Here is a 57,671-nt window from a genome sequence, read left to right on the forward strand (position 1 = left end):
CCGCTTCACGCCCTGAGACATTCGACAAGCTTTTTTATGGCTTCAGTAAGGGCGACTTTCGCGCTTCCAGTGCCAGCAAATACTTCGCTTCATCGTACTGGGTCTTGGTCTTCCAGCAGCGGTAAATGATCCTTATCCATTTGAAGGCCAGAGCCCGGATTGCAGACTGGTGAGATTTTCCTTTTTCTCGCAGTCCCCGATAATAAAGTCTGGCCCAGTATGATGAGTTAACCGTCTTGGCAGCCCATTCAACAAAGGTTTGCCGGACGAACTTGGCACACTGCCATCGCCAGTGAACCCAGGATTTCTGGCCACTTCGTTCTGTCACCGGTGCAATACCTGCGTAGTTTTGAATTTCTTCAGCGCTGTTAAACCGGTCACGGTTATCACCAAGTGCAGCAAGCATTCGTGGTCCCAAACACGGCCCCATGCCCGGAAGTGATTTGAACAGCCCCGAATCTGGCAATGTGTCAAACAGCGTTTCGATTCGTTCGTCATAGGTTTTGATGATTTCACTCACGACTTTAATTTGTGTCGCCAGTGCTGTTGCCATCAAAGCATTAGCCTCTATAACACTCGGGTCTGTCGTCAACGGAATGGCGTTATCAATACTCACAACACGCTGCTCGGTAAGGGCCATTGCGCGGCCACCTTTGGCATTGAGAAAGTTGCGGATCGTGTCTCGCCTGGCTCGTTTTAGTTGTTGCAGACTGGGCCATCGCATAATCAGTTCACACAATAGCAAGCTACCCCGATGTGAGAACCACTCCAGGGGCTGAGGATAATACTGTTTGAGTGTGTTGATTAGCCGGTTCACAAAACGGCGCTTATCTTCAACCAACTGACGACGCTGCTCAACCAGTTGCTGGAGTAACCGGATATCGGCATTGTCGGGTTCAATGGCTTTTATCTTTTGGGGATAACGCAGCATTAACTCTAATGCCAGCTCGGCATCCTGCGGGTCATCTTTAGCACCGCTGGGCGAGAAGGCTTGCCGGTAACGAGCCAGAGACAAAGCGTGGACGGGGAAAACGGTGATAAATGGATATTTCTGAAGAGCATACACCACGGGACCTTTCTTCAGCTCAACGGCGATAGCGATCCTGCCTTTTACCTTCTGGTGTAACTCGGTAAGCCAGACATCAAGCGCTTCCGGCGTATGTTCAATCACATGGAATGTGCGTTCACCGTTTTTAAACTGAACACAGACATCGTGCTTTTTATCTGCCCAGTCCAGACCAACGTGCGCAGCAAATTGATTAGTCTCAGTCATCACCAACTCCTTTTTATCGGGGATTGGTATGCATTCCACGCTCTTCGAAAGAAATATAGCCAGCAGTTATCTGCATGCCCTGAGTATTCGTTAGCGAACGTGGAGCACCTACTGGCTCGAAAGAAAAGCGGCGATCATCGCATGATTCTCGCTCAATATTCGTAACCAGTAAGCGCATACCCTGAATCACTTCAAAGTGTAATTCTCAGGGTGCGAATGACTATAGATCGCTCATAGCAGACATGAATACTCTGCTGATTGGCCACTCCGTGCCTGAACGGGCGAGGTACACCATCTACTCAAACGGACAAGTTTATGGATCACTACAGTATTTGAGATAGAGCAGTTTTTATTGACCCCCTCAGTAATCAGACGCTAAATATCCCGCCACACTTACATTTAGTATGCCGTAGAGGGTGTTATTTTGAAGTCGCTAGGCATGTTGGAACCATGCGAGGTACTGTGGTTCTACTTTATGGTTCCTTTTTGGAACCCATAACGAAATTAATTTAAACAGAAACATTAAATATCAATACACTATGATTAAAAGTACAGGGACGCCAGCCCACCAAAATTCTCCATCGGTGATTACCAGAGTCATCCGATGAAGTCCTAAGAGCCCGCACGGCGCAAGCCCTGCGGGCTTTTTTGTGCCCTCAATTTGTCCCGCGAAGTCCGAAGAGAACTAATTAAATCCGAACCTTTTAGGCCCATTGATAGGCCCAACGAAAAGCTCTATTGTTTTCGTTGGGCCTAAACGCATGGATACTTACACATACTTAATATGTCCATGCTTAATAACGACAACCACTTATTATTTAACCTAACATTAAATGCGGCTTTTTGACCCACCACAAAATTACCGTATTGATCGCTCACAGCTGCACAAAATGGATAAATACCGTCATCAGCACTTACAGTTTTTTCCTAAAGCCAGCGCTTCGTTCGTGTGCCATGCTTAATCATGCTAATAACTTATAACGCTAAGCGAGGATATTATGAAAAAGACAATTATCGCATTATCTGCAATTCTGCTGGCTTCTCCCGTTATTGCCGCGACGACACACGCAACTGATAATGATGTAGCCGCCGCGCACGAAAATGCCAATACCGCAAAAGAAAAACTGCATCAGGCACAGAATCAGGGCGAAGAGCAAAAATTAAAAGCAAAACATGCTGCTGAAGGTAAACAAGATGACCTGAGCAGTAAAGTGAGTGAAGGCTCACAAAAAGCCTGGAATACAACCAAAGAAGGTACTGAAAAAGGTTGGAATGCAACAAAAGAAGGTACCGAGAAAGGCTGGAATAAGACCAAAGAAGGTGCTGCCTCCGTTGAGAAAAAAGTCAGCGAGTAATCTTCCAGCCATTCAATAATAAAAAGCCGCTTTCGCGGTTTTTTATTATTAGCAATCCTTATAATAAACGTAGAAACGCATTAAAGGGTATTGGTTTACTGAACAGATACCCCTGCCCAAAGCTAACGTTAATCCGTCGCAGCCTCTCCATCTGTTCTTCACTTTCTATTCCTTCCGCCACCAGTGGGATCCTGGCCAGTTCAGACAGGTGAACAATATTGCTGATGATAGTATCACTCACGCCGCCTTTACCCAGTGAGTCGATAAACATCTTATCAACTTTCAAGAACCGCGGCGAAATGCGTTGCAGCGCAGCATAGTTAGAATATCCGGTCCCAAAGTCATCCAGGGCTAGCGCAGCGCCTGCCTCTTTCAAGCGCCTCAGAACACTTTCACGGATCAGATTCTGCTGCCGTTCGGTGATTTCCAGCATTACGCCAATATGAAACAAGTTCATCCGCTGAATAAAGGCGATAGTGGCATCGGTAAATTCATGATCCTCCAGTGAAAGTGGAGGTACGTTAATACCGATATGAAATGGTATATCACACTGAGCCCTAAGGCACCGCATATCAACCTCTACCTGCGTCAACAATTTCAGCGTCAGCGCATTGATCAAGCCGCTATGTTCAGCCGTGTGGATAAATTCGTTAGGGGGAATAATTCCCTGCTCAGGGTGATTCCAGCGAACAAGGACTTCAGCCCCGACGATTTTTCCGCAAGCGAGTTCAACGACGGGCTGATAAAACGGAATAAATTCATCATTATTAATCGCACGCTGCAGTATTTTTATCGGTGATATCCGCTGCGCCCGGCGTAAGTGGAAATATAACAGCAAAGACAGAACCACAAATAAAATAAGAAGATAATGATTATCCCGCACATAATCCGCAATGCCATCCTGTGAATCCGTCACAATCCAGAAAGGATAGTTTTGCGAGGCCATCTGCACGAAAGGATGTTTTTCTGGATACAATAAAAAATGCACATCAATTTTTTCTTTACGGGCAAAATCCATAAGAATTTTTTCGATCGCCGCTTTATATACTGCAACAGCCACCACCTGCCCCTGAAACGGAAAATAGATTATATACATCTCCGTGTTCAGCCGATAAATCTGTTCAATCATCAGTGAGTGTGTAGTCGTTCCATTGGAAATAATCCCCGGCAATTCTCGGCCTTCAAGAGAAGAGCAGTTCCACTCACCGTTCCTGATGATACTGACTGAACGAATCTTCTCGCCAGACGCCGTAAGAAGACGCAATTTTCGTAGCAGATCGTCAGTGCAATTCTCTTGTATATGTGCGCTGGCTAACACAGCCAGTGTATTTACGTCGTCAAATATCGTATCGATTTCTTCGACCAGGCTATTTATCGCGTGTTCTCTGACAAGTTGTCCCTCTCTATCCCATTGCTGCCATGACGTCAGCACACCGGCCAGAAGAAAAAGCAACACCAGCATGATGGGTGTGATTTTCTTGGTTACAGACATGATTAACTCGTGTTGTTGAACAGAGCGCCCCGAAGGACGCTTTTTTGAGATTATTTCAGGAGGAAATGGCCAGACTGACATGCGCCAGTCTGGCTGAACTTGCCCGGTAGAATCAGCTTAGAAGTTCCATTTCACACCTACCATCGCAGCGCTGTCGTTATACCCTTTGTCGCCAGCCTGAACCCCGATATTGCCCCACAGATTAAGACGAGGACTCACCTGTCCCTCCACACCCACTTTTACCTCGGCTATATTTTTCGCTCCATCCTGGCGCACATTCACGCCATCCATGGTCGTACTGAAATCGCGTGAATTGTGCAGCCAGTTCAGCTCGGCAAACGGCTGGAATTCACGCTCTTTAGCGTTATCCATCTGGTGATGGCTCTTAATCCAGGTTTTCAGGCCCAGTCTGGTCTGCACATTACCATTACCGTTGCTGGTGATACGGGTACCGTTACTTTCACGATGGTCGTTCGCCTTCACCCCCATCCAGACTGCCTGCGCCTGAGGTTGTATGTACCATTCGTTCAGCGTTCCGTGACTGCCGGCAAACTCGCCCATTTTTTGGGCATATCCCATTTCCAGCGAAGCGGTAACCCCTTTCGATTTGTACGATTCGCCTTGCAGGTCATCGCCTTTAACATTGTTATCAAACCAGCTGTACTGAGCCCAGCTGTCCAGCCAGGCGCCGTTATGCGACGCATCATTGGCATACCACGTGGCATAAACGCCGGTGCTGTAGCCATTCACTGAGCCTTTTGAACGATAGCCCGTGCGTGAAGACTGGGTATTGCTGTGATCGTTACCGTAGCCCGCCATCACGCCAAGGTGCCAGCGATCAAGCCCACTCTGGCTCCATTGCGCAATGTCGCCCCCCAGTTGCAATACGTAACGGTTGCTCTGGGTTTTCAACTGGCCGCTACCGTCACGCCAGTTGTTGTGCCCACCGACGTGGCGCATCCACATGCTGGTGACTTTCTGCTCGCCGGTCAGGGCATCGATATACTGCGTTTCGCCCAGACGATCGTGCAAACGGGTGACGAACATGTTGTTGGCTGCCGCCAGGTTAGCCGTGTAGCTGCCGCCTTCCGGACGCAGATCTTTATCGGGATCCGGATCCGGGTTTGGCTGCGGATCGGGGTTGGTTTTACCGCTGGTCAGATACCAGTTGCCGCTGTTTTCATCCTGACCACGTCCAAGGCTGTAGTCATATGCCCCCGCCACAATACGGCCAGCCTGAATAAACTCACCGTCCGATACGCCATCAACATGGATAACTTCGATACCATCAATCGTTGCAGCACCTTTCCCACCGGCGTTAGTGACGCTGACAGAAGTAGTGCCACTGGTATCGCCTTTCACCACCAGCTTATCCGTAACGGAATTGTCATCCCCCAGCGCAGTGTTTAAGGAAAGATGACCATCATTACCCGTGTAATTGCCATTGACCACCAGTTGATTACCGGCCTGCTGACCATTCACACCGGTTGCGAGGATACCGCTGTTAACCAGGTTTCCCTCTACAGTGAACAGGAGGTTGTCACCGGTCCCGGTACCCATCTGCAGCACACCGGCGTTATTCACATTACCTGCGACGCCCCCTACGCCCGAGAGCATCCCCGCCGTAGCTATGTTGACCTCGGTACTGGCAAGCGTGACGGGAGATGTGCCGTCCCCCAGAACCAGGCCGCCCTGCTCAATATCCGTTTTCCCCGTCCAGGCGGCGTTATCACCGACGGTAATGGATCCGGCTCCCAGCTTGGTCACGTCGCCGCTACCATAAACGTCGTTATTAAGCTGCCAGTCGGTATGACTGTCCAGCACCAGCGAACCGCTATTGCGCACCTCTGCGCTGCCCAGATTTTCTGCGGTGAACGCGGTGAGCCGGGAATCCGCATCAATAGCAAATTGTCCCGAAAAGGCACTATTGTTGCCCACCAGCGCGACATCGCTTTCGGTAAGTTCAATCCGTCCGGCATCGCTGATGCTGTTGTAAAGTACACCTGCCGCCTTATTCATCGTCAGCGTTCCCGCCGCCACAATATCGCCCGTGCCGAGACCCAGCGTCGTGTTCATCAGCACGCGTGCGCCTTCTGCAATGGTCGTTTTTGCCGTCAGCGTGCTGTTTTCACCGGTGATGGTCAGCGTATCGCTATTGATGTTTAGCGTGCCGCTTCCGGTCAATATTCCATCGGCTGTTCCGCCCTGCTCCAGGGTCAGGCTACCGCCATTGATGTTCAGCAGTGAGTCAGCCCCCGCCGTCAGCTTACCGACAGTCTGGCTATGACCATTCATGTCAAAACCGGTATCGGCGGCCAGACGTAGTTCACCGGTCTGTCCCAGAACATTATCGTTTTTCATCAGCAGGTTGCCGCTGCGCACATCGGTGATACCGGTGTAATCGTTATCCATATTCGACAGCGATACCGTCTGGCCTTTGGCGCTGTCAAACGCCAGATCGCCACTGCCAGTCACGCGAGCGCTCAGATCTGCGGCATTACCGGTTTTTCCGTTCGCATCCAGGACCAGTGCATTGTCTCCGGATGCGAGCAGTTCGACTTGTGTCAGACCATAGCTAATGTACAGTCCATCATCGTTATCCCCTCCGGTGAGGCGATAATCATAGGTTCCATTCGCAACAATCTCGCCATTTTGGCTGATACCGGCTTCAACCCCATCGCTGATGATATTGCCATTGCTATCGGTCAGCGTCAGATTGCCCGCACCGCCGGTGACGGAAGAATCAGATGTTGCCAGTTGAATCAGGGACTGCGCATCGTCCTGCTCAAGAAGAGATAGCGTGGTATCAGCCAGCGGACGATCGTTCGTAATCGTGCCGGTATCAACCTGCACGGTTCCGCGTCCGGAGAGATCCATCGCGCCAGCATGAATTGTTCCTTCGGAACTGCTCTGCCCCGGCGTCACCCCGTCAAAGCTGACGGTGCCGCCGTTAAACGCCAGGCCTCCGATATTTTGCTCACCGGACCCCACGTGGGTGACGTTCCCCTCGCCTACATTTAATGTTGCCTGGCTCAGCGCCTGAGTATTTAATCCAGCCAGCTCAAAGGTGCTGTTCGTTAGCGCCAGCGTACCGTTGAATCCATCTGCCGCATTGTTGCTGGTAAAATCAAACGCATTACCGCTGGCATCAACGGCGACAGTTCCGGTTCCCGCCAGATGGCTATTAAAAGCCAGCGCAGCGTCAGAATTCAGCGACAAGGTGCTGGTCGTATCAATGTTGTAACCCGTACCGGTCGCATCGTTTTGGTTATCACCCAACGCAAAATCAACATTATTAACGGTAAATACTGAACCAGCAGTCAGATCGATATGCTCCATGCCGGTAATAGCATCAGCGTGATTGAGGATGTACTGTGCGTTATTCAACTGAAGTGTATCCTCCCCATCACCACCATTGAGGCTGGTAAACAGTGAGGTTTCTGTCTCTTTGACATCTTTCAGTAGGTACAGATCGTTACCACTGCCCGTCTTGATGTCGGTTGCGGTACTGCCAGACTCCAGCGTAACGGTGTTATCACCGCTCATCAGGTTAACCTGACCAACAATGCTGGCTCCCGCCGCGTTAGTAAACGCGATGCCTGCCCCCGAGAGCATTTCTACCGCTTTTTGCGACGCATCCAGCGCTTTAATAACGCCTTTATTGATAAACGTTTCCAGGGAACCGTTATCAACATTCACCACCGCGTGGCTGGTCGATTTCGATGTCAACTCACCAGCCTGTTCAACATTTTTGGTCGTGCCACCGACAATCAACGCTTCACCACCGTTAACGTCGAGTACGTTAACGCTGACGCCCGTTTTCAGGTCGGTTGACGCATTGGTGACGATCCCTTTACCCGCAGCCTGCTCAACATTGATAACCAGATCGCGCGAGTCAGACATATCCAGCGTTTGATTCGTTTCGCTGCCGTCGATATTTTCAAACAGGATCCCCGTACCGCTCCCCGTTACATTAATCGTTCCGGAGTTGGTCTGCGCCAGGGATGCTCCGGTATGAATACCGATTCCATTCCCCACACTGATAGTTGTATCTTTTAGCTGGATACCCGCAATGTTGGCGACGTTTTCAATCGCGCTTCCTTTACCCGTACTGTCCATCGTGATGATGGCTCCATCGACCAGCAGACCTTTCGCACCGGCGGCCAACAAGATACCGTGCGCGTCTCCCGATGCTTTGGTTTCTCCCGAACCCGTCAAACTTAATGACGCATCATTGCCCACGAGATAGGCTGCGGTGCCATCCGTCGCGGTAACCGTCGCATTGTTGTTCACAACGGAATCAGCGCCTTCGATGCTGACCGCCACGCCATTAACCTTGATGTCGCCGTCGTTATTCAACGTACCACCGGAAACCAGCACGCCTGTGCTGCCCGCCTGGTCAAAGTCGATGCTGCCTTTATGGTTGAGCGTACCGCCGTTGCGGGCGATGTAGCCGAAAGCACCATCCGCCGTATTACTGGTATTCAGCGTGGCGTAACTGGTCAGGATTGAGTCACCTTTCTGATTCTCATCGACATTCCCGGACAAGTCATAATAATTACCGTCCACAATCCCGGCGGTGGTGTCTTTACCGGAAAGTTTCACGATCACCGCGTCTTTGGTGATAACCCCATCCGCTCCGCCTTCAACCCGAATCCCGGTCGCGCCGTCCCCCGTGATACTCAGCGATTGCGAGCCGGAATCAAAATGGCTCCCCGTCCCGGTCACCTGCAGAATAGTGCTGTCGGTGCCTGATGCCGTCATTGTCGTACCAGACGACCCGCTGCCATCAAAAGTCGCACCACCTTCTATGCGATATAATGTTGACCCTTCAGTCGAGACATCTTGCGTATTGGTAGAGGAGGCGTTTACTTTTGAACCTTCACCATAAATAAAATAGCCAATCTGGTTTTTGCCACTGGTAAATGAGACTTTGCCCGTATCGGTAATATCGATAACGCCGCCGTCACGAACGTGCAGACCAATGGCGTTATCAGCAGCAAGATTCACACTCCCACTCATCGTGAGTTGAGACCCCGTCCCCTCGACCCAGGCACCAATATTTTTTAATGTATTATCCGTGGTACTACCATTGGTGATATTTATCGTACCCGAGTGAAGCGCCTGACTCCCTCCCTGCAGTTCAATACCGCTGGCGCTGTACCCATTGAGGTTAATCGTGCCGCTGTTTACCAGCCCTTTTGCACCGTTAATCCCCATCAGGCCAATATTTTGCGCTGAGCCGATGCCATTGATGTCAATGACGCCGTCCTGGGTAACGTTGATTGCACCAGGAGACGCACTGCCGTTTGCCTGAATGGCAACAGCATTCTCGACTTTTTCTCCGATCGTGATGTTCCCGGTGTTATTGATGGTTCCACTCTTCACAAACATACCAATGGCTGGAAGAGTGACCTGGACTTCACTGGTCGCCTCATCTTTTACCGCTTGTGCAGTTCGTCCGATGTAGAGCGTCCCGTTATTAGTAGCCACTGCATTACGTTGAACAAACACACCGTAGGTATAGACACCATCGGAAGATTTCGCAGGCTCACCTCCGGTGGCAATATTCATTACTCCGTTATTAATAAAGGTCGCCGTGTCATTCATCAGCACGCCATAGGCGTTATAGATATCCTGATGCGAGGCAAGGTTGATGACGCCGTCGTTCTGTACCTTTGTCGTCCCGGTCGCGAGAATCCCGGTATGGGCGCCAACCCACGCATTTTTCACATCAAGACTGGTACCCGCATCAATAACTCCATTGTTATTTACGATGCTATCACGCGCTGAAACGACATAATCACCACCGGCTGCACCGGCGGCAACCCCCAGTGTGCCGTTGTTATTGAGGGTGGCTCCGTCGGTCAGCGTCACCACGGAGGTATCGCTAAAAACCGCCTGAATATTGGCATCAGCAGAAATATTGACGACAGAGCGCGCACCGGAAGCTTTAATAAAACTGTTCACATCACGATTCGCAGCCTGCAACACCGCATCGCCATCCGGGATATTGGTGTCGAAGTGAATGTTTTTCTGTTCCGTGGTATAGGCTTTATGAAGCTCAGCTTCGTAGTCCGTGGGCGAAAGTTGCCCAGCCTCTACGGCTTTCACCAGAGCATCATTGTAGTTTTTTAAATCATCAAGATTATTAACCGTATACTCGCCAAGCGCGCTGGAGAAGGTGCCGTTATAGGTTGCGGTATCAAAGTTATAATCTTTACCGGTATTTTTCGCGACATTACCAACGCTACCGCTTTGCACGATGGTTTTGGCGTTGTAATTCAGTACCGCGTCTTTGGTGTCACTGGCGCTGCTCTCAACGTTATAAACTCCAGAGACCTTGGTGACAGCATTGAAGATATTTGCCGAGTTTGATGCCCAGTCGCTTCCCGTTGAACCAACATTCACATCAAGCGTGCCGCCTGATGTCACTGTCGCCAGCTTCATATTCACATACTGCCCATCACCGACGCTGACCCCCAGATAAGTCGTCAGATCGCCAACGCTGGTAGAGGCAAAATTATCGCTGTCATACACCTGGACTGTACGCGAAGCCCCGGTGATGGGGTCAACGTATTGAATGCTGTGGGTACGACCACCTAAAGTCGTCTGCGTCAGATTTATATTTTCACTACCTGACGAAATATAACCATTATCCATTGCCTGCTGAATAGTCATCGTTTTAAAGCCCGATGCACCAGAGGCGATGCTGCCATATCCTTTAGTACCGGTGATAATATTCATGGTTTCACCGTCACCGACAACAAGTTGCCCTGCGCCATTAGCGTTAGTCGACGGTAAGTAATCAGGCAAGACGTAGTCAGCGGCAAAAGCATATATTGAATGCGTAGCCAGTACGGCACCTATTATACTTAGCGCAATTCTTGAAATATTAAATTTATGCGTTCCAGATTCAATGCGGGCAGAACTATTTGTTTCGACAGAAGCACCACAACGTTTTGCCAGTTCAGAAACAACAACCGCGCATGAGTGCGAAACACTCCATACCACTTTAAAAATCTTGTTCATCATTACCATTCCGAATAATTCCACGAATACCCTTCCTGGGAAAAATTCGTGGTCACATAGCATTATGGGATGCTCATAGTTACCCCGCGGTCAGATACCTCTTCTCTGGAGTTTTTTTCCGCTGAAACATTGAGCGATCTGTACATGACGAATGGTATTACCGCATCAACAACCAATCTATTTATACTGATAAATTTGCAATTTATAGATGTTTTATCTAAAAAGATAATTAATTATAGATTTAAATATCGACATCATTACAGGAACACATAAGCAACTGTTAATGAATTGCATAAACAATGTAATATGATGACCTAATTTTCTACACAATAAACAAACATTTCAAATTAAATAAAACGCATATTAATTTATTTCAGATCTCGTAAAAAAAACTTTATAATAACAGCTCTTAAACAACTAACAACTTATAAGAGAAATCTTATTGCATGGGTTATATTGAAAAAACATAACCCATTTGAGTTACTTAAATTATAACTGCGAGAAACAGGGGTTACATTCTGTCGAATACACACCTCGCGATAAGCAAGTTCCGCGGCCATCTGTACCGCCAGGGGTTGATTGTAATAAGTGAAAAATATCAAAGCCTTTCTAATTGTTGTTTAAGACGCTTGATACCATACTATTTTTAGATTATTTTACTTAAGTAACTTTTCGTTTACTCATTATAAAAATGCCACTTACTAAAGTTACTGACAATTTGTAAATCAACCAGAGACTCAGAACTACGCAGTTCTCAAACCGGCGAATGATTATAATGGTCTATCTGAAAATAGTAGCACTCTTATAATTTAATCCGAGTGAAGTAGGCATTTATACTTAAAATGAACAATTTCATAGCTTTTTATGCCAGAGGGGATATTTTACAATGCTCAAATGCCCCCTCCTCCTGCATCGGCCCTGACACCTCTCACGATACTGTAGTGAAGAAGAAATACCACTATGGTTTATAATTACGTAATACCCTGTTAATGATGAAAAAATGAAATATCTAATTAACAATGAAGTTACATTTAGGACTGATGATGGCGTTTTGGCGAGTCTGAGTCCGTCGGACAACTCACTCACCCTGTCTATTACCGCAAACAGGATCTTCACCTATCTCCTCGAGCAGGAAGGGAAAGTAGTCTCGAGAGAAGAGATGTTTACGAATGTCTGGGACAAAAATGGTCTGCAAGCCTCAAACAACTCATTAAGCCAGTATATTTCTTTGATTCGTAAAGGATTACAGGAGCTCGGTTGTGAACACGAGATTATTCAAACAGTACCACGGGTCGGCTTTTTCATCGCTGAAGGATTGGTAACCACCATAGAGGAATCGCCTTTGGTTTCCGCGGCGTCCCTCACTCCCGCAAAAGCCACGCCTTCCTTGTCAAAACGCGTAAAAATGATGCTGCTTGCAGCGGGGGGGGTCTCGTTATTCATGCTTCTTTACCCAGTCAACACATTGTTTAACAGCACTCAAAACAACCTTCCCGTCGTGCAGTTGTATAAACTTGGCAATATCGACCTCTGTCCGGTCTATACCGTTTTTGAAAGCTCACGAGAAGTGGCAACTGCGAAACTTGAAAAAGCCAAAAAAATGGCTGATTTACACCTGAAGTGTCTGGCTGGCGCATTGTTTATTTTCCAGCCTGACGATCTGTACGTCTACGGCGAAAAAGGTCGCATATTTTTATCCCGCTGTACTTTCAATAATGCAGAAAAAACAAAGTTTGCTGGATGCAAGGACCTTTATATCCATGAATACTAAATATAAAACCAAGATATTACTTGCAGGAGCGGCCGTTCTGGTCGCTGTCAGCGCCTTGTTAAGCGCGAATGGAATCAGCCTCATTTCAGTCAATCAGGGAATAAGCGTGCATTGCGTCTCCACACTTTCACTACCCGAACTGCCCGGGGGTGGGAAATACGATGGTAGCCTGATGATCCAGTTGCAAACAGATAACACTGGCGTCATTGATTTCTCAGGGATTATTACCACAACCCCACTGGCAGACAACCGCCCAGGACGTCGCCTTATCCTGCAACGCTCCGTCAGTTTTAATTATCGGATAAAAGATAAAGGCGTCGTTTTTCTGCAAGACGTGAAAATGAGTAAACACAGTCTGGATAACGTGTCGGATGAGATGTTTATCCATAATATCTATGACCCGTTCACACCCAGTAAGCGTGCGCAAATATATAAAATTGATAATGCCTACCTGTTAGGCAATACCTTTTCGCCAACGAACGTCTGCGTTAGTAAATCGTAGTAATGAGCCGTAATCCAGGATTGCCTACCCGCCAGGCTAAACCAGAGCTGGGCCACGGTAACGCATTGGACCTGACTCCACGTGTGGCGACAGTAAATCGCTTTCCCTGTCGCCACACACTTTCGCCCTCATCCAGCGACCAGATAAAATACAGTCCATTATTACCATAAGCTACAATAATATTAATTTTAGATAATCAACGGCACGTTTGCTGACAATAATGAGCAAAGGGTTATTATTGGTCTGTCTTTTTTTTAGCAGGAAAGTAAAATGAAAAAAACAAAAGGGTTGATAATTGTTGCCCTTGCTTTCACCCTGGCGTCATGTGCTTCAATTCCTGAGAATATCAAAGGTAATAATCAACCAGATATACAAAAAAACTTTATCTCCGTGCATAACCAACCGGGATTATATACCGGTCAGCAGGCCCGCTTTGGGGGTAAAGTCATCAATGTGATTAACAGCAAAACGGATACATTACTGGAAATCGCCGTTCTGCCACTGAACAACTATGCTAAACCGCAAATAGACGCAAGCTATCAGGGGCGTATTCTTGCCCAGCAGAAAGGTTTTCTCGATCCGGTAAACTACAGAAACCATTTCGTTACTATTTTGGGGACAATTCAAGGAGATGAACCAGGATTCATCAACAAAATCCCGTACAACTTTGTTAAAGTTGATTTACAAGGTATTCAAGTTTGGCATTTAACGGAGTCAGTCAACACCACCTATAATATGTGGGATTACGGCTATGGCGCGTTCTGGCCTGAACCCATGTGGGGCGCCCCCTACTACGCTAATACAGTAACTCAGGTAACTCCGGAGCTAGTGAAATAATCTCTGTAGTAAGATGGCGCGAATATAATCCGGAGTCGGGTACTGACAAACGCCCACCACATCACCCCGCGTTAGCCTTATTGCGCCATCCTGCTTTATGAGATCCTTCGCTTAGCACGCATTCTTCCTGTTACATATAATTTTACCCGCTAACACTTGAGCGAAAAAATGGGCTTTAGCCATCTCATGCCTGAGCATCTTTTGTTATTTACCGATAACTCTCCCACCCTGCCTGTAATAAAAGAACATTGGTGTTTACGATTTATTCAGGGATTACTATGAACAGAAAATGCTTACTGTTGATACCATTATTTTTTAGTAGCGTCATCATCACCGCCTGCGATAATAAACCTGCAGTAAAAACCACCGCGATGGAGCCCGAGGTCGGCGTTGTTACCTTAGCGCCCTCTTCCGTGAATATTAAAAGTGAACTTCCAGGTCGCGCGGTTTCATTCGAGATCGCCGAAATCCGCCCTCAGGTTGGTGGGATCATCATAAAACGCAACTTTATTGAAGGTGATAAAGTCAGCAAAGGAGAGTCACTGTATCAAATTGATCCTGCCCCGCTGCAGGCACGACTGGATTCAGCCAAAGGCGCGCTGGCAAAGGCACTGGCGACGGCCAATAATGTGCGTCTGACATTAAATCGGCAGTCAGCGTTAATAAAATCCAATTACGTCAGCCGCCAGGACTACGACACGACACGCTCACAGCTTAATGAAGCAGAAGCCAATGTCGCCGTCGCCAAAGCGGATCTTGAGCAGGCCACCATCAACCTTCGTTACGCTAATGTCACCTCACCGATTGATGGCATCAGCGGTAAATCCTCCGTAACCGTGGGTGCCCTGGTCACCGCAAATCAGGAAAACGCGCTGGTCACCGTTCAGCGGCTGGATCCGATTTATGTTGATTTAACACAGTCAGTACAAGATTTCTTACGCCTGAAAGAAGAGAAAGCCAACGGCAAAATTGCCCAGCAACAAGGCAAAATTCCTGTTGAGCTGATGCTGGAAAACGGCAAACCCTATCGCCATACCGGTACGCTTGAGTTTTCCGATCCCGCCGTCGATGAGACCACCGGATCGGTGACTTTGCGCGCCGTGTTCCCCAATCCTGAAGGTGAAATTTTACCCGGCATGTATGTCACGGCGTTGCTGGACGAAGGCAGCCAGCAGAACGTTTTGATGGTCCCCCAACAAGGGATTACGCATAACGAACAAGGAAAAGCCACCGCACTAATCCTTGACCAGCAAAACGTGGTGCAACTGCGCGAAATAAACGCCGTGAAGGCTGTTGGCAATCAATGGCTGGTGACCGCAGGATTACGCCCCGGCGATCGGGTCATTGTGTCCGGATTACAAAGAATTCGTCCGGGAATCAAAGCCCGGGTCCTCCCTTCAAAACTGACCACTCCTGACGCGGGAACTGAACAGTAATATTTCAGGTATTAAGGACACTTTCTTCATGGCCAACTTTTTTATTGAGCGCCCGGTTTTCGCCTGGGTGCTCGCCATTATCATGATGTTTACGGGCGGAATCGCGATAATGAACCTGCCGATCGCCCAGTATCCACAAATTGCTCCCCCAACCATTACCATCAGCGCTGCCTACCCAGGGGCAGACGCAAAGACCGTTGAAGACTCCGTAACTCAGGTGATTGAACAGAACATGAATGGTCTTGATGGCCTGATGTATATGTCATCCACCAGCGATGCGGCAGGTAATGCGTCGATTATCCTGACTTTCAAAACGGGTACGTCACCCGATATTGCGCAGGTTCAGGTACAGAATAAACTGCAGCTGGCGATGCCCTCTTTACCGCAGGAAGTACAGCAGCAAGGGATCAGTGTTGATAAATCCAGCAGCAATATTTTGATGGTCGCCGGCTTTATCTCTGATAATAACAGCCTGAGCCAATATGATATTGCCGACTATGTGGCCTCGAACATCAAAGACCCAATAAGCCGCACTGCCGGGGTGGGGAGCGTACAGTTATTCGGTTCGCAATACGCCATGCGTATCTGGCTGGATCCGCAAAAGCTCGACAAGTATAACCTCACACCTCAGGACGTCATTACCCAGCTCAAAGTTCAGAACAATCAGATATCGGGTGGGCAGTTGGGAGGCATGCCTCAGTCAGCCGATCAGCAGCTAAATGCGTCGATAATCGTCCAGACGCGCCTGCAAACTACTGATGAATTTGGCAAGATCTTCCTTAAAGTTCAGCAAGATGGCTCCCAGGTTCTGCTGCGCGATGTCGCGCGAATTGAGCTGGGTGCGGAAAATTATGCAACGGTTGCACGCTACAACGGAAAACCCGCCGCCGGGATTGCAATTAAACTTGCCGCTGGCGCGAATGCCCTGGAAACATCCCAGGCAGTCAAACAAGAGCTGAACAGATTATCGGCCTGGTTTCCGGCCAGCATGAAAACCGTTTATCCCTATGACACCACTCCGTTTATCGAAATTTCGATTCAGGGGGTTTTTCATACTTTGATTGAGGCAATCATTCTGGTATTCCTCGTCATGTATCTGTTTTTGCAAAGTTTCCGCGCAACGCTTATTCCCACAATCGCCGTTCCGGTAGTTATCCTTGGCACCTTTGCGATACTCGACATCGCGGGTTTTTCGATTAATACGCTCACGATGTTTGGCATGGTGCTGGCGATAGGGTTGTTAGTCGATGATGCCATCGTGGTGGTTGAGAACGTAGAACGCATTATTGCCGAAGAACACTTGTCACCAAAAGCGGCGACCCACAAAGCGATGGGCCAGTTGCAGAGAGCGCTGGTCGGTATTGCCGTTGTGTTATCCGCCGTATTTATGCCGATGGCATTTATGAGCGGAGCAACCGGTGAAATTTTCCGTCAGTTTTCTATCACTTTAATCTCCTCCATGCTGCTGTCGGTGTTTGTGGCGATGAGCCTGACGCCAGCACTCTGCGCCATGCTGTTGAAATCCCACGAGGGAGAAAAAGCAAACACACATATTCTGTTTACCCGTTTCAATCACTTTATGGAGAAATGTACTCAGCACTACACGGACAGCACCCGTAAACTGCTACGTTGCACAGGCCGTTATATGGTCGTGTACTTAGTGATTGGCGCGGGCATGATTGTGCTGTTTCTACGTACCCCGACCTCTTTTTTGCCTGAAGAAGACCAGGGGGTATTCATGACCACCGCGCAATTGCCTTCGGGCTCAACGATGGTGAACACCAGCAAAGTGCTCGGGAAAATAACGGATTACTACCTGACGAAAGAACAGAAAAATGTCGCTTCGGTTTTCACCGTAGGCGGATTTGGTTTCAGCGGCCAGGGGCAAAACAACGGTCTGGCGTTTATCAGCCTGAAACCGTGGTCAGAACGCGTTGGTGAAGAAAACTCAGTTACCGCCATTATTCGACGGGCGATGATGGCCTTAAGCACCATCAATAATGCCGTCGTTTATCCGTTTAATTTACCCGCTGTTGCAGAACTGGGAACGGCTTCAGGTTTTGACATGGAGCTGCTGGATAACGGTAACCTTGGGCATGAAAAAATGATGCAGGCCCGAAACGAGCTTCTGGCGCTGGCCAACCAGTCGTCCGGTGAGGTCGACGGGGTGCGCCCGAATGGTCTGGAAGATACACCGATGTTCCGCATTCATGTTAACGCCACGAAGGCAGAAGCCATGGGCGTTGCATTATCGGATATCAATCAGACCATCTCCACGGCGTTCGGTAGTCGCTATGTCAATGATTTCCTGAATCAGGGACGCGTTAAAAAAGTGTATGTCCAGGCCGATACGCCGTTCCGTATGTTGCCGGATAATATTAATCACTGGTACGTACGTAATGCCTCCGGCGCTATGACGCCGCTTTCGGCCTACTCATCCACCGAGTGGACCTACGGTTCTCCCCGCCTTGAACGCTACAACGGTCAGCCTGCAATGGAAATTCTGGGCCAGCCGGTCGAAGGGAAAAGCAGCGGCGATGCGATGAAATTTATGGCATCGCTGATAAATAAACTGCCTGCGGGCGTCGGCTATGCCTGGACCGGTCTGTCTTATCAGGAGGCGCTGTCCACAAACCAGGCACCAATGCTGTACGGCATTTCGCTGATCGTCGTGTTTCTGGCACTGGCGGCACTGTATGAAAGCTGGTCGATACCGTTCTCGGTAATGCTGGTTGTGCCAATCGGGGTGGTCGGCGCTTTGCTGGCGACCGACTTGCGCGGCCTGAGCAATGATGTTTACTTCCAGGTCGGCCTGCTCACCACCATGGGGCTCTCGGCTAAAAACGCCATTCTGATCGTCGAGTTCGCCGTCGAGATCATGCAAAAGGAAGGAAAAACGCCGCTTGAAGCCGCAGTAGAGGCCGCGCAAATGCGCTTACGCCCTATTTTGATGACGTCACTGGCCTTTATCTTAGGGGTTATCCCTCTGGCAATAAGCAACGGCGCGGGCTCTGGCGCGCAAAATGCCGTCGGTACGGGTGTTATTGGTGGGATGCTGGCCGCGACAGTGCTGGCGATCTACTTTGTTCCGCTATTCTTTGTTCTCGTAGAAAACATGCTGGCGCGATTCAAAACACGGCGCTGATTCCCTGCCCTCGTACGTGATTATCCCTGGGATAAGTTTATTAAATCCCAGGGATTCTCAATGCTCTCTCAGAGAAAGGGTTCCGTTCACCTTAAGTTCTTCATTTCATTACAGCGACGATACTGTGACTACGTTAAGAGTGGCATTCTCCACCACACTTGAGTCCCTCTGCTCTGCGGGTAATCAATGCCCGGTGGCGCTTCGCTTATCAGGTCTACGGTTGTTAGCGGGCCCTGTTATCCAGCGAATTTCTCGTGGATAGCAGGGTAAACATTACGGGGATTTTTTTTGTAGGGTAACAACTAAGGTAGGTACAGAGGTTGTCAATTCTGACTCATGCCAGGCTATCAAAACGGGTAATCAATAGTGCAGACCGGAACCCTTCAGATTTACGGCCAGCTCGCCCAATTTAGTATCAGGGTGTCGATGACACATTTTAATCATCTTGGGTACAGCGACAGTTTCCACCTCATGCAGGGGAACATAATCATCGCCTTTAAAGTCCGAATTTTTATTAACAATCACAAAGGCAATTGCTGTCATGTATTGCCGACTCATATCAACGAATTCTTTACAGGTCATATCTTGTGGCGCCGCTTCCGTTGCCTGTGTAGCAAAAGCACGGCTCATCGGCGCCATAACAGAGGTCATAAGAATAGCTGCAGAGACAATCAATTTAATATTCACAATGCGCTCCAGAAGTAGCATTAATTTTTATCGGCGAGTTTTTCAGTTTGTACCAACGACGCATTTCTGCGCAGACTGATAAAAGCCAAAGAACTAAAAATCATCTCAACGCCTATAAAGATGGAGGTAAACACATAAGAACGGTCGGGATCCATATTCAGCCATACGGCTGCAATAAGCAGGTCAAAAATACCGATAAAAATATTCCATCCATAGCCCGGACTGCGGAACATTTTGACGCCGGAAGCAACACGAAAAATCCCGCCAAGAATAAACAGGCAGCAAAAAACCATTGCCAATGAATTCATACCTATCACAGGATTTTCGAGGAAACAGTATCCCAGCAGCAACCATGCGATAGCAAAAAAGGCATAGGTAAATTTGGCTTTCAACTGCTTTTTACCCGAGGAAAACAGGCTGTAAATAGAATAGAAGCCGCACACCAGGAACATAAAACCTGTTGCATAGCTTAAGTAAACACCTGCATCGATTGGATAGATTAAGCAGCAGATGCCGCAAACCAACAACAGCACGGCCATGATTGTGGCGTGTCTTTTATAATGAAATAGTGTTTTTTCATTAAATGCTTTCAGGCTACGCTGATTAAAAACAAACATACATCCTCCGTTACATAGAAACGCAATGTAACCTACTAATAAAAGAGTAATATTCACTTAACACATATCACTTACAATGGAATGATAAGACTTTCACTCCGAATTCGTATATAAGAATAAAGGAATGTCATTATCCGTACAATCCTACACATGTCAGACGTCTGACACCTGTAAGATTAAACGCTCATTATTCTATCCTGGCTCTGATTCCACTCTTCGAAGTTATTTAATATGCTTATTTCGTTTGGTGAGATATACCAAATTTATTCAGGAGAAAGTAATGAAAAAGATTATTCTTGCAGGTCTGCTTGCAACCATGATGGGCTCAGCCCCGGTACTGGCAGCTACCACTACCACGCCGGCACAAACTGCTACCGCCAATGTACAAAAAGAAGCTGCCGATATTATGCAGGTCGCAGTACAAGGTGCAAACGCGATGCGTGATATTCAGCTTGCCCGTCTGGCCCTGTTTCATGGACAGCCTGACAGTGCTAAAAAGTTAACCGATGACGCCGCTTCCCTGCTTGCGGGTGACAGCCACGACTGGGCGAAATTTGTAAAAGCTGCGCCTAAAGCCAAGATGATTGACGACCAGTACGTGATTATTAACGCTACGATTGCGCTGTCAGAAGACTATATTGCCACCCCAGCTAAAGAATCCGCTATCAATACAGCGAATGGCAAAATGGCTAAAGGCGACTGGAAAGGTGCTGTGGATACCTTGCAACTGGCGGGTATCAGCGTGCTTCAGACCCAATACCTGATGCCCCTGAATCAGACGCGTAAAGCCGTTGCCAGCGCTCAAAAACTGCTGTCTTCAGGTAAATACTATGAAGCAAACCTTGTGTTAAAGGGTGCTGAAGAAGGCATTGTGATCGATAGCGAGATGCTGGGCGCAGGCCAGTAATACTCAGCACTACGGAGTGTTGAACCAGGACTTTCTCTCCTGATCGGGTTGCTACGGCAACCCGATCAGGGGGGTTAATGGCTAATCAGACTGTTAATCTCAATCTCAATTTCCCGCATGACGGCAACAATCTTCTGTAATGCTTCCTGGCGTACTGCCAGAGGAAGATCGTCATGTCGCATCGATTCAAAAGGTTCGCATAGCGTCTGAAGAGCAGTAATGCCCAGAATTTGCGCCGAACCATGCAACCGGTGAAGGGCTCGCAAAAACAGCTGGGGTTCGTCTTGCTCAACGGCTTTCTCAGCCGCCTGTAAATCGCTAAACGTTGCCTCGCGGAATGTTTCGAGTATCTCGTTCATTAATGCGCGATCGCCGCCGGTATTTTCCGTCAAGACATTGAATTTCAAATGCCGGATTGCACATGGAGACGAATAACCGGTTTCGATTTTGCTTAATTCATGCGTCAGTGTCTGAATCGACACGGGCTTAAACAGACACAAATTCATGCCGTTTTGCAGACACCTGTCACGTGACTGTGGGAGCGCGCTGGCCGTCAGTCCCCATATTTGTAAATGAGGCTGCTGACGACGTAACGAAGCCGCAAGATCAAACCCGTCCTTCTTCGGCATATTCACATCGGTTATCAACAGGTCGTATGATTTTTTAGCCAGTTTGGCTTCGGCTTCCTCACCATCACACGCTTCATCCACGCTGTAACCAATGGCGTTCAACTGTCGCTTAAGCAGCAGGCGATTGGTCGGGTTGTCATCTGCTATCAAAATAGACAGACACGGCAGCGGCAACAGCGCACCCGGCGTGTTGCTATCCGGTACAATTGACTGGCGGGCAGTCTCAACCGGCAGCGTTATGGTAAACGTGGTTCCTTGCGCCGGAACGCTCATCAGCTCCAGCGTACCACCCATCAGCGTCACCAGCTCTTTGCAGATAAATAATCCCAGACCAGACCCCGTTTGTTGACGCCCACAGCGCCCCTGAGCGTAGCGACGAAACAGCCCGGCCTGCTCCTCTTCGCTAATCCCGCAACCGGTATCGCTAATGGCGATGGTCAGGGTACCGTGATTCTCCCCGTCAGGTGTTAAACGGGCTGTCACATGAATGCTACCCTGCTCGGTAAACTTCAGCGCATTGCCCACCAGGTTGGTGAGAATTTGCCGCAAAGCTTGTTGATCGACAAACACCCGCTCGTTTGCCGGCAACTGGCTTACGCAAGCAAGCGTAACGCCTTTCTGTCTGGCTAAGGCATCAAAAGAGTGACACTGCAATTCAATGAGCTGCGAGAGATCCGTCCATTGAGGAACAACCTGATATTTACCAGACTCAATCTTATCAACGTCCAGAATCTTACCGATCAGCCCAAGCAATGACTGGGCTGTCGCTGCGGTAAGAGCAATCGCCTCTTTTCGCTGTGCCGGGCTGAGGTCTGAGCTCGACAGTAATTCCAGAAAGCCCACAATCGAGCTGACAGGGGTACGTAATTCATGGCTCATGCTCGCAAGAAAGCGACTTTTGGCCTTGGTTGCTTCAATCGCTTTATTTTTTTCGGTTTCCAGTTCTTGAGATAATGCCTCTTTGAGATGAAGCTGCTCTTCCAGCTGCCGCTGCGATTGTTTTCTTTTATTGACCTCACGGGAGAGTGAGATCCCCCAGATCAGGCTAATTGCTATCAGCAACAGCGCAAACACCACCAGTTGATAGAACTGTTTGCTATACCGACTCCAGAGATCGACCTGCGTATTAGAAATTTTCGACCACTTCTCCGTCATCTGCAAAATCTCACGCGGCGGTATCGCCTGCAGCGCTTTATCCATTACGGACTTCAACATGGGCTCGTGGGGAGAAATCGCAAAGCTCACCGACGCACCAGGCATATCTGGTAGCCTAAAAAAGTGCATGTTTTTCTGGTAGTCATGATCGACCATGAACCTTGCCGACAATTCGGTAGCAATTGCCGCGTCAACCTTGCCATCCCTGAGCATAGTCATCGCGACGCTGCCAGTATCAGCATCCACCCAGGTGGCCTGCGGGTAGCGTTGTTTCAGGTCACTTTCCAAAACATGTCCGGCGGGCAACGCAATACGGATCGGTGTATTCAGTAACGAGTCGGCCGTTTCATCGCGGGAAGTGATAATCACAAACGCCACATTCATCAGCGGATCGCTAAAGGTCGAATTGTGCTGATTTTGATTTGTCAGGGTGATAGTGGGATACATATCCCATCGTTCGCCGCTTATTTGTTTGGTCTGTTCACTTTTGGTATTGGCCAAAACCGGCTCAAAATCAATCCCCGTTTGCAGATGAATAATATTCAGCAAATCGCCAAGAATTCCACGTAACTCACCGCTGCGATCGACAAGCGTGTAAGGCGGATAATCTGGATTGATAAGAATGCGAATAGTATGTTTCTTCTTCAGCCACGCTTTTTCCTGATCGGTAAAAGGAATAGGCGCATTCAGAAAAGCAAGGTTACCGCGGTTCAGCCAGTTCTGCATGACCTGCATATGAATTTCATTACTGATTGACGTAATGAAACCATCAAGAATATTTCTTAATACCGGCTGGTCGTCCTTCACCACAAAATAATTTTATTGCTCTTGTTTATCAAAGTAGTGCGTAATAACCAGTGATTGCGAAAAATATCGGGAGACACAATGACTGCTGGTGATATTGTTCCCAATATAATATTGGTTATCACCGTTCACTACCGATGCCATGGCCTGATACTCGTCGTCGTAAAATGAGACTTTAGCTTCAGGAAAAGCATCCTGGATAACATCAAGAAAAGGACAATCTCGCACACACGCGACGCTAACCGGATGCTCCGAGGTCAGAGGCAGCATAGTGTTTTTTAGCGAGGTCACAAGCGTCGGCCACGTCGTCAGTAATGCCGAAGTGCGCAATAAATGGCCGCCGACATCTTGTCGCCGGGACAGCTGAGTTATCAATGTATCTACATCGTTACTGGCAAGTGCGGTCAGCGCTTCTTGCTCATTATCATACTGCTTTATAACAATTTTTATATTGAGATTCTTTTGCATTAGCGCAAGATAATCCGCATTGACGCCCCGATAATATTCACCGCTATTTTGATAAACAATGGGGGAGACTTCCGGTAACCAGGTGCCAACAACCAAGGTTTTTTTATGCGCTAACCAGTTTGTTTCTTCCCTGTTCAAGCCGATATGTTGTACTGAGGTATTATAGTTACTTTTTAGCTCAACTTGCCGGGCTGAGCTTACACCCGTAGAAAACCCGATGGTAAATATGACCATCAAAAAAATAAACAAGCGTTCCAGCATTACTCTATCCTATTTTATTTCTTTGCGCATAATCATAAATTTCCATTAATGACGAGCAATCTAATTTCTCCATCAAACGGCTTTTATAGGTGCTTACCGTTTTATTACTGATGTTCATTTTGCTGGCAATAGTGCTGTAATCCATACCGTTAAGAATATAACGCAACACTCTCATTTCCTGGGTCGACAACGTATCAAGCTTATCCTGTTCGCTGACAGATGAGCCAGTAAAATGCTCAAGGGAAAAGGGAAAATAGCTATACCCATTTTTTGCAGCTTCGATTGCGGCAAGAATATTATTCATACCCTCTTTTTTACTCACAAATCCGTTGGCACCGTATTCGGCGCTACGTTTGCCGTAAAAAAATTCATTTTTGGCTGAAATGATAATGATTACACCAGCATAGTGCCGCTTTCGCAGTTGCTCCAGCACTTCGATGCCGCTGATGCCCGGAATATCCACATCAATAATCAGTAGCTCCGGCTTAGTTTTTTCAACGGTTTGGACCACATGCTCTCCGCTGTCGAGCTCGGTGGTTACGGTAATACCATTAGTATCGAGTAAGTTGCGGATGGCTATGCGAGCTAATGGGTGATCATCAACGATTATCGCGTTCATTGCGTATAAGAATCCCGATAAATAAAGAGAGGCGATGGCTATCGAGCAGGTGAGCCTTAAGCATTATAATTTATAAAATAAGGCGTTATCAGGTAAATCCTAACACATTCACACGTATATTTATTAGTTTTTTATAAAAACGAAGAATAAGGTATAAATGCAACACTGCATTTTACAAATTTTAAACCTTGAGCCTATCTAAATATCAAACCATTAACACAACCAAAAGGAATATTCCTACACACGTAGGATAAATCTCTCATTTATTATGATTCATTCTTAATGGCCGGGGTCATATAACCAGGGGGAGTTTTCATCACAACGGCAAAGGTGTATATGCAGAATAGCTATCTAAGAATCATTTTTATACCAGGTCAAATCTGGAGAAAAAGATAATAAACCTGCTGATTTGATAGTAAAACGCCCTGTGGCTCAGGAAACAACAGAGCCACAGGAGTCAGTCATGAATCAGGCTTTACTGGGCAACGCCCCAATAGCATGGGAGCTTTTCACGGTCAGCGTAACGACGGCAGAACACAACAGCGCGGCAATCATAAAGATAAAGGCGCTGTTATAACTTCCACCACTGCTTTGAATCAGCCAGCCGATGATAGGTGCAGAAACGACTCCCGCCATCTGACCGCCAAAGTTAACGATCCCGGATGCCCGCCCCATGATGTTGCTGGGAATGGTATCCATCAGAATGCCCCAGAATGTCGCCATGGCGAAGAACATGAACAGGGCTGAAATACACTGATAAACCACCGCCATATCTGCACTGCTCACGCTGAAGGTCAGGTACAGGAAACCCGCGGCAATAACGGAGGTCACGACATACAACGTTTTACGCTGGGGTTTAAATTTATCTGAGCAATAGCCGCCTAACAACGTTCCGCCTGCGCCAAACAGGAAGGGAATGGCCGCCATGACGCCGGTTTTTGCCAGAGAAAACTCACGAACGGTGATCAGGTAGCTTGGCAGCCAGGTTGAAAAGCCCCAGAAGGTGATATCAAACAAAAACCAGATACTTGCCATTTGCCAGAGCACCGGCATTTTGAGGACGTCTTTAAATGCGATGCCGCTGGTGTTTTGCAGGCTTCCCTGCTCGTCAGCAGCCAGTTCCGCCAGATCCTGCTGCGTAATTGCGGGGTGATCTTTCGGATTGTCACGGGTAAATAAGTAGATCCCCGCCGCGATAAACAGACCCGGAATACCTAGCACGATAAAGACCATGTGCCAGCCAAAGGCCCCGATTATGCTTGCGGCTACCACTACCGCCAGCGCCGGGCCTAAGGTGTTTACCGTTGACTGAATCGCCGTGGCGCGGCCACGCTCTTTCGACGGGAAATAGGTTGATATCATCTTCCAGGAAGCCGACGGGAAACAACCTTCACCAACACCAAAGAAGAAGCGAACGGCCAGCATTAGCGGCAGCGTCAACACGGCGCCGGTTAAGCTGGTGAAAACAGACCACCAGGCAATACCGATGGCCATGATTTTGCGCGAACCAAACTTATCCGCCAGTAAACCGCCGGGAATTTGAAACGCGGCATAACCAATAAAAAAGGCGCTAATAATTAACCCTTGTTGGGTCGTATCCAGATTTAAATCTTTGCCGATATAAGGGAGCGAAACGCTCATCACCATTCTGTCGAGAAAAGAGAGCAGCCACGCCAGCCAGATCAATGTCAGGACGGTATACCTTGCTTTCCAGGTCTTTGGTTTACCTGAAGGTAAAGACGTTTGTAGGTTCATTGTGATGTCCTTAGGGTGTAGTGATCTACCGCGGCCATAAATGGTCGCGATAAATCAATGCGTGTTTAGCGTTATTTATTAATATTGTTTTCTAATAACCGTACCGCTACAGGCATAACTTTCAGTGCCATTGATTAAGGCAATGCGCCCATTAACCATGACAATTTCAATCCCTTCCGGATATTGATTGGGTTCAACAAAAGTGCCCTTATCGGCAATGGTGTTAGGATCGAACATCACAATATCCGCCGCATAACCCACTTTCAGCAGCCCACGATCCTGCAGGCCTAATACCTCAGCGGGTTTGCCAGTCATCTTACGGATTGCCGCTTCCCAGCTCAGACATCCCTCTTCACGCACATATTTACCGAGCACACGAGGGAATGCGCCAAACACGCGCGGGTGCGGTTTGCCAGCCCCCATTAAACCGTCGGTACAGACGTTTTGCTCAGGACGGCAAAGGAACTTAATCACATGCTCTTCAGTACCGTAAAAGTCGACCATCCCAACGGCGTTTTCTTCTTCAAACAGCAGATCGAAGGTGGCGTTGTACGGATCTTTTCCGCGTAGCTCGCCCAACTGAACGAGGTTCAGACCGACGGCATCCTGGTTTTTTGTCGTTTTCACGCTGGTGACAAAAATCTGGTCCAGCCCGGCAAAATCGATAAAGTTATCCCAGCCAGGAATGCCCTGCTGAATATCGTCGATCATTTTGGCGCGCAGTTCAGGCGAGGCCAGCCGCTCAAGTAATTTGTCAGTGCCCCCGGAGTGGACCCACGGCGGCAGGATCACGCCGAGCATCGTGCTGCCCGCCACATACGGATACTGGTCGAAAGAGATACGAATCCCCTCTTCCTGCGCCTGTTCCAACATGCCCAGCATCTGGTCAATCAGCCCCCAGTTTTTCTTACCGCAAACCTTCATATGTGAAATATGCAGCCAGACACCGGTGGCGGTGGCGATATCAATCAGTTCCTGCGTTGAGTTGATAATATCGTCCGCTTCACTGCGCTGATGCACTACAAAGATCCCGTCATATTTCGCCGTCACTTTGCACAGTTCAATCATTTCGGCGGTATCGCCAAAGGCGCAAGGCATGTAGATGAGCCCAGTGGAAAGACCAAACGCCCCCGCTTGTAACTCCCGCTCAAGGATTTCGCACATCTTCGCCACATCCTCACGAGTAGAGGGGCGCCCATCCAGGCCCATGGCTTCCATGCGTACGTTGCCATGCGGAACTAAATACGCGAGGTTTGTCGCCGGATGACGCGATGCCAGCAGATTGAGGTAGCCGTCTGTGTTTTTATATTTCCAGTCTATTTTGTCGGTATCGCCATCCAGTCCGGCGATATTTTTACGCCAGGCCGGAATATATTCTTCAGGCAACGGCGCCAGGGCTACACCATCCTGCCCTAACAGCTCGGTGGTAATACCCTGACGAATTTTTGCCGACAGCGCGGGGTTAATAATGGCCGACAGATCAGAGTGCGTATGGGTATCAATAAAACCAGGACAAATAATTTTTCCCGTTGCGTCAATAACCTGCTCATTAACGCCAACGTCAATTTGTCCGATTGCGACAATGCGTCCTTCGTCAACCATCACATCGGCAATTCTGCCTTCACTGCCCGTTCCATCGATTACATTTCCGTTTTTGAAAATGGTTTTCATCGTTATTCTCCATAGCGGTGTCGCTTCACGACACCACTTGTAAGGTAAGAGGTTGTTATCTTTATTTTTATTGGTGATAGAGTGTCTGAATGATGCTGTAATAGCCGCTGGCCGAGCCGGTTAACTGATCAATCTCGATATATTCATCGATGGTGTGGGCCAGGTTTTCGCGTGAAGGTCCGAAGCCGATAGTTTTAATTCCCGCTTCGCCCGCATAGTGGCTGCCGTTGGTGCAAAATGAGTACTGTGTGATGGTTGGATTAAACCCGGCCTCGCGAACGCCAGCCAGAGCGGCCTGCACGAATTCGTCAGACTCGTCATACACCCAGCCCGGGAAGAAGCGCTCGCCCTCAATCGTGGCACCGGTATAGCAAGACTCCTGACCTACCGCGTAGGAGACACGGGCCTTAAACTGCGGATCCTGTGCGGTAAGTTCCGCAAGCGCATTTTCCAGTGGGGCAATAACACTTTCTTTGGTTTCACCCACCAGCAAACGACGATCGTAGGTTGCGCGACAATAATCCGGCACTACCGAAGCTCCTGGGTATGGCGAAGATTTAATGTCGGTAAGCTCCAGAATGCCAGGCCCCAGTACCGGGTGCGTTGGCGGAGTGATTGTGCGAATTTTGTCGATCAATTGCGCCATTTTGTACACCGCGTTAATGCCTGCCTGCGGGTTGGCGGAGTGCGCGGGTTTACCAAACGTTTCGACCACAATTTCAGCGCGGCCACGCTGACCAATTTTCAGGTTTAACTCGGAAGCTTCACCGATGATCACGTAGTCCGGCTTATAGCGCTCGCTGACCAGCCGGGCAGCAATACCTTCAAAGCACTCCTCATGCACGATGCAGGCAACGTAGATTTTGCCGGCAAAATTACGCTGATTGTCCTGGCCGAAAAAACCCACGGCGGAAATCATCGCCGCCACGGCACCTTTCATATCGGTTGTACCGCGACCATAAATTTTGCCATCGTCGATATCACCGCCGTACGGGTTGCGGCTCCACTTCTCTTCGTTGACCGGCACGGTATCGATATGTCCATCGAGAACCAGCGTTTTCCCCGGCTGATTGCCGACAATGCCGCCCACAATGTTGCCGTACTTATCAACGTGGATGTCATCGAACTGGTAATGCTGCATCATTTTTTTTATGGCATTAACCACTTCCCCTTCCTGACCGGAATAACTTTTTTGTTGGATCAGCGCCTGACAGTTTTTAATGACTTCATCAATACGTTTTGCAGATAACATGGGTTTCTCCGTTATTTCTCTCAATCAGGAAATGTGTTATTTGATGCCCGGATACTGACCGCCCCAGACAATATCCAGATATTGTTGTGGGTCGGTGTCGCCTTCGGTACTGACCAACAGCACGCGGGAATGCGCATCCAGCCCCAGTTGTTCACGCGTTTGCGCCAGTTCAGGTGAGGTCATCAGCAGCGCCAGCAGACCGGAAGTGACCGCGCCGGACTCACCGGATACGATCTGCGGATCGCCCGCCAACGGATTACCCAGCATGCGCATGCCCAGCGCTGCGACTTCATCAGGGCAAGAGGCAAATGCGTTGGCATAATCACGTAGCAGTTTCCAGCCGATGCTGTTCGCCTCACCGCAGGCGAGACCAGCCATCACGGTTTGCAAATCGCCGCCCACCGCAATTGCATCCCCCTCTTTAGAGCGGGCTGAGCGGTAAAGGCAATCGGCAATTAACGCTTCAGCGACGATCACTTTCGGGCGGTGTTCACCCCAGGCTGCCGTCACCATTCCCTGCACCATTCCGGCAAACGAGCCAACGCCTGCCTGAACAAAAATATGCGTCGGCGCAACCTGATGCAGCTGGTCTATCGCCTCCAGCATCAGCGTGCCGTAGCCCTGCATAATCCACTGCGGGATTTTTTCATACCCTTCCCAGGCGGTATCCTGCACCACAATCCAGCCATGCTTTTGTGCTTGTTCCGCGGTCATGCGAACCGCATCGTCATAGTTCATATCGACGATTTCAGCGGTAGCGCCTTCATTACGGATGGAGGTCAAACGCTGCTGCGAAGAGCCCTTCGGCATATAAACCACGGCGTTTTGCTTCAGTTGGCGCGCCATCCACGCCACACCGCGACCGTGGTTGCCATCGGTGGTGGTGGCAAACGTGACGGTTTGGAGATCGCGGCGTACCTCTTCGCTGGTCATCACGTCAAACGGCAGTTCACTGATATCCTTGCCGATTAATTCCGCAATATGGCACGCCATCGCATAGGAGCCGCCCAGCGCTTTGAAGGCTTTCAGGCCAAAACGCTGAGACTCATCCTTGAGATAGATATTTTTAACACCCAGCTTTTGTGCAAGAGCCGGCAGCGTATATAACGGCGTCGGCGCATAACCCGGAATAGACCGATGAAAATTCAACGCTTTTACCAGTTCCTGGCGACTAAACGGTGCCAGCGGCGCGTTTGGATGTTCGGTAAACGGCGTCTGGTTGATAAAAAATGATAAGTTTTCCTGCATCATAAAACCTCATTGTTCTGGTATTTCACTCCCTGTAATAGACGTATACAGAGATAGTTACGCTATCGGTATTGCCAATAGAGCAAAATGCTTACCAGTTTTTTATTAATCGAGTAAAACCTTATAAATACTTTAATAAAGTCTTTATTTTCAAATAATTAAAAAGAAAACGAGATGGGCACTGAAAAATACCACAGCGTTAGTTTATCGCCTCGTTTGATAAATTCTCACAATTGATAAATAGTGTGATCGCGGAAGATAAAATAAAAAAAACATCCAAAAACAGAGCAGTAGATTGATTTTTCGCAAATCATTTTTGCATTGCTTCGCATATTTATCATCTCCCTTGAGAAATGCCACTCGCTGCCGGAGAAGTACCATGATTTCAGTACTCAGCAATATCCAGGATGATATCTGCAATTATGCCGACGCTATTTCTGGCATAACCGGAACGGATGTTGAAATCATCGATGAATCCTTAATGCGCATCGCTGGCACCGGTAAATACCGACATATGCTCAATGAAAACGTGGCAAAAAATGGCTACATCTACCACCACGTTTTGCAGGTCCGAGAAACGGTTCTTATCAAAAACCCCGGCGAACATCCGCTGTGTCAGTTATGTGAAAAACACCACTACTGTTCTGAAATGCTGGATTTGAACGCACCAATTTTTCTCAACAATCGTGTGATTGGCGTGATCGGAATTATTTGCTCAACCCAGGCGCAGCGTGACGCGTTATTGAGCCAGATTGATAAATTTGTCACTTTTATTGAGCAAATCGCGGTGATGATCTCCAGTAAGGTCTTTGAATGTCTGGAGCGTTTACGCGCGCAGGAAACCCTCGGCGCATTTCGGCGTCTGATCGATGCCATGGACCGCGGCGTTGTAGCAATTGATGGCAATGGTCTTATCTGGCATGCCAATCATTCAGCCGATCGCATTCTCAACCGCGAAGTTCAGGGATTACCGCTGACCATTGAAACAACCGGGGACAGTTTGTATGGCGATGAAGAAGCATGGCTGACGCTTGAAGGCCAGAAACACCATGTACTGTGCAAACAAATTTCGCTCTCCTCGCTGGATAACGATCGCTTAACGATGGTCATCTTTCGTGATGCGCACGACTACCTGAGTAACCTTACTCCATCCCCTTACGAGTCTGACACGCAGGTGCGGCTGATTGGTCACTCTTCCTCAATGGAGCAGCTCAGAAGCACCATTAGCAAAATTGCCAACAGCTACGCCAGCGTGCTCATCACCGGGGAAAGCGGCTCGGGTAAAGAGGTCGTGGCATTTGCCATTCACCAAAACAGCCCCCGTAAAGCCGCCCCTTTCGTGACAATCAACTGCGCGGCAATCCCCGAGCAACTACTGGAAAGCGAACTGTTTGGCTATGTACGCGGTGCATTTAGCGGTGCAGATCCCAAAGGACGAATGGGGAAATTTGAACTGGCCAACGGCGGCAGCCTGTTTCTGGATGAGATCGGCGATATGCCGCTGCACCTGCAGGCCAAGCTGCTCAGGGTGTTGCAGGAAAAAGCGATCACCCGCGTGGGTTCTAATAACATCATTAATATTGATGTGCGCATTATTGCCGCGACCAACAAAAATATTAGCGCGATGGTGGAGAATAATCAGTTTCGCGAAGACCTTTTCTATCGCCTGAATGTCGTCCCTCTGGTGCTTCCTTCCCTGCGTGAACGCAGGGCTGATATCGCCGTCCTCGCACAATACTTTGCCGATGAGTTTTCGGTCAGTTACCAACGTGCACCGCAAAAACTGCCCGATGACGTTATTAATCGCCTTTATGCCTGGCACTGGCCGGGGAACATTCGTGAATTACGCAACGTCATCGAATACATTTTTGTGATGCGCGGAGAAGCCGCCGGGATCAACGCCAGCCATCTGCCTCCTTATTTACTCTCCTCGGGGGACAGCAGGAAAACCACGATGACCGCACAACCCCGACAGCTGGCGAACCAAGGAAAACAAGCGGAAAGGGACGCTATCGAAAATGCCATTCAGCGATTTGGTTCAAGCGTGGAGGGCAAAAAACAGGCTGCATCAGAACTGGGAGTCAGTATTGCCACGCTCTATCGAAAAATAAAACTGTATGGTTTGTGAGCCCCTTTTTTTTAACAATTAAGCCCGCGTAGCGCGGGCTTTTGGTGGTTAAGTACAGGGATACTTAATCAAACACACCATTGATAACAGCGGTGACAATTGCCGTGCTCAGTGCAATCAACACCAGATTGTCGCCAACAACCTGCCATTCATAACCCGGGTAATATGGCAGTTGATTCAGCATCGAGGATGGGACACTTTTCTTAGCGATCCCCGGAGGCAGTGGTTTTCCTCGCGCCAGATTTTTGGCGATGCCCGGAGGCAGTGACTTATATCCCGTCAAACCATATCTGACGGCATACTGCCTGGCCACGTTATAGCTAATATCACTATCAACATGGTCCGGCTTGCCATAATTTTTACGCTGTTCCGATTGCGAGTTGTTTTTTGGGCCTAGGTTTCCTTTCTGGCTATGGCTGCTATTACCCTTATTCCCACTATTACCATGGTTGCCGCTATTACCATTTCCGTTGCCATTACCGGGGTTAGCCGAAACGGGGATAGCGCACATCGACATCGCGGCAACGGCAACTAAAGCCGTTGCTAAAGTACGGAGCCTGGACATGATGATTCCTTAAGATATGGATACATACAAAATGTATGGTATTGCGTGAATATTGGCTATCGCTATGAATCCGATTTATTGGCAGAAAAACGCTGTCGCTTTGCAAAGTGAGCAGCTTTGATTGACCGTTTTTAAAATTAAAAACCGCCATTCCCGTTAACTCAGATCGGCAAGCGACAGGCACAGGATCTGAGTTTTTGGGAATAACTTCGCGAAAATGGAGAGAAAACGGCGTTTTTTTTCGGTTAAGCTATGTTCATGCTTTGGCGCTACCCATGGTCAGATTCACTATTCAGGAACCCACCCATAATGGCAAAAAGTACCCCGCAGCTGCCGCTCGACCCACATATGTGTCGCAGCTATGAAAAAAAGTCGCGAAGTCCGCTGGCGCTCTACTCAGAGTATCAGCGGATGGACGTCGAGCTGCGGGCTCCGCTGGCCATGACCTACAGCCACTGGCACGGTCAGGTTGAAGTGAATGTGCCGTTTGATGGCGATGTGGAGTACCTTTTCAATGACGAAGTAGTGAAAAGCAAACAGGGCTTTATCACGCTGTTCTGGGCCTGCACACCCCATCAGCTGACGGATGCCGGGCACTGTAAACAGATGGCCATCTTCAACTTACCGATGCATCTGTTTTTGTCCTGGCCGCTGGACAGGGAACTGATTAACCACGTGACGCATGGGATGGTGATTACGTCGCTTGCCTCGCAGCAGTTGAGCGCTTTTGAAGTGCAGCGTTGGCAGAGTGAACTCAACAGCGACAATGAGCAAATTCGTCAATTAGCCATTGATGAGATTGCCCTGATGCTCAAGCGATTTAGCCTCGCTGGCTGGCGGCCAGTGCTGGGTAACAAAACATCGCGCACCCAGAAAAACAGTATTTCACGGCATTCACAGTTTTACGTCAGCCAGATGCTGGAGTTTATTGCCGCAAACTGCGACAAACAGCTTACGGTCGATGCTATTGCCGAACACGTTAAGCTCAACCCAAATTATGCGATGGGCATTTTTCATCGCGTGATGCAACTAACCATGAAACAGTATATTACCGCAATGCGCATCAACCATGTGCGGGCTTTGCTCAGCGATACGGATAAAACAATTCTGGATATCGCTACAATTGCAGGTTTCCGATCCAGCAGCCGGTTTTATAGCTCATTTCATAAATACGTCGGCATGCCGCCGCAGCAATATCGCAAACTGAGCCAACAGCGCCGAAATCATTCACCTTATGCCGAGGAGTAATTTATTCGTCAAACTCACTCTTACCTTACAACCAAAATATAAGCATCAGAATAGCAGGTCAAAATAGATAATCTGCAGCAGTTAATAAAATAGGGTTCAGCCATGAACTCTGGCAACTATGTTACCCAGTTATGGGTGACCTGTAGCAGGTATTTATTTGACGTGTTCAACCATTAACGATTGGGATGGAATTATGGAATTAAATAGCTGCACCGCCAACAACAGAAAGCCATTGTCTTTCTTTTGGTCAGTTTTACCCATGATAGTCATGCTGGGTGGAATTAGCATCGGATATTTTATCTTCAATATTCGAGCTGAACCTATGATCCTCGTGGGAACCGCAACCGCCTCGTTTATCGCCATCGCTCACGGCTACACGTGGGATGACATTCTACAATCTATTTGCAATAAAATATCTGAAGCGCTTCCTGTCATATTAATCGTCGCCAGTATCGGTTTCTTAATTGGCGCATGGATGGTGTCAGGCACTATTCCAATGATGATTTATTATGGTCTGAAGTGGATTAACCCGCAGTATTTCTATATTTCAGCATTTATGCTGGGAGCGCTGATCTCAGTCTGTACCGGCACCTCCTGGGGATCTATCGGAACCGTCGGGATCGCCATGATTGGCGTAGCGATTGGTCTGAATGTTTCGCTGCCCATTGCTGCTGGCGCTATTGTCTCCGGCTGCTGGTTTGGTGATAAGCTTTCTCCGGTTTCTGACTCAACCAACATGGCGGCGCTGGCTGCCGGTGTAAACCTGTACTCGCATATCGGCCATCTGCTGTGGACCACCGGCCCGGGATTTATTATTTGCTGCGTCGTTTACAGCTATATGGGCATGGGCATTAATGCCTCATCCAGCGCGCCAGCCAATATCACCAACTTGATGAACGCTATCGGCCAGATTTATCACTTTAACATTCTGCTACTGTTACCACCGATCATCGTTTTGTATGGCTCACTGTCAAAAAGACCGCCAATCCCAATGCTCTTTTTATCCACAATAGTCTCGATGATTCTGGCATTAGCCTTTCAGCAATTTACCGCATCATCGGTTGGCGAATCCGTGGTTAGCGGTTTTAAGCTCGCGATGCTCACCGGAGATAACCTGCCAACACTGTCATCAGATGTTTCGCGCTTACTGGAACGAGGCGGCGCCATTTCAATGTTTAGCAGCTTCGTCACCGTCTTCAGCGCCTTCAGCTTTGCCGGCGCAATGAGTGCGACAGGCTCTTTGCACACCGTGATAAACGCGCTCACGAAAGGCGTTAAATCCACATTCCGCCTGGTGGCCACCACGATTGTGACGACGTTTACCATCTGTGCCTGTACGGCAAATGGAACCTTGCCACTGCTGCTGTGCGGCGATGCCTTTAAAGAAGAATATAAAAAACGAGGACTTGCGACAAAGAACCTCTCGCGTACTACCGAAGATGCCGGAACCGTTGTCGAACCGATTATCCCCTGGTCTGCCTCAGGCGTTTATTGCGCCACGATGCTGGGCGTGGCGACGCTTGATTATTTGCCATGGGCAATCCTCTGCTACAGCGGCATCATCTTTGCCCTGCTGTGGGCGGCCACCGGTATTGGTATTGCTAAATATGAACCAAATGAAGCTACAGAGCATATGGTTGAGCAAAAATCATAGGCTAATAAATAGCTAAATATTGGCTACCACCAGGGTAAATTCAATATATCGATTAGATATACAGAAATATTCTTCACTGTTGCGTTGCTTAAACTATTTTTCAGAGACTGTCCAGGAGTCAGCAATGTCTTTGTTTGATGATATTGTCATAAGGGATGTTAATTGCCGTAAATACGGTCAATTACAACAGATGTACGGCACCACCGATGTATTACCGTTGTGGATTGCAGATATGGATTTTGTGACGCCAGAGCCAATCATGAGCACACTGCGTTCAGTGGTATCGCAGCCAGTACAAGGCTACAACCTGGATTATCCGCAATGGAAAGAGTCCGTTATTCATTGGTATGCGCAACAGTATGATGTCGACATAAAGCCACACTGGTTGCATTTTATTCCCGGCGTCATAAAAACTATCGTGCTCTCTCTGATGGTGTTTACCCGACCAGGTGATAATATTTTAACCTGTACGCCAATATATGACCCCTACCCTAATCTGGTAAATACCAGCGGCAGGAATTTGATTCAAACGCGCCTCATTGAGAAAGTTGGTCATTACGAATTTGACTGGCATGATTTCAGCGAAAAACTCAAGCAGTGCAAAATGTTTCTTTTCCCTTCGCCGCATAATCCAGGCGGTATGGTGTGGTCGCGGGAAACGCTGGAAAAAGTAAGTCACTATTGTCAGCAAGCTGGCGTCATTATTCTCTCAGATGAAGTGCATAGTGATTTAACCCTGCCAGGCAAGCGCCATCTGCCGTTTTTTACTTTAGACGAAGCGACAGGGAGCCAGTCAATCGTGCTGACCTCAATCAGTAAAACCTTCAACACGGCGGCGATCCAGGGCGGAATTGCCATTATTAAAAATGATGAATTACGCCATCAGTTCTATGGTTTCCTGGATAACTGCTACCTTGCCGAGACACATTCATTACAGCAGGCGGCCATTTACAGCGCCTTTACCCATTGTGGCGACTGGCACCAAAAATTATTAGCCTACCTGGCCGACAATGTGGCGTTTGTTAAAAGTGAAATTGAAAAGCACTGTCCCTTAATCTCCATTGTGTATGGCGGAGCATCGTATCTTCTGTTTCTGAACGCGGAAAAAATGAATCTTAGCGATGAACAACTAAGCGCATTTTTTGTGCAGGAAGCAAAACTGGGTCTGTCACCAGGCGCGCAATATGGCCCCGGCGGAGAGGGTCACATGAGACTCAACGTTGGGTGCCCGCGCTCGGTACTGGTAGAAGCGATGAACCGACTGAAAACGGCGTACCAAAAACGACAGAACGCATAGCGCGCATCACACTATTTGCCCCGCCACGGTGGGGCAAAACTATACAAAGATGTTGCAGAACTGCTATAAAGTTTTTCCGTTCTGTCGGCTGGTGTTAAACTGGAAAGTGTGATCTTCATCATAACATGCTTAAACAGAGAAAAGAGACACTGCTATGCAACATATCATTGAGGGCTTCCTCAACTTCCAAAAAGAGATTTTCCCTCAACGTAAGGAACTCTTTCGCAGCCTGGCATCCAGCCAGAATCCCAAAGCGCTTTTCATCTCCTGTTCCGATAGCCGCCTGGTGCCAGAACTCGTTACTCAGCAAGAGCCCGGACAGCTTTTCGTTATCCGCAACGCCGGTAATATCGTTCCGTCTTTTGGACCGGAACCCGGTGGCGTATCTGCTACGATTGAATACGCGGTTGTCGCACTTGGTGTGACGGATATCGTCATCTGCGGACACTCCAACTGCGGCGCGATGAAAGCCATTGCTGATAGCCAGCCTCTGGATCCGATGCCCGCTGTGGCTCACTGGTTGCACTATGCCGATGCCGCGAAAGCCGTGGTTGAGAAGAAAACCTGGGATAACCCAATCGATAAAGTTAACGCCATGGTGGAAGAAAACGTTATCGCACAGCTCAATAATATTAAAACGCATCCTTGCGTCGCGGTTGGGCTGCGAAATAATGCGCTTCGTCTGCACGGCTGGGTATATGACATCGAAAGCGGTGAAATCCGTACCCTGGATAAAAACAGCAAAACCTACGTTTCCCTTGCTGATAACCCGCAGGTGCATTTCGAGTAAATTTTCCCCTGGAGCAAGGATGCTCTGGAGAGCTTTTACCTACTTTTGTGCTATAGACAAAAAACGCACTTGCAGCTAGTTTTTAAATAGCCGTTGATGTTTTGCTTTTGCATTGGCCTTAGCTCATCCATTCAGTATTGCAACAGATTGCATGAATTTAGAGTTAAAACAGCTTTTCACCTGAGTGTTTTATCAAAATTATCTAGCAGCGATATCAATTCTGATAATGGTGCAGGCGATAAAAAGGAGCTGACGCAAATGCAAGCGAAATTAAAACGAATGATAAACATGTTATTCTATCATGAATCATGGGATATCATGATTATTAAGGATCATGGTACACACTTATTTCCGAATAATACACTGGATATATTAAGTAAATCCGCTGCACAGCAGTTAAAAAAGAAATATACGTTTCAGGCCGATCCTTTTCTTATTGAAAAAGATGATAAACTGTTTGTTTTTTATGAAGCTTTTAGCTTTCGCAACTCGAAAGGCACGCTCCGATGCCGTATTCTTGATCGTGAACTGGTTGAAATTGATGACGTGAAACTTGAAGGTTTTGACGACCTGATGTGTCATTTGTCATTTCCTTTCCTGATCAATATTAACGATCAGCTCTTCATGATTCCTGAATCATCAGAAAGAAAAGAAGTGATACTATTTCAGTCAGTAGAGTTTCCTACGCGCTGGAAGAAAATTAAAGTTCTAATCTCTGACACCGAAGTGACAGATAACATTTTTCTTTCAATGAACGAGACCTGCTATCTTATGTCGACCACCATGGATAATAAAATAATTATTCATTCGGCAGAGCATCTTCACGGACAGTGGCAGAGAATTACTCCTGCATTGAAGGTGAGCAATCATCATCATCGGGGAGCGGGTGCGCCTTATCTTGTCGATAACAAAATGTATTTCTTAACCCAGGAATGCACACCTGAAACATATGGAAAATCTATCTACATCAAAGAATTAGTCACACTGAATGACGCTACTTTTGATGAGAATCTGATCGAACAAATCAATTCGTCGATCAACCACAGTGACGGCGTTCACACGCTAAATTTCTCAAGTAACTATATTGCCTATGATACAAAAATAAATAAGTTCAGTCTGTTGGCAATCTTTAAAAAAATATCATATAAGTGTATGATTAAATATAGAAACGTATACCTTTCCCGGCAAAATAACTGATCCATTGGATCCTTGGGTGCATTGCTGGAAAATCGCTCGGGTTTTTAGCATTTTTCTGGAGTCTGTATGGCTATTCTTGTCACTGGTGGTGCAGGTTATATTGGTTCACATACTGTTTTAACGCTACTGGAAAGAGGCGATGATGTCGTTGTCATCGATAATCTGGCGAACGCCAGCCGAATCTCACTGGACAGGGTCGCGGAACTCACAGGAAGGGAACCCATTGTCTATATCGCTGATGTTCTCGACAGGCAGGCATTAAAAAACATTTTCGCCAACCATAACATCACTGATGTCATTCATTTTGCGGGCCTCAAATCGGTTTCCGAGTCGATAAAAGAACCCCTTGCTTACTACGAAAACAACGTCACTGGAACGCTGGTTTTACTGGATGAGATGCTGGCCGCAGGCGTTAATCGATTCATTTTTAGCTCATCTGCTACGGTATACGGTAATCCGGAAAGCGTGCCGCTGAGCGAGCAATCGCGTACGGGGGGTACCACCAATCCGTACGGTACCTCTAAATTAATGGTCGAACAGATTCTGGCCGATTTCTCCCGCGCGCAGCCCGACTTCCGCATTACCTGCCTGCGCTATTTTAACCCAGTCGGCGCCCATCCATCGGGTCGGATTGGTGAGGATCCCAACGGTATCCCCAATAACCTGGTGCCGTACATCTCCCAGGTTGCGATTGGTAAGCTGAAAACCGTGTCGGTGTACGGTAATGACTATCCAACCCCCGACGGCACCGGCGTTCGTGATTATATCCACGTCATGGATTTGGCGACCGGCCATTTAGCCGCGCTGGATAGCCAGAACAAAGGCGCAGCCTACAAGGTGATTAATCTCGGTACCGGGGTCGGTTATTCCGTGATTAATCTGATTGAGGCGTTTGAAAAAGCGGCGCAGAAAAAAATAAGCTATCAGTTTGTCGACAGAAGGCCCGGCGACATTGCCGAATGTTGGTCTGACCCGTCACTGGCATACAAAGAGTTAGGCTGGAAGGCCATCTACAACCTTGATGAAATGATGCGTGACACCTGGAACTGGCAAAAAAACAACCCGAATGGTTATAACATCTGATGTACCCGGCAACGAGCCTGAGCCTCTGGCTCGTTGCCATGACGGGTTAGCGTGCCGTTATCGTTGATACGCGATACCAGCCGCTGCTCTGCTTTCCTTCGTTGGCAAAGTTAATTCTTGCCGCCCCGGATTTATCCAGCATCGAAACCTCAATGGCGTATTGCCCTTTCGCCAGTCGGCCCGGCATGGGCAATGCGTAGCTAACCTGATAAACGCCCGGGAGCCAACGTCGTATATCATCCGCCGTATTCCCCTGCGCCACCACCTGATTGGCGCTATCCACCACACGAAATGCCAGCGTGTAGGGCAGATAAATCGGTGCGATACCTTCGTTATACCAGGTACTGTTCAACCTCAACGTTTGTCCGCCGTCCCACACGGACTCATGGCTCAAAGACGCTAAGCGAAACCGATAGCCCAGTTTGGTCAGCGCATCGTCAACAATCGGTCGATAATCGCTGGGTATCGCTCTCGATTTCAGGTTGATCGTGCTGGCGTGCTGCTTGACCGCCCAGTCAAAAATACCCTGCACTTCGGCACGCGTATAGTGGAAGGTGTTCTTCCAGTCCTGCATATATGAACAGATTTCCAGACTTACCGGCGCACGTTTCCAGGCATCGTTAAACCCCGAATAGCTCTGCTGTGCTGCCAGTAATCGCTGCGGGTAATCTTCGGCCATATGGCTCCAGGAGTCCGAAAATACGCGCAGGTCACCCCAGCAATCCGCCCGCCATCCAGCCCCTCGCGCCACCGCATTCGCCAGGCTTTGCCCACCGCTCATCAACATTATTTTCGGCGTCGAAGGGAAGGCAGAAAAGTGCATTGCGACGTAGGGGTCTAACTGCGCGGTGGTGTACTGCTCCAACAGTGGTTTCAGATCAGGGAAATTGCTGTTATGCCATTCACCCCAAGCCCCCACCATGCCGATATCCACAAAAGCGAGATTCTCATTACCGTCGTAGCGTTTTCCAAATGCGTTCAGCAGACGCTGGCTGTACTCAATAAACAGTGGGTCGCTTAAATCTGGAATAAATGTTTTATTATCGGGCGTCCAGCGGCCTTTCACGCCTTTTTTAATCAGCCAATCGGGAATTTTTGTGCCATCCCCCGGATCGGCAAGCACCATAAACCGCAGCCCGACATTCATCGCGGGACGATGCGCTGCCGCGTATTTGAAGGCATCATCCACCAGCGCAAAATTATACTGACCTTCAACAGGCTCCAGCTCTCGCCAGTAAAATCGCTCGTATTCTAATCCGGTATTGGGATAGTCCGCCAGACCCAGCGTTTCACCGTACCCCTGATGGAAACTTGCCACGCCAATCCCCGGATTGGTTAGCGGGCCCGTTAATGCTTTGGGGGTTACGGTCGTTAATGCGGACATAACCGCCAACGGAAAGGACATCAACAACAGCGCAGAAACCCATTTACACTTCATCGCAGTGACGCCCTCCACAGGTTTGTTTACGCTAGCGGTTTTTCAGGCTTAACCACCAGTCCCATATACCCACATGAAAATTTTGGAACACATCAATACCTAATGCTGATTTGATCATATACAGCGTCAGCAATACGCAGCAGGTAACGAACAACACGGCAATCAGCAGCAAAAAAGTGAGCAATATTCTCGACAGGGTCGATTCCTGACGATGCTGCCGACGCAAATCTCTGCCAAACAAAAAAACCAGATAATAGCGTTTACTGAAAAAGGGAAAGCTTCGGCGAATATCGATCTGATGCCGAGAAGTCAGAGTCGAAGCCAGGATCGCTTTTTCCACCCCTTCTTTTTGTTCAGGGGTCAACTCTTGCGCAATCGGCTCGTCAAGATGAGCATAAAATCGTTCGATGACGGGAGGACGATTTTGAGGACTGGTCAAAATTAACCTATATCTTTATCAATTGAGTGATAGACGTTTATCGTCTTTTTGGCGATTTCATGCCAGTTGTAGTTTTGCAAATATACACGATAGTCCACGCTATTGGTTGCCGCCCATTCGGTTAATTTTTCGGTCAGGCTGGTCACATCCCCCACCTTAAAATAGGCCTCGGACGGCAGTTGAACTTCGAGGTTAGCCGGAATATCACTGACGACGGCAGGAAGAGAAAATGACATCGCTTCCAGCAGCGCAATGGGCAATCCTTCATGGTATGAAGGCATCACAAACAGCTGTGCCTGGGAAAACACCGCCTGAAGCTCATCACCACGCAAGAACCCCGTCATCACAACGCCAGGGGTGTCCGCGGCAAGCTTTTTGAGGCGAATGCTGTATTCGGTCGGATGATCCGCATCGCCAATTAACACTAACGGCATAGTTAAACCGCTGCGCTGATAGGCGGCGATGGCATCATGCATCCCTTTTTCTTCCACAAATCGCCCAACCACCACGAGGTAGTTTTTCGGCTGCAGCCCAAAGCGGGAGAGCGTATTGTCGATGGTCAGCGCAGATAACGACCGCGGCTCGTTGACGCCATTGTGAATTAAATGCGCATCATAGCGAGCGTGTTTTTTCTGGATCAGTTGATTAATAACCTCAGAAATCACAATCACTTCGTTGGCATATCTCACTGCCCAACGCTCACCCAGCAGCAATATTTTTTTGGCAACGAATCCCCATTTTTGACGATCGTAATCAGGTCCATGGTGGGTGAACACCACCTTCTTCCCTAACATGCGTAATAATGGGATCACAAGCCCAGGCCCGATAGCATGGACATGCACAATATCTGAATGGTCGATACTTGTCCTAAATGCCGCTAAAACGGAATGGACAATCGCTTCCAGCGAGCGCTTTTTGGGTGCCCACAGCGCGTAGGTTTCAACTTTCTTATATAACGATCGTTTGTAATTTACATACGGCGAGCGTGCAATCACGCAAATATCAACGTCCAACTGCTGCTTAATGGCAGGATATAGATTCTGACAGTGTGTCTCCACCCCGCCCAATACATCAGGAATACCACGCGTACCAAAAACCGTTATTTTTTTACTCATACTATGGCCTGCTCAGCAGTTCTTTATAGAGCGCCAGTAGAGTATCCATATGTTTACTCAGCGCATATTTTTCACTCAATCGCGCACGACCCTGTAAGCCCATGACCCGCGCCTTCTCTGGCGAGTCGGCCAGTGCATCCAGCGCATTTGCTAACTCTTGCACATTGCCAGGTTCGAATAAAATCCCTTCGATACCATCACGAATTTGTTCCGGGATGCCGCCGATGCGCGATCCGATCACCGGCTTGCCTAAGGACATCGCCTCTAATATCGCCATAGAACAGTTTTCATAGCATTCTGAAGGAAGGATCACTGCCCGCGCATGCTTAATAAGGTTATCGAGGGCTTCCCCTTGTTGCACATAACCTAAAAACTCAACGTCCGGGTATTGGGCGACTAATTCATCGTGCAGTGGACCGTGCCCTACAATTTTCAGCGGCGCTTTGTTCTGCATTTTCTCATGCGCCGCCAATAACGTTGCCACGCCCTTTTCACGGCTCAGGCGACCGAAGTACAGCATATAGCCCGCATCGCTTACCTCACCCAGAGGACGACTGTCATCAACGCCATTGACGATGACATCAATGCGCGAATTCGGCAGCGTACGCAACAATACGCCACGTAAAAAGACGCTCGGCGAAACGATCACATCCAGCGCCTGGTAATTTTGCGCAATATATTGCCAGGTCGCCTCTAAAGAGAGCAGGAGGCTTTTTGAAGCAGAGCCTTCCTGGCAACGATACCTGAAAGCATTGAAAACCGTCCCGGTAATACAGGAATCACACACTTTACCGTCGCGCAGCATGGAATAGGCAGGACAGACGATTTTATAGTCATGCGCGGTCAGCACCGTTTTGCAGCCAAAATTGCGGGCCACTTTAATCAACGCCGGCGTCAACTGATGGTAAATGTTATGGAAGTGGACGATATCCGGACGCTCTTTTTGTAGTAGCGCCAGCATCTTTTTGCAGGCCTGCGAATTATGAATAAAGTTAACCGCCGTTTTGAGCCCGCCCAGCAGATTGCTCTCCTGGTGGTAGTCCACATTGCCGACGAAATAATCCGCATAGTCCGAAGGGAAATTGTTCTCATGCTGCATCGAGAAATCAATAACCTGCACTCCGGCCTGTTTCAGCATCTCGCGCTCTTGAAAATAAACGGTTTCCGCGCCGCCTTTAATGAAAAAAAACTTATTCACTAATAAAACTTTCATTGCGCCAGCCTTAGTTATTCATGAATGATTTTACTGTCAGGCGGAGTCAACGGATCGCGTACTGGTTTAGTCAACCCTTTAACAAGTCCCGCAGAAAGCACGGCCAGGTTCATTACGCTCTGCAATCCGTTCAATAACGATCGATTCTGCACGGTTTTCAAGATAATAAAGGCAAGCAAGGGTAGAAATGCAATATCAAAAAGTTCGAGATTGAAGGTCACCGCCGCAATAAACAAGGCAATCAGATACACAGAAAAAATCGCCTCGTTCTTAACCATTTTTAACGCTTTGCCGAAATAAGGTTTTCCCCACGCACAACGTAAAAGCTCGCCCGGTGCCTGATAGTATCCACTTTTCCAGCGGTGCTTCAGCATCTGAAAGGTCGGCATGGTATGCGAAGTATGAATAAAATACGGAATATTCAGACGGCGTAGTTTATAACCCGCATCGAGCAAACGCAGGCCAAGTTCAGCTTCTTCATAAGCGTGCAAATTACGGTTGGTGAGATAACCAATTTTCTCAATCGCAGAGCGGCGATATAACCCACCACCGCCTAAATGGTCGCTATCTCCAAGCGGATAGATTTTACTAATACGCTGCTTACGCGATTTAAATTCATAGTTAACGGCATCGTCCATTTCAACGGTTCCCGCGACACCTGCATATTCCGGCTCAGCCTGCAAAAAAGCGACAGCCTGATCCACAAAGCCCTCTTCCAGCTCCATGTCGCCGTCCATCAGCAACAGATATTCCCCTTCACTATACAGATAACCTAACTGATGCCCGACGCCGCAGCAGCGATCGCCTGGGTCAGTTAAAGAGACCACGGTCACCCCTTTATCGATCGCAAGCTGTTGGGTGTTATCCGTTGACAGGCTATCTGCCACTATAATTTTATGTGGATAATCAACAAGCTGCCTGCGGATACTGTCTATCGTTTTCTCAATACATTCAGATTCATTGAGTGTTTTAATACTCACTGAAATAAACGGTTTTTGGTCCATACAATTACCCTACACAGCGAAGGACGGTTCGACGAATCACTAAACTTGATCCTAGTGATAAATAGAACAGGAATTGTAACATCGGTGTAATCATCAGTATCTGGCTGTAAGGTAAGCTAATTAAGCAACTGATAGCAAAAGCGTTAAACGCCGGTGCAAAGCTCAGCAACTGAAGATCCTGCTGGTCCAGTTGTTCAAGCGTCAGTAATGGCTTTGGCTGACAAACTTTCAGGATATAAATGAATAAGCTAATAAAAAGTAACGTGCCGATCACCCCGACTTCCCACAGCAGCATACTCAGGGAAGTCGAGTCGAGAATTAAGTTATAAATGATATTCAAAAAGCCCGGCGACACCGTACTCCCACTGTTTGTGGCGTTGAGCCCATAACCAAATAACGTTCCTGAAAGCCCCCACAGATCGTTATTTTTCAACCAAAACAGGAACGTCGTAAAGCGCCCTAACTCCCCGGTAGACATGATGTAGTTCGGGTCAAAGATATAGCTTAAGGAGTCGATGAAAATGCTTAACGAGCTTTTCGACGGATCGCCGCCAAACGCGGAAGAATAATAGTACGCGAGGATCACTATCGACAGGCTAATAAGCAGCAGCATGCCCGCCACAATAACCAACAGCGTCTTCAGATTAACCTTACTGACGTCTTTGACGTAGCTCGGTGAGATCCACACCCACGCGAGGAACAGAGGTGACAGCAGAATGACGAACTTCACTTCACCAATAATACATAGCCCGATCCCAAGAACAATGTGCAACGCCATGGACTTGAACGTGGTCAACCCGTGCTTATACTCAGAGACTTTTAACAACATAATCAACAGGCAAAACAGGCCCATCGCAGCAGTGTTACCGCCCCCCATGGGGTCACCGCCAAACGTACCAACCACGGAGTCCCATTTCTCATCTTCGCCACGCACCGCAACGCGCTGGGGAACGACCAGCAAAACCTGATAAATCATTACCGGGATTTGCGCGTAAAACACCCAGTACAGATAGCGCGTTGCACGGTAAACCTGCGACTCCCGGCAAAATCCCAGCAGCAAACAGATCATCACCAGTGACAATGCGATTTCATTTTTAAATGCCACAATCGCGACGGTGATCCCGCCCTGAATCAGCGTCGATGTTCCGGCCAGTATCAGGAACGAAAAATACAACGCCAGGACAATCGTCTCCTGCGCATCCAGCTGCAGCGAGCCATCACGCGTCTGCATCACCAATAATCCCACCATCAACAGGGTCAGGAAAAAGGGGATCCATAGCACCGACTGCATGCCGGTAAAGTATTGCACCAGGCCACACAGGATCAGCGTGACAAAGCTAAAAACCTGTAAATAGTATCCGGTATTCAGCGTCATAGTATCACCGGCTTGTCTTTCAGAAGATTGGCTCGCTTATTCATTTTCAGATAAATGAAGGCGTAGCGAATAAATGTCAGTGAAGAAAACAGGATAACCGACGTAGCATAATCTTTATGAAAATAGGGAATGACGACAAATGCGAATAACACAATCGCCAGCTGTTCCAGTTGGATACGCAGAAAATAGCGGTGGGAACCAAAAATAAGCTCAATCACCGTCAGAGGGCTTATCGCCAGCGCCGGGAATAAATAGGGCAACATGTAGCGCGACGTCTCAATGGAGTTAATCCAGTCTTCGCTAAAGCCCAGACGCATCACTATTGGATAGAAAATAAACACCCCGAGAGTACAGATAACCCCCAGAACCAACAGTAGCAACCGTACCCTGGTATATTCCTGATAATTAAAGGTGTTATTTCTGAAGTCGATAGACCACTTGGAAAAAATAGTATTGCGCACTGCGTTGCCGATGATCACCACCGGCGCCAGGCAAAAGCGGCTAACCACGGAAAAATAACCTGCCGTCAGCGCCGAGAACCAAAAGTTAATCAACATAATCGGCAAATTGCTGCTAGCCATCGCCAGCACTTCCGCACTACCGACTTTGGTAATGTGATGGATATTTTGTTTGAAAAAATGCCAGTTACTGGCAGGTCGCAAATGTCTGGCCGCCACGGAGCGAATATCAAACGAATGCAAAATACAGCTTATGGTCAGCACCATCGTCGCGCAGGCCCATGACCAATAAAACAGTTGCACCTGATGCGTAACCAGAACCGAAAGTAATACCACCACAGAGACAGAGATGCGCTGGAAAATCAGAAAACGAAAATTGGCCGTGCGCAGCGACAGGTTTTCCGAGATTAAAACCCACGCCGTCGCCAGCGTCAGCAAATAGAGGAACATGATGTTCTGGTGAAACAGCCACGCTGTCAGTACGGCGTACGGTAAGGCAATGATCGTGCTTTGGATCAGGCAAAAAACGACGTTCTGTACCAGTTCGTCGTCGTGCTGTTTTGGAATTAAAAGCTGCGATGCAAAGGTGCACACCTGCGCGCCCACCACGGCGATGCTGTAATTGAGCGCATAAAGCCCCACCTCAGCCATATCGTACTTGTGCGAAATCAACCAGATAGACAGCGCACCAATCAACTGCGAGATGACTGATGAACCGGCTATCGTGGAAGCGCTCTTCAGTAGACTCATACCCGGCCTGGCGTCGTCATCAGTTGATCGGTACTGAAGTTAAGTGAACGCAGACCCTCCTGGGTTTCAAGATCTTTTTCTTCAACCGCATTGAGTACCGCGCCAATCACCACGCCGTTATTTTCCTCAATCTTATCCAGCGCGCTGGCGATGTGTCCCGCCGACTCCACCCCGGCTTTCACAATGAAAACAACCCCATCGACGGCACGTTTGATCAGTTGAACATCCTGACTCTGATTCACAGCAGCAACATCAATAATGATGCGCTGATAATGCGATTTCAGTTCGCGCATTAAGGGTTCAACATGCTCCGACGACAACATCAGTAAAGAAGAGATGGTGCTCTTGCCGTGCGCAATAAAGTCGAGATTATCACTGAGCGTGATCCGCGCCTGTTCCAGCTGAGTCTCTCCGCGCAGCAGCTCAGCCAGGCCTGCGGATGTAGGTGATGCCAGTTCAGAAGAAAGCCCGCCCGTATTAAAGAAATCCGCATCAATAAGCAGCGTTTTCTGGTCAAAACTAAAGGAGTTCGCTAACAGATTCGCCAACAAAGAACGCCCATCACCGTGTTCCGTCGATGCCACGGCGAGCGTCTGTAATGGACGATTATCCAGCATAATCCGGGTACGGATACCGTGCACAATATCGGCATTCAGCGGGTTCTTCAGGATCATGTCCCGCACTTGCGCACGCCCTGAGGTTCCACTAAAACGACGGATTTCGCCCAGCGGGGTAACGTTGAGGCGCTTTTTCATGCGACTCAGGCTGGCGATTGAGTTATCCATCGCCGCTTTGACAATGAAATACATGATGCTGAACACGACCACCAGCATGACCACCATCACCAACAGCAGTGATTTATTCGGCTTCGCCGGTTTTAATGCGGGAACTGCGGGATCGTATAACACCGCATCGGCATTCACGCCGGACAGCGACAGCTCCTGAGTACGCTGATAGAGCGATTTATACAGGTCTTCCATTTTATCTAACGACAGTTTTTGGCCGTTCCAGGCATCCCGTTTTGACGCCATTTTCTGGAAGATCTCTTTCTGCTGTTCCACCTGTTGCTGATAGTTCTTTTCATCCGCCAGCGCCGCCAGATATTGCTGACGTAAGCCGACTTTCAGCTCACCCAACACCCGTCCGGTTTGGCTTTGGATCGACTGAACATCGGCCTCTGCTTTTAAAATGGCGGGGTTTTTTGGCCCATAAACTTTGCGCAGTTCAGACAACGTACGCTGCGCCTGAATCAGCGCAATGCGCAGATCCTGAATCTGAGCGTGGTTAGAGACCGAAGGCAGCGAGATAACGCTCTCGGCGGACTTCCCTGCTCCATTCACCTCGTTATAAACGGATTCAGCGGCAACACGACGTTGGGTCGCGTCGGCCAGACGATTGGTCACGATACTTAACTGCTCAGTTTCAAAACCATCGATACCGCGAAAGGTCAACAGCCCGGCATTTTTCAGATAGCTTTCCATCTCTTCTTTTTGCTTCGCTATCGACTTCTGAATCTCTTCCATTTTTTCATAATTCAGTTCGCGGGCTTTCTCTACTTTCTGACGCTTTTGCTCCAGCGTATAGTTGATGAAAGCCTGCGCGACGCCGTTGGCGATATCAGCCGCAACCTGGGGCGAAGTCGATTCATAGGTAATAGAGGCGAGGTTCGTTGTCCGAATACCGATGACATTCAGGTTTTTCGACAACGTTTTCAGCGCCAGCTCCATTCTCAGTTGCCGACTTTCACTGCTATCAGCGCCCTGAGCATCGGCTTTTTCCCCGGTAAATGCCGGGTTTTCATCCAGCCTCATATCGCGAACGGCTTGCTCGAGCACAATTCGTGAATGCATCAACGCATATTGCGTTTCGTAGTAACCACTGCGCGTTGAATCGAAACCATCAACCTGTGGGAACGGAGAAACGTTATCGGCCTGCGCCTTAATCAGCACCGTCGCCGTTGATACATACTTTGAGGACATCATGCTGATTAACGGATAAGCCACGACCCCGGCAACGATACCGGCCAGCGCGATTTTCCAGGCGTTCTTTTTCAGCGCTTTGGCAAAGCGGGAGAATTCAACTGTGCTTTCTCGTTTTTTGCCGTTTTCCACTATTGATAGTTTCATCGTCAGAAGAACCCCATGCCAATAATCACGACATCCCCAGGATGAACAGAGTGCGTTAAATCAACATTCTCAAGCAGCTGATTGCTACCTGACAGGCGAATGTTGATATCTTGACGGTCAGCACGATCTGTAAATCCCCCCGCCTGCGCAATAGATTTCTCGACGGTAAGTCCTGGCTCATAAGCGAATCCATTCGGACTTTTCACCTCGCCAGAAACATAGTATTTACGGAACTCGGCAATACTCACCGTCACCATCGGAGTAGTAAAATAATCTCCAGTCAGGCGTTGAGTTAATTCGTTAGTCACCTGCTCAACAGTTTTATCTTTTAATATAAGAGCACCAACAAACGGGAAATTAATCTCCCCACTCTTATCCAAAATAAACCGCATCGTCATATCGGGTTGACCATGAACAGCGATATTGACAGTATCCCCTGCCCCAAGTCGGTAATCCTGCTGAACAGTAGCAGGATCGTCCATTAATCTCGGGCTGGACGTTGTGCATCCGACCATCAGGATACTGAATAGCAAAACCGCGCACAGTTCTATTATTTTCATTTTAGATCTGAACCTTAGCTTTAAGCATAATCATAGAATTATCATAACCCAACGTTCTGATGACTTCCTGATTGTCGTTGGGACCGATATAAAACGAATCAGTATCCTTATTCGAATTCAACGTATCTATTTGATATTTAATCTCAAAATTGACCGACGGTGTGTAGTCATAGCTCATGGTTACGCTAAATACCCCATCTTTATCATGCCGATCTTTATTCTGTTTTTTATAGTCTTCTGAAGTGTATGAGTAATCCAGCAAGGTAGAAAAACGGTTGCCTAACCAGAAGTGCTGGTAAGAAAGACCATACTGGGTGACTAAAATATATCCCCCAACTTCCGATGGGTCTTTAATGCTTTGCGCTGAGTGCACCGTGAAAACAGACTGCTGTAACGGCTTCCACTCCCCTTTTATATCCCAGTTTAGACCATTAAAATCATGCGAGTTTGCGTTGTTTTCAAATGTCTTGTACAACCATGAAATATTCATATCGACATTGGTTTTTCCCGTCAACTGCGACTTCAGGCCATACAGCAAATAATACTCATTAGTGTCTTTTTCTGAGTTGTTATCATAGTGACGCTGGTTAGTAATAAAGCTATAGCGAAAACGCGTTCTGGATGTGTATTGGTCAAAAATTTCTGCCACCAGGCTATTTTCGTGCCATTCCTGTTCCTGAATGTAATTGTAGAAATCTTCACTACTCTCCTGGGCGTCGGACGTATTACCGAACGTCAGTTTTTTGTATAACAACGCCAGTTCCGCTTTCCCGCGCCCATCCGGCGCGCCATAGCTGTAGCGCAATTCACTGTTAATAAAATTCGTCGTCAGCGGAGATTTAATCCCATACTGCTCGAATTGACCCGGTAGAAACCCCTCAGTGATCCCTCGACCGCGGGATTCGTGCCCAAGCGTATCCTCCAGATTGAGTGTTAAGCCGTGCTTGATCCCATAGCGCCAGGCACCGTTAAAACGGAAAAAATGATCGTTATAGTTATCAGCGGAATCGCTTGAGTAGTTACGATAATCACCGGAGTACATCAGTAAATACTTATCCTGACCGCGCTCTCCGATCATACTCAAAACGGGCGCTGCGCTCTGAAACGAGGAACCGATAGCATCTCTGCTATGTGGCTGATAAGACACGTTATCATTATAACCATAGTCCACAGCGACCTTGCCCTGGAAGTCGATCCCCGCAAAGCCAATGTGTGATTTCGGTGTTAAATCAGCCCATACGGGCTGCGATATCACGATTCCGGTAATCACGAGTAATTTAGTATGCATTCTTACCGATAAATCCTTTGAAAATAGTTTTAATAATAATTTTTATATCCAACCATAAAGACCAGTTTTGAATGTACTCAATATCGTACTGAACCCTTTTTTCCATCTTATAAAGCGCATCGATTTCCCCGCGGAAACCGTTGATCTGCGCAAGCCCGGTGATCCCAGGCTTAACTTTATGGCGGATCATGTAATTTTCGACCTGTTTACGGTACTGCTCATTATGCGTAACCGCATGAGGTCTGGGACCGACAATCGACATACTTCCCTGCAATACATTGATAAATTGCGGCAGTTCATCCAGTGAGGTGCGGCGTAAGAAACTACCAAACTTGGTTACCCGCGGATCGTTTTTAGTGGCCTGAATAACCGTATCGGCGTTCTCCATAACGCGCATCGAGCGAAACTTCCAGACCTTAATTTTTTGCCCGCTAAGACCATACCGGTCTTGTTTGAAAAAGACTGGCCCGCGGGAAGTGAGTTTGATTCCAATGGCAATGGCCAACATCAGCGAAGAAATCATCACCATAATGATGCTACCAAGTACCAAATCTTCCGCCCGCTTGATAAACGACCCCGCCCCTTCAAACGGCGAACTAAAAATGCCAATAGTTTGCAGGTTGTGAATGGAGCGCAGCTTGGACATGTTGTTACTGTAGGTGTAGAAGTCAGGAACAATATACGTATCTACGGTAGTGTCTGACATCATCGCCAAAAAATGACGAATGCGTTGTAAAGCTACCATCGGTAAAGCGATGTAGATTTCGTCTATATTTCCCTGCCGGGCTTCCTCAACCAGATTGATCACCGGCCCACGAAAGGGGCTTTTTACCTTATCGACGATATCGCCACAGCGGGATAAGGCGCGCTCATCATAAAAAGCCAGATCCAATGTGATATTAGCGTATTCATCCATTAACGCGTTTTCTGCCGCCAGACCATTGTCAGTCAGACCAATAATCGCCACGCGCATACTCTTTTTCGTTGAATATTTAAAAATGAAAAAGCGAATGTAATAAAGAAAAGGTAATGGGATGAAGTACCAGTAAATAATCGCTGAATAAAAGGGGGAAGGCAGTTTGTCTAAGTAGCCGAGAGACTCGGGTTCAGCCACCGTCATGCTGACCAGTTCGTTAAAAAAAATCGCCAGCAGCGTACAAAAAACCAACCGTTTTTGATTACGTAAACCGATCGTCTTAATCTTTTGTTGATAAATTTTAATGTATTCAGCAAACAGTAAGAAAAAGACTGAGAAGAGAATACTCAGAATGGCAATGGTGTTAAATGGCGCTAGACCTAACAGATGGGCGCTAAAAATTAACGTCGCATTGATTACAATGAAATCGACCAGCTTTAAAAAGACTGGATATCCGTGGCTGCTAATTTTTAGCGATTTTTTAAGCATATCTCAGCCCATTATTTATTGATTTTTAATTGTTTTTTTCCTCATTTATGTTGCTAATTATATCACAAGTCTTAAAAACGCAACGGCACACCGTCATTAAATGTAAAAAACAATGTAATACAATGTGATGAGTTTCGCACCACACAAATACAACCCAATGATTCAATTGATTATTTATTAATGTTCTTTTTTATTTTTATCATTATAAAAAATGATAAAATGCAACATAAACGTCATTGACATTTCACAATTCATAAGCTAGCACGGGTAGAATCACATGATGAGCGCCTGACAACGGGTTAACCTTACAAAAAGCAATACTTTGTCCAAACCTCGTTGCGCTACGGTCAGTGATGAGAGTCCTGGAGAGCGACAGAAGAAATCAATAAGTGTATTTATAATTCCCACCATAAAAATAACTTAGTAACACATTTACAAAGCAATGATTAGCAACCTTATTATAAATAAGGTACTTTACGAGGAGTATGGGATTGCTTTCATTTTCACGCTCAAAATTCAAAAAAAAACGAATAATAAAAAAAATTTAGTTTAAATAATTGTAGCAAATCCGAGGAGATGAAGCGGCAAGCATGACTTCAATTAAAACGATAGCCAATCATTGAGAAAATGCGTGTTACATATTACTAATGTCAACATTCTGCATGAACACACCTTTAACATCAGAATTTTCAGCGCTTACCAACACATCAATTTAAAATAAAGAGAAGAGAATAAATGACAGCATTAAAATTTTGTTAAAAGCAGCGTAAATCGCCCCAACGAATTATTGATAACAATGTATACACTTTTGTTAAGATATATATAAAAACACCTTCCAAAGCCATTCAATCATGCCAAAAAATTTTGTTTACTTATTTTTCGCAAATAAATAATATCCGCGCCGGATTACTTGTTGAGCAATTTACGCACGTTATTCATTTCTTTCAAATGAAGTCCTACATCATTTTTTGACGTTGATGAACTCCAGCTGAATCTGTGCCTCTGACAAGTACTTTTCTGAGTAAATAATAAATTTAACGGAGTTATGATGATGAAAACTGCACTTACCAGCAGTGTACTGGTCGCATTGTTTGCCGCTAATGCTGGCGCAGCAGCGAATTACGTTACCACTGCCGCAACAGGTTCTAAAGCCACCGCGACGGTCCATTTTACCGGTGAAATTGTTGCCAGTACCTGCGTGGTGAGCACAGCAAACCAGCCAGGTAAAACAGTGGCATTGCCACAAGTTACCAACCAGCTATTTAGCGGCGCGGGCTCTAGCACCGGTAATACTCCGTTTACGTTGCAATTTAGCGGCTGTAGTGGGGTAACTGGAGGAAGCGGCTATGTGGTGGTCTTTACTGGTAAAACCCCTGGCAGTAACGCAGCACTTCTGCAAGCGACTCGTGGTTCGACTCCTGCCACCGATGTTGGCATCGAAGTGGATCAAGCGGGTCATGCCCTTAATTTCGCTTCAGGTAGTAATGAGGTGATATTAACACCAGATCATAATGGCGATGCACAAATCGATCTGGTCGCCAAATATCAGCAAATTGGCGCAACGCTGCCTGCGGCTGGCACGATCACTGCGGATATGAATTACACCGTCATTTATAAATAACGGACGTTGATTGCTATGGATGGCACTCTTCCCTGAACCTGGAAAGTGCACCTGATGAATAAAATATTCTTTTACCTGTTGCTGTGTGTGGTTAGCACCGCTCACAGCGCAATTAATTTGGGTCAAACACGCGTTATTTATAATGAGAACGATAAAGCGGCGATGTTTGACGTCAACAATAATACAGACAAGCCATATATGGTACAGACGTGGCTGGATAATGGTAATCCGGATGAGACACCTGCCAATCTGCCAATGTTAATTACGCCTCCGATCCTGAAACTTGACGGCCATAAATCAGCCGTGTTGCGAGCTATTTATCAGGGCAACGGCTTTCCTGAGGATGTTGAATCTGTAGTGTGGATTAATGTGCAGGAAATCCCCACCATCGAGAATGAAGAAAATACCTTACAGCTGGCGCAGCGTATTCGCATCAAACTATTTTATCGCCCTGTTGGGCTGAATATGACGCTACCTGAAGCCGTTGAGAAATTACAGTGGCAGTGCCACGGTCATACTCTGCGGGCGGTCAATGCGACGCCGTTACATATCTCCCTGACGCAATTACATATTAACGGCCAAAACATTGATGCCGACATGATTAATCCGCATGGCGAACGCACGTTTGCGTTGTCACAGCAAAAAGTCAGCCATATCGGTTTTAGCTGGGTAGATGATTACGGCGGCACTAACGCGGTTAATAACGTCCCGGTATCTTGCAATTAAGCTGGGGTTGCACATGATGAAAAAAAATAAGCACCCGCAACGGTACACCCTCTTTACGCTGTCAACGCTGGCCGTGTGCATACCTGCATACGCCAGCAGCACGCCGCAGTTTAATACCCGTTTTGTACATGGTACGCAAAATATTACCTCCGTAGTGCAAATAGCCCGTAATGACGGACTTAGCGAAGGCACGTTTGAATACGATATATATCTTGACCATAGCTTCGTCGAAACGCGCAATGTTGACTTTAAAAGACGTAAACCACAAGGCAAGCCGCAACCTTGCCTGAGCTCGGACGCTCTGCGCAAATACGGGATTAAAATCCCTGAGGGTAACGCCGATACCTGCGTGGAGCTCACGGCTCTGATCGCAAACAGTCGCCTGACGGCAGATGCAAACTACCAGCGCATTGATATTTCAGTACCAGAAGCGTTTCTGCTTTCGACTGCGCATGACGCCGTGCCTGAATCGGCCTATGACGATGGGATTAATGCCGCTTTTGTCGGCTACAACGCCAATACGACGCACCTGATTGAACAGGGTCAGGATCATGACTCTGTTTTTGCCAGTTTTGCCAACGGTATAAACCTGGCGGGATGGCATTTTCGTAACCAGTCTACTTTCAGCTATGCCAGCGGTTCAGGCCGTCAATGGCAGGCGGTTTCCACGTGGGTGGAACGTAATATTATTGCACTGCGTAGCCGCTTGCGCTTCGGGCAAACATATACTGACGACGATGTATTTGACAGCATCCAGTTTACCGGGGCACAGCTCACCAGCGATGAAAACATGTTGCCTGATAGCCAACGCGATTTTTCGCCAGTCGTTCGCGGCGTCGCCAATAGCAATGCCACAATCGAAATCCGTCAAAATGGCTATCTGATTTACAGCAAAAACGTCGCGCCGGGCGCATTTGACATCGACGATATTAACCCCAGCAACCAAAGCGGCGACCTGAACGTCAGCGTTATTGAAGCCGATGGCAGTCGGCGTAATTTCACTGTGCCTTATTCGGCGGTCCCGAACATGCTGCGTGCAGGTAACAACCGCTTTCAGTTTACGGCAGGGGAATACCGCGACGGTTACAGCGGCGGCTGGCGGCCCCGCTTTGTTCAAGGCACATTGAGTTATGGTCTCAGCTTTGGCTCCACGTTGTACGGTGGTTTCCTGACCGCAGAAAGCTATAATGCGATTGCCACCGGGATCGCGCAGGATCTGCACCAGTTCGGCGCGATCTCTTTCGATATCACTACCGCCAGAGCGCAACTTGCCAG

The 57,671-nt window shown here is 47.9% G+C and carries 39 protein-coding genes and 1 pseudogene (1 of these 40 running past the window's edge); 17 read left to right on the forward strand and 23 right to left on the reverse strand.

Features of this window, described 5'->3' with window-relative positions:
- Window positions 1-34 precede the first annotated feature (34 nt).
- Complete coding sequence (locus OGV65_RS23935; protein ID WP_012291449.1) at window positions 35-1,273, reverse strand: IS110 family RNA-guided transposase; 1,239 nt, start codon at window positions 1,271-1,273, stop codon at window positions 35-37.
- A 998-nt stretch (window positions 1,274-2,271) separates the two neighbouring features.
- On the opposite strand from OGV65_RS23935, the gene OGV65_RS23940 reads away from it, so the two are divergent.
- On the forward strand, window positions 2,272-2,628 hold the full coding sequence (locus OGV65_RS23940; protein ID WP_003826111.1) for a KPN_00521 family repetitive protein: 357 nt from the start codon (window positions 2,272-2,274) through the stop codon (window positions 2,626-2,628).
- Window positions 2,629-2,686: 58 nt separating this feature from the next.
- Here OGV65_RS23940 and OGV65_RS23945 read toward each other — a convergent pair whose 3' ends face one another.
- Both OGV65_RS23945 and OGV65_RS23950 read right to left on the reverse strand, forming a co-directional pair.
- On the reverse strand, window positions 2,687-4,120 hold the full coding sequence (locus tag OGV65_RS23945) for an EAL domain-containing protein (RefSeq protein ID WP_160312096.1): 1,434 nt from the start codon (window positions 4,118-4,120) through the stop codon (window positions 2,687-2,689).
- 117 nt (window positions 4,121-4,237) lie between these two features.
- On the reverse strand, window positions 4,238-11,152 hold the full coding sequence (locus OGV65_RS23950; RefSeq protein WP_286455591.1) for an autotransporter outer membrane beta-barrel domain-containing protein: 6,915 nt from the start codon (window positions 11,150-11,152) through the stop codon (window positions 4,238-4,240).
- A 1,000-nt stretch (window positions 11,153-12,152) separates the two neighbouring features.
- Between OGV65_RS23950 and OGV65_RS23955 the strand changes: the two genes are divergently transcribed.
- The 5 genes from OGV65_RS23955 (at window position 12,153) to OGV65_RS23975 (ending at window position 18,843) form a co-directional block, all read left to right on the forward strand.
- Entirely contained in the window at window positions 12,153-12,923 is a 771-nt protein-coding gene (locus OGV65_RS23955) for a winged helix-turn-helix domain-containing protein (RefSeq protein WP_047499516.1), read from the forward strand.
- On the forward strand, window positions 12,913-13,425 hold the full coding sequence (locus tag OGV65_RS23960) for a FidL-like protein (RefSeq protein ID WP_286455517.1): 513 nt from the start codon (window positions 12,913-12,915) through the stop codon (window positions 13,423-13,425). Before OGV65_RS23955 ends, OGV65_RS23960 begins: the two co-directional genes overlap by 11 nt.
- Window positions 13,426-13,695: 270 nt before the next feature.
- Complete coding sequence (locus tag OGV65_RS23965) at window positions 13,696-14,262, forward strand: Slp family lipoprotein (protein ID WP_047499515.1); 567 nt, start codon at window positions 13,696-13,698, stop codon at window positions 14,260-14,262.
- A gap of 278 nt (window positions 14,263-14,540) precedes the next feature.
- Complete coding sequence (locus OGV65_RS23970) at window positions 14,541-15,698, forward strand: efflux RND transporter periplasmic adaptor subunit (RefSeq protein WP_016157251.1); 1,158 nt, start codon at window positions 14,541-14,543, stop codon at window positions 15,696-15,698.
- Between the two features lie 28 nt (window positions 15,699-15,726).
- The gene (locus OGV65_RS23975; protein WP_286455518.1) at window positions 15,727-18,843 is read left to right on the forward strand and encodes an efflux RND transporter permease subunit; all 3,117 of its coding nucleotides are present in this window, start codon (window positions 15,727-15,729) and stop codon (window positions 18,841-18,843) included.
- Between the two features lie 360 nt (window positions 18,844-19,203).
- Here OGV65_RS23975 and OGV65_RS23980 read toward each other — a convergent pair whose 3' ends face one another.
- Window positions 19,204-19,551, reverse strand: a complete 348-nt coding sequence (locus tag OGV65_RS23980) for an HdeA/HdeB family chaperone (protein WP_047358941.1) — start codon at window positions 19,549-19,551, stop codon at window positions 19,204-19,206.
- The gene (locus tag OGV65_RS23985) at window positions 19,551-20,147 is read right to left on the reverse strand and encodes a DUF308 domain-containing protein (RefSeq protein WP_286455519.1); all 597 of its coding nucleotides are present in this window, start codon (window positions 20,145-20,147) and stop codon (window positions 19,551-19,553) included. The genes OGV65_RS23980 and OGV65_RS23985 overlap by 1 nt, the downstream gene beginning before the upstream one ends.
- 280 nt (window positions 20,148-20,427) lie before the next feature.
- On the opposite strand from OGV65_RS23985, the gene OGV65_RS23990 reads away from it, so the two are divergent.
- The gene (locus tag OGV65_RS23990) at window positions 20,428-21,054 is read left to right on the forward strand and encodes a YfdX family protein (RefSeq protein WP_016154099.1); all 627 of its coding nucleotides are present in this window, start codon (window positions 20,428-20,430) and stop codon (window positions 21,052-21,054) included.
- Between the two features lie 74 nt (window positions 21,055-21,128).
- Here OGV65_RS23990 and OGV65_RS23995 read toward each other — a convergent pair.
- The 6 genes and pseudogenes from OGV65_RS23995 to dpaL form a co-directional block, all read right to left on the reverse strand.
- A pseudogene (locus tag OGV65_RS23995) lies at window positions 21,129-24,371 on the reverse strand (ATP-binding protein).
- Window positions 24,372-24,375: 4 nt separating this feature from the next.
- Complete coding sequence (evgA, locus tag OGV65_RS24000; protein WP_016157256.1) at window positions 24,376-24,990, reverse strand: acid-sensing system DNA-binding response regulator EvgA; 615 nt, start codon at window positions 24,988-24,990, stop codon at window positions 24,376-24,378.
- Between the two features lie 468 nt (window positions 24,991-25,458).
- Entirely contained in the window at window positions 25,459-26,745 is a 1,287-nt protein-coding gene (locus OGV65_RS24005) for an MFS transporter (RefSeq protein ID WP_047358943.1), read from the reverse strand.
- A 78-nt stretch (window positions 26,746-26,823) separates the two neighbouring features.
- Entirely contained in the window at window positions 26,824-28,416 is a 1,593-nt protein-coding gene (locus OGV65_RS24010) for an N-acyl-D-amino-acid deacylase family protein (protein ID WP_016157258.1), read from the reverse strand.
- A gap of 67 nt (window positions 28,417-28,483) precedes the next feature.
- A complete protein-coding gene (locus OGV65_RS24015) occupies window positions 28,484-29,668 on the reverse strand; it encodes a YgeY family selenium metabolism-linked hydrolase (RefSeq protein WP_279263840.1) in 1,185 nt (394 codons plus the stop codon).
- A gap of 36 nt (window positions 29,669-29,704) precedes the next feature.
- Window positions 29,705-30,919, reverse strand: a complete 1,215-nt coding sequence (dpaL, locus tag OGV65_RS24020; protein WP_425476443.1) for a diaminopropionate ammonia-lyase — start codon at window positions 30,917-30,919, stop codon at window positions 29,705-29,707.
- Between the two features lie 376 nt (window positions 30,920-31,295).
- Between dpaL and OGV65_RS24025 the strand changes: the two genes are divergently transcribed.
- Entirely contained in the window at window positions 31,296-33,044 is a 1,749-nt protein-coding gene (locus tag OGV65_RS24025) for a sigma-54 interaction domain-containing protein (RefSeq protein ID WP_047499506.1), read from the forward strand.
- A 64-nt stretch (window positions 33,045-33,108) separates the two neighbouring features.
- Here the strand turns inward: OGV65_RS24025 and OGV65_RS24030 are convergent, their stop codons facing one another.
- The gene (locus OGV65_RS24030) at window positions 33,109-33,609 is read right to left on the reverse strand and encodes an anti-virulence regulator CigR family protein (RefSeq protein WP_286455520.1); all 501 of its coding nucleotides are present in this window, start codon (window positions 33,607-33,609) and stop codon (window positions 33,109-33,111) included.
- 309 nt (window positions 33,610-33,918) lie between these two features.
- Between OGV65_RS24030 and melR the strand changes: the two genes are divergently transcribed.
- The 6 genes from melR (at window position 33,919) to galE (ending at window position 40,878) form a co-directional block, all read left to right on the forward strand.
- Window positions 33,919-34,857: a transcriptional regulator MelR gene (gene melR, locus OGV65_RS24035; RefSeq protein ID WP_286455521.1), complete on the forward strand. Its 939-nt coding sequence runs from the start codon at window positions 33,919-33,921 to the stop codon at window positions 34,855-34,857.
- A gap of 193 nt (window positions 34,858-35,050) precedes the next feature.
- Window positions 35,051-36,511 (forward strand): Na+/H+ antiporter NhaC, encoded by a 1,461-nt coding sequence (nhaC, locus tag OGV65_RS24040; protein ID WP_286455522.1) that lies wholly within the window; start codon window positions 35,051-35,053, stop codon window positions 36,509-36,511.
- A gap of 124 nt (window positions 36,512-36,635) precedes the next feature.
- Entirely contained in the window at window positions 36,636-37,808 is a 1,173-nt protein-coding gene (locus tag OGV65_RS24045) for a MalY/PatB family protein (protein ID WP_279263838.1), read from the forward strand.
- Window positions 37,809-37,962: 154 nt separating this feature from the next.
- Window positions 37,963-38,598, forward strand: a complete 636-nt coding sequence (locus tag OGV65_RS24050) for a carbonic anhydrase (protein WP_016154107.1) — start codon at window positions 37,963-37,965, stop codon at window positions 38,596-38,598.
- Between the two features lie 258 nt (window positions 38,599-38,856).
- Window positions 38,857-39,795: a glucosamine inositolphosphorylceramide transferase family protein gene (locus tag OGV65_RS24055; RefSeq protein WP_286455523.1), complete on the forward strand. Its 939-nt coding sequence runs from the start codon at window positions 38,857-38,859 to the stop codon at window positions 39,793-39,795.
- 66 nt (window positions 39,796-39,861) lie between these two features.
- Window positions 39,862-40,878 (forward strand): UDP-glucose 4-epimerase GalE, encoded by a 1,017-nt coding sequence (galE, locus tag OGV65_RS24060; protein WP_016154109.1) that lies wholly within the window; start codon window positions 39,862-39,864, stop codon window positions 40,876-40,878.
- A gap of 46 nt (window positions 40,879-40,924) precedes the next feature.
- Here galE and OGV65_RS24065 read toward each other — a convergent pair whose 3' ends face one another.
- The 11 genes from OGV65_RS24065 to OGV65_RS24115 are packed head-to-tail and all read right to left on the reverse strand — an operon-like array spanning window position 40,925 to window position 54,049.
- Window positions 40,925-42,316 (reverse strand): DUF4832 domain-containing protein, encoded by a 1,392-nt coding sequence (locus OGV65_RS24065; RefSeq protein WP_279263836.1) that lies wholly within the window; start codon window positions 42,314-42,316, stop codon window positions 40,925-40,927.
- A 31-nt stretch (window positions 42,317-42,347) separates the two neighbouring features.
- Window positions 42,348-42,755 (reverse strand): hypothetical protein, encoded by a 408-nt coding sequence (locus tag OGV65_RS24070; protein WP_047358835.1) that lies wholly within the window; start codon window positions 42,753-42,755, stop codon window positions 42,348-42,350.
- Between the two features lie 2 nt (window positions 42,756-42,757).
- The gene (locus OGV65_RS24075) at window positions 42,758-43,870 is read right to left on the reverse strand and encodes a glycosyltransferase family 4 protein (protein ID WP_279263835.1); all 1,113 of its coding nucleotides are present in this window, start codon (window positions 43,868-43,870) and stop codon (window positions 42,758-42,760) included.
- 1 nt (window position 43,871) lies between these two features.
- On the reverse strand, window positions 43,872-45,083 hold the full coding sequence (locus OGV65_RS24080) for a glycosyltransferase family 4 protein (protein ID WP_049043335.1): 1,212 nt from the start codon (window positions 45,081-45,083) through the stop codon (window positions 43,872-43,874).
- Window positions 45,084-45,097: 14 nt separating this feature from the next.
- Window positions 45,098-46,087: a glycosyltransferase family 2 protein gene (locus OGV65_RS24085; protein WP_016154114.1), complete on the reverse strand. Its 990-nt coding sequence runs from the start codon at window positions 46,085-46,087 to the stop codon at window positions 45,098-45,100.
- A gap of 4 nt (window positions 46,088-46,091) precedes the next feature.
- A complete protein-coding gene (locus tag OGV65_RS24090) occupies window positions 46,092-47,462 on the reverse strand; it encodes a capsular biosynthesis protein (protein ID WP_137351964.1) in 1,371 nt (456 codons plus the stop codon).
- Window positions 47,459-48,670 (reverse strand): lipopolysaccharide biosynthesis protein, encoded by a 1,212-nt coding sequence (locus OGV65_RS24095; protein WP_141875553.1) that lies wholly within the window; start codon window positions 48,668-48,670, stop codon window positions 47,459-47,461. The genes OGV65_RS24090 and OGV65_RS24095 overlap by 4 nt, the downstream gene beginning before the upstream one ends.
- Window positions 48,667-50,796 (reverse strand): GumC family protein, encoded by a 2,130-nt coding sequence (locus OGV65_RS24100; protein WP_286455524.1) that lies wholly within the window; start codon window positions 50,794-50,796, stop codon window positions 48,667-48,669. The genes OGV65_RS24095 and OGV65_RS24100 overlap by 4 nt, the downstream gene beginning before the upstream one ends.
- Window positions 50,797-50,798: 2 nt before the next feature.
- Window positions 50,799-51,356, reverse strand: a complete 558-nt coding sequence (locus tag OGV65_RS24105) for a polysaccharide biosynthesis/export family protein (protein ID WP_016154118.1) — start codon at window positions 51,354-51,356, stop codon at window positions 50,799-50,801.
- 1 nt (window position 51,357) lies between these two features.
- Window positions 51,358-52,644, reverse strand: a complete 1,287-nt coding sequence (locus OGV65_RS24110) for an outer membrane beta-barrel protein (RefSeq protein WP_286455525.1) — start codon at window positions 52,642-52,644, stop codon at window positions 51,358-51,360.
- Complete coding sequence (locus tag OGV65_RS24115) at window positions 52,634-54,049, reverse strand: undecaprenyl-phosphate glucose phosphotransferase (RefSeq protein ID WP_181547603.1); 1,416 nt, start codon at window positions 54,047-54,049, stop codon at window positions 52,634-52,636. The genes OGV65_RS24110 and OGV65_RS24115 overlap by 11 nt, the downstream gene beginning before the upstream one ends.
- A gap of 1,048 nt (window positions 54,050-55,097) precedes the next feature.
- Between OGV65_RS24115 and OGV65_RS24120 the strand changes: the two genes are divergently transcribed.
- The 3 genes in view from OGV65_RS24120 to OGV65_RS24130 are tightly spaced (at most 54 nt apart) and all read left to right on the forward strand, a layout consistent with a single transcriptional unit that may run on beyond the window.
- Window positions 55,098-55,670, forward strand: a complete 573-nt coding sequence (locus tag OGV65_RS24120; RefSeq protein ID WP_141875720.1) for a fimbrial protein — start codon at window positions 55,098-55,100, stop codon at window positions 55,668-55,670.
- Window positions 55,671-55,724: 54 nt separating this feature from the next.
- A complete protein-coding gene (locus OGV65_RS24125; protein WP_047499484.1) occupies window positions 55,725-56,396 on the forward strand; it encodes a fimbrial biogenesis chaperone in 672 nt (223 codons plus the stop codon).
- 13 nt (window positions 56,397-56,409) lie between these two features.
- Window positions 56,410-57,671: the start of a fimbria/pilus outer membrane usher protein gene (locus OGV65_RS24130; protein ID WP_286455526.1), read on the forward strand. The gene runs 1,291 nt beyond the window's last position; the window shows 1,262 of its 2,553 coding nt (coding positions 1-1,262); the start codon lies at window positions 56,410-56,412; the stop codon falls past the right edge of the window.

Origin of the sequence: Citrobacter sp. Cb004 (genome assembly GCF_030337065.1) — a bacterium.
GTDB lineage: Bacteria > Pseudomonadota > Gammaproteobacteria > Enterobacterales > Enterobacteriaceae > Citrobacter > Citrobacter braakii.

What these genes read in the sequence shown, in the direction of transcription:
- OGV65_RS24115 (WP_181547603.1), bottom strand. Translation starts at nt 54,049, where the DNA reads ATGCTTAAAAAATCGCTAAAAATTAGCAGCCACGGATATCCAGTCTTT.
- OGV65_RS23935 (WP_012291449.1), bottom strand. Translation starts at nt 1,273, where the DNA reads ATGACTGAGACTAATCAATTTGCTGCGCACGTTGGTCTGGACTGGGCA.
- OGV65_RS24080 (WP_049043335.1), bottom strand. Translation starts at nt 45,083, where the DNA reads ATGAAAGTTTTATTAGTGAATAAGTTTTTTTTCATTAAAGGCGGCGCG.
- OGV65_RS23990 (WP_016154099.1), top strand. Translation starts at nt 20,428, where the DNA reads ATGAAAAAGATTATTCTTGCAGGTCTGCTTGCAACCATGATGGGCTCA.
- OGV65_RS24025 (WP_047499506.1), top strand. Translation starts at nt 31,296, where the DNA reads ATGATTTCAGTACTCAGCAATATCCAGGATGATATCTGCAATTATGCC.
- OGV65_RS24050 (WP_016154107.1), top strand. Translation starts at nt 37,963, where the DNA reads ATGCAACATATCATTGAGGGCTTCCTCAACTTCCAAAAAGAGATTTTC.
- OGV65_RS24055 (WP_286455523.1), top strand. Translation starts at nt 38,857, where the DNA reads ATGCAAGCGAAATTAAAACGAATGATAAACATGTTATTCTATCATGAA.
- OGV65_RS23955 (WP_047499516.1), top strand. Translation starts at nt 12,153, where the DNA reads ATGAAATATCTAATTAACAATGAAGTTACATTTAGGACTGATGATGGC.
- OGV65_RS24005 (WP_047358943.1), bottom strand. Translation starts at nt 26,745, where the DNA reads ATGAACCTACAAACGTCTTTACCTTCAGGTAAACCAAAGACCTGGAAA.
- OGV65_RS24105 (WP_016154118.1), bottom strand. Translation starts at nt 51,356, where the DNA reads ATGAAAATAATAGAACTGTGCGCGGTTTTGCTATTCAGTATCCTGATG.
- galE (WP_016154109.1), top strand. Translation starts at nt 39,862, where the DNA reads ATGGCTATTCTTGTCACTGGTGGTGCAGGTTATATTGGTTCACATACT.
- OGV65_RS24045 (WP_279263838.1), top strand. Translation starts at nt 36,636, where the DNA reads ATGTCTTTGTTTGATGATATTGTCATAAGGGATGTTAATTGCCGTAAA.
- OGV65_RS23950 (WP_286455591.1), bottom strand. Translation starts at nt 11,152, where the DNA reads ATGAACAAGATTTTTAAAGTGGTATGGAGTGTTTCGCACTCATGCGCG.
- OGV65_RS23940 (WP_003826111.1), top strand. Translation starts at nt 2,272, where the DNA reads ATGAAAAAGACAATTATCGCATTATCTGCAATTCTGCTGGCTTCTCCC.
- OGV65_RS23975 (WP_286455518.1), top strand. Translation starts at nt 15,727, where the DNA reads ATGGCCAACTTTTTTATTGAGCGCCCGGTTTTCGCCTGGGTGCTCGCC.
- evgA (WP_016157256.1), bottom strand. Translation starts at nt 24,990, where the DNA reads ATGAACGCGATAATCGTTGATGATCACCCATTAGCTCGCATAGCCATC.
- OGV65_RS23960 (WP_286455517.1), top strand. Translation starts at nt 12,913, where the DNA reads ATGAATACTAAATATAAAACCAAGATATTACTTGCAGGAGCGGCCGTT.
- OGV65_RS23970 (WP_016157251.1), top strand. Translation starts at nt 14,541, where the DNA reads ATGAACAGAAAATGCTTACTGTTGATACCATTATTTTTTAGTAGCGTC.
- OGV65_RS23965 (WP_047499515.1), top strand. Translation starts at nt 13,696, where the DNA reads ATGAAAAAAACAAAAGGGTTGATAATTGTTGCCCTTGCTTTCACCCTG.
- OGV65_RS24090 (WP_137351964.1), bottom strand. Translation starts at nt 47,462, where the DNA reads ATGACGCTGAATACCGGATACTATTTACAGGTTTTTAGCTTTGTCACG.
- OGV65_RS24075 (WP_279263835.1), bottom strand. Translation starts at nt 43,870, where the DNA reads ATGAGTAAAAAAATAACGGTTTTTGGTACGCGTGGTATTCCTGATGTA.
- dpaL (WP_425476443.1), bottom strand. Translation starts at nt 30,919, where the DNA reads ATGATGCAGGAAAACTTATCATTTTTTATCAACCAGACGCCGTTTACC.
- OGV65_RS24125 (WP_047499484.1), top strand. Translation starts at nt 55,725, where the DNA reads ATGAATAAAATATTCTTTTACCTGTTGCTGTGTGTGGTTAGCACCGCT.
- OGV65_RS24100 (WP_286455524.1), bottom strand. Translation starts at nt 50,796, where the DNA reads ATGAAACTATCAATAGTGGAAAACGGCAAAAAACGAGAAAGCACAGTT.
- OGV65_RS24095 (WP_141875553.1), bottom strand. Translation starts at nt 48,670, where the DNA reads ATGAGTCTACTGAAGAGCGCTTCCACGATAGCCGGTTCATCAGTCATC.
- OGV65_RS24015 (WP_279263840.1), bottom strand. Translation starts at nt 29,668, where the DNA reads ATGTTATCTGCAAAACGTATTGATGAAGTCATTAAAAACTGTCAGGCG.
- OGV65_RS23980 (WP_047358941.1), bottom strand. Translation starts at nt 19,551, where the DNA reads ATGCTACTTCTGGAGCGCATTGTGAATATTAAATTGATTGTCTCTGCA.
- nhaC (WP_286455522.1), top strand. Translation starts at nt 35,051, where the DNA reads ATGGAATTAAATAGCTGCACCGCCAACAACAGAAAGCCATTGTCTTTC.
- melR (WP_286455521.1), top strand. Translation starts at nt 33,919, where the DNA reads ATGGCAAAAAGTACCCCGCAGCTGCCGCTCGACCCACATATGTGTCGC.
- OGV65_RS24110 (WP_286455525.1), bottom strand. Translation starts at nt 52,644, where the DNA reads ATGCATACTAAATTACTCGTGATTACCGGAATCGTGATATCGCAGCCC.
- OGV65_RS23985 (WP_286455519.1), bottom strand. Translation starts at nt 20,147, where the DNA reads ATGTTTGTTTTTAATCAGCGTAGCCTGAAAGCATTTAATGAAAAAACA.
- OGV65_RS24085 (WP_016154114.1), bottom strand. Translation starts at nt 46,087, where the DNA reads ATGGACCAAAAACCGTTTATTTCAGTGAGTATTAAAACACTCAATGAA.
- OGV65_RS23945 (WP_160312096.1), bottom strand. Translation starts at nt 4,120, where the DNA reads ATGTCTGTAACCAAGAAAATCACACCCATCATGCTGGTGTTGCTTTTT.
- OGV65_RS24120 (WP_141875720.1), top strand. Translation starts at nt 55,098, where the DNA reads ATGATGAAAACTGCACTTACCAGCAGTGTACTGGTCGCATTGTTTGCC.
- OGV65_RS24065 (WP_279263836.1), bottom strand. Translation starts at nt 42,316, where the DNA reads ATGAAGTGTAAATGGGTTTCTGCGCTGTTGTTGATGTCCTTTCCGTTG.
- OGV65_RS24010 (WP_016157258.1), bottom strand. Translation starts at nt 28,416, where the DNA reads ATGAAAACCATTTTCAAAAACGGAAATGTAATCGATGGAACGGGCAGT.
- OGV65_RS24030 (WP_286455520.1), bottom strand. Translation starts at nt 33,609, where the DNA reads ATGTCCAGGCTCCGTACTTTAGCAACGGCTTTAGTTGCCGTTGCCGCG.